General features: G+C 60.8%; 49 protein-coding genes and 2 pseudogenes (2 of these 51 only partly in view). 27 read left to right on the top strand and 24 right to left on the bottom strand.

The window, feature by feature from the left end:
• The 5 genes from BM110_RS15355 to BM110_RS15335 all read left to right on the top strand — a co-directional run.
• Positions 1-830: the 3' portion of a pectate lyase family protein gene (locus tag BM110_RS15355; RefSeq protein WP_092246085.1), read on the top strand. The gene continues 109 nt to the left of window position 1, outside the view; 830 of the gene's 939 nt are visible here — the last part of the coding sequence; its start codon lies beyond the left edge, outside the window; its stop codon occupies positions 828-830.
• Positions 831-1,081: 251 nt separating this feature from the next.
• Positions 1,082-2,332 (top strand): glycoside hydrolase family 68 protein, encoded by a 1,251-nt coding sequence (locus BM110_RS15350; RefSeq protein WP_071491491.1) that lies wholly within the window; start codon positions 1,082-1,084, stop codon positions 2,330-2,332.
• Positions 2,333-2,776: 444 nt separating this feature from the next.
• A complete protein-coding gene (locus tag BM110_RS15345) occupies positions 2,777-3,607 on the top strand; it encodes an iron-containing redox enzyme family protein (protein ID WP_256575420.1) in 831 nt (276 codons plus the stop codon).
• Positions 3,608-3,625: 18 nt separating this feature from the next.
• The gene (locus BM110_RS30160; RefSeq protein ID WP_081049337.1) at positions 3,626-3,793 is read left to right on the top strand and encodes a rubredoxin; all 168 of its coding nucleotides are present in this window, start codon (positions 3,626-3,628) and stop codon (positions 3,791-3,793) included.
• Entirely contained in the window at positions 3,794-4,387 is a 594-nt protein-coding gene (locus BM110_RS15335; protein WP_071491489.1) for a LysE family translocator, read from the top strand.
• Between the two features lie 95 nt (positions 4,388-4,482).
• Here BM110_RS15335 and BM110_RS15330 read toward each other — a convergent pair whose 3' ends face one another.
• From BM110_RS15330 to xylA, 4 genes are all read right to left on the bottom strand, one after another.
• Entirely contained in the window at positions 4,483-5,619 is a 1,137-nt protein-coding gene (locus tag BM110_RS15330; RefSeq protein ID WP_093513754.1) for a sugar ABC transporter permease, read from the bottom strand.
• Entirely contained in the window at positions 5,620-7,167 is a 1,548-nt protein-coding gene (gene xylG / locus BM110_RS15325; RefSeq protein ID WP_093513753.1) for a D-xylose ABC transporter ATP-binding protein, read from the bottom strand.
• 5 nt (positions 7,168-7,172) lie between these two features.
• Positions 7,173-8,165 carry a D-xylose ABC transporter substrate-binding protein gene (gene xylF, locus BM110_RS15320; RefSeq protein WP_093513752.1) on the bottom strand — a complete coding sequence of 331 codons (993 nt, stop codon included), beginning with the start codon at positions 8,163-8,165 and terminating at the stop codon, positions 7,173-7,175.
• A gap of 263 nt (positions 8,166-8,428) precedes the next feature.
• Positions 8,429-9,745, bottom strand: a complete 1,317-nt coding sequence (gene xylA / locus BM110_RS15315) for a xylose isomerase (protein ID WP_071491485.1) — start codon at positions 9,743-9,745, stop codon at positions 8,429-8,431.
• 139 nt (positions 9,746-9,884) lie between these two features.
• Here xylA and BM110_RS15310 point away from each other — a divergent pair, with 139 nt between their 5' ends.
• Both BM110_RS15310 and BM110_RS15305 read left to right on the top strand, forming a co-directional pair.
• Entirely contained in the window at positions 9,885-11,057 is a 1,173-nt protein-coding gene (locus BM110_RS15310; protein WP_058427030.1) for a XylR family transcriptional regulator, read from the top strand.
• Positions 11,058-11,145: 88 nt separating this feature from the next.
• Positions 11,146-12,123, top strand: coding sequence for a sugar-binding transcriptional regulator (locus BM110_RS15305; protein WP_093513751.1), 978 nt, complete (start codon positions 11,146-11,148; stop codon positions 12,121-12,123).
• A 233-nt stretch (positions 12,124-12,356) separates the two neighbouring features.
• On the opposite strand, the gene dhaL is transcribed toward BM110_RS15305, so the two are convergent.
• Genes dhaL through BM110_RS15280 form a run of 5 tightly spaced genes read right to left on the bottom strand, consistent with a single transcriptional unit; the run spans position 12,357 to position 17,280 of the window.
• Positions 12,357-13,004, bottom strand: coding sequence for a dihydroxyacetone kinase subunit DhaL (dhaL, locus tag BM110_RS15300; RefSeq protein WP_071491482.1), 648 nt, complete (start codon positions 13,002-13,004; stop codon positions 12,357-12,359).
• Between the two features lie 3 nt (positions 13,005-13,007).
• Complete coding sequence (locus tag BM110_RS15295) at positions 13,008-14,009, bottom strand: dihydroxyacetone kinase subunit DhaK (RefSeq protein ID WP_093513750.1); 1,002 nt, start codon at positions 14,007-14,009, stop codon at positions 13,008-13,010.
• A 36-nt stretch (positions 14,010-14,045) separates the two neighbouring features.
• Entirely contained in the window at positions 14,046-14,804 is a 759-nt protein-coding gene (locus BM110_RS15290; protein WP_071494914.1) for an SDR family oxidoreductase, read from the bottom strand.
• A 14-nt stretch (positions 14,805-14,818) separates the two neighbouring features.
• Positions 14,819-15,796, bottom strand: coding sequence for an ABC transporter permease (locus BM110_RS15285; RefSeq protein WP_076954377.1), 978 nt, complete (start codon positions 15,794-15,796; stop codon positions 14,819-14,821).
• Complete coding sequence (locus BM110_RS15280) at positions 15,793-17,280, bottom strand: sugar ABC transporter ATP-binding protein (RefSeq protein ID WP_071491478.1); 1,488 nt, start codon at positions 17,278-17,280, stop codon at positions 15,793-15,795. The genes BM110_RS15285 and BM110_RS15280 overlap by 4 nt, the downstream gene beginning before the upstream one ends.
• 256 nt (positions 17,281-17,536) lie before the next feature.
• On the opposite strand from BM110_RS15280, the gene rpiB reads away from it, so the two are divergent.
• Positions 17,537-18,019: a ribose 5-phosphate isomerase B gene (rpiB, locus tag BM110_RS15275; protein WP_170856088.1), complete on the top strand. Its 483-nt coding sequence runs from the start codon at positions 17,537-17,539 to the stop codon at positions 18,017-18,019.
• Between the two features lie 6 nt (positions 18,020-18,025).
• On the opposite strand, the gene BM110_RS15270 is transcribed toward rpiB, so the two are convergent.
• From BM110_RS15270 to BM110_RS15250, 5 genes are all read right to left on the bottom strand, one after another.
• Positions 18,026-19,291: a carbohydrate porin gene (locus BM110_RS15270; protein WP_092246063.1), complete on the bottom strand. Its 1,266-nt coding sequence runs from the start codon at positions 19,289-19,291 to the stop codon at positions 18,026-18,028.
• 57 nt (positions 19,292-19,348) lie between these two features.
• Positions 19,349-21,757: a glucose/quinate/shikimate family membrane-bound PQQ-dependent dehydrogenase gene (locus tag BM110_RS15265; RefSeq protein ID WP_093513749.1), complete on the bottom strand. Its 2,409-nt coding sequence runs from the start codon at positions 21,755-21,757 to the stop codon at positions 19,349-19,351.
• A gap of 166 nt (positions 21,758-21,923) precedes the next feature.
• Positions 21,924-22,664, bottom strand: coding sequence for an IclR family transcriptional regulator (locus tag BM110_RS15260; RefSeq protein ID WP_071491474.1), 741 nt, complete (start codon positions 22,662-22,664; stop codon positions 21,924-21,926).
• Positions 22,665-22,780: 116 nt separating this feature from the next.
• A complete protein-coding gene (locus BM110_RS15255; protein ID WP_093513748.1) occupies positions 22,781-24,109 on the bottom strand; it encodes an MFS transporter in 1,329 nt (442 codons plus the stop codon).
• Positions 24,110-24,174: 65 nt separating this feature from the next.
• A complete protein-coding gene (locus BM110_RS15250; RefSeq protein ID WP_071491472.1) occupies positions 24,175-25,143 on the bottom strand; it encodes a hydroxyacid dehydrogenase in 969 nt (322 codons plus the stop codon).
• Positions 25,144-25,418: 275 nt separating this feature from the next.
• Between BM110_RS15250 and BM110_RS15245 the strand changes: the two genes are divergently transcribed.
• Complete coding sequence (locus BM110_RS15245) at positions 25,419-26,093, top strand: RraA family protein (RefSeq protein WP_071491471.1); 675 nt, start codon at positions 25,419-25,421, stop codon at positions 26,091-26,093.
• 32 nt (positions 26,094-26,125) lie between these two features.
• A complete protein-coding gene (locus tag BM110_RS15240; protein WP_093513747.1) occupies positions 26,126-27,310 on the top strand; it encodes an MFS transporter in 1,185 nt (394 codons plus the stop codon).
• Positions 27,311-27,347: 37 nt separating this feature from the next.
• Here the strand turns inward: BM110_RS15240 and BM110_RS15235 are convergent, their stop codons facing one another.
• Complete coding sequence (locus BM110_RS15235; RefSeq protein WP_092246050.1) at positions 27,348-28,238, bottom strand: proline iminopeptidase-family hydrolase; 891 nt, start codon at positions 28,236-28,238, stop codon at positions 27,348-27,350.
• Between the two features lie 80 nt (positions 28,239-28,318).
• Positions 28,319-29,077, bottom strand: a complete 759-nt coding sequence (locus tag BM110_RS15230) for a helix-turn-helix transcriptional regulator (protein WP_071491469.1) — start codon at positions 29,075-29,077, stop codon at positions 28,319-28,321.
• A 139-nt stretch (positions 29,078-29,216) separates the two neighbouring features.
• Here BM110_RS15230 and BM110_RS15225 point away from each other — a divergent pair, with 139 nt between their 5' ends.
• Positions 29,217-30,587, top strand: coding sequence for an APC family permease (locus tag BM110_RS15225; protein WP_093127995.1), 1,371 nt, complete (start codon positions 29,217-29,219; stop codon positions 30,585-30,587).
• Between the two features lie 43 nt (positions 30,588-30,630).
• Here the strand turns inward: BM110_RS15225 and BM110_RS30155 are convergent.
• The 3 genes and pseudogenes from BM110_RS30155 to BM110_RS15215 all read right to left on the bottom strand — a co-directional run.
• Positions 30,631-31,173, bottom strand: a pseudogene (locus BM110_RS30155) (methyl-accepting chemotaxis protein); the annotation flags it as partial.
• Between the two features lie 321 nt (positions 31,174-31,494).
• Positions 31,495-32,574, bottom strand: a pseudogene (locus tag BM110_RS30150) (cache domain-containing protein); the annotation flags it as partial.
• 143 nt (positions 32,575-32,717) lie between these two features.
• Entirely contained in the window at positions 32,718-33,608 is an 891-nt protein-coding gene (locus BM110_RS15215) for a bestrophin family protein (protein ID WP_092246044.1), read from the bottom strand.
• 462 nt (positions 33,609-34,070) lie between these two features.
• On the opposite strand from BM110_RS15215, the gene BM110_RS15210 reads away from it, so the two are divergent.
• Positions 34,071-34,919, top strand: coding sequence for a hypothetical protein (locus BM110_RS15210; RefSeq protein WP_256575418.1), 849 nt, complete (start codon positions 34,071-34,073; stop codon positions 34,917-34,919).
• 26 nt (positions 34,920-34,945) lie between these two features.
• Complete coding sequence (locus BM110_RS15205; RefSeq protein ID WP_093513745.1) at positions 34,946-35,971, top strand: GGDEF domain-containing protein; 1,026 nt, start codon at positions 34,946-34,948, stop codon at positions 35,969-35,971.
• Between the two features lie 16 nt (positions 35,972-35,987).
• Here BM110_RS15205 and BM110_RS15200 read toward each other — a convergent pair whose 3' ends face one another.
• On the bottom strand, positions 35,988-36,287 hold the full coding sequence (locus tag BM110_RS15200) for an ArsR/SmtB family transcription factor (protein WP_170856087.1): 300 nt from the start codon (positions 36,285-36,287) through the stop codon (positions 35,988-35,990).
• 92 nt (positions 36,288-36,379) lie between these two features.
• Between BM110_RS15200 and BM110_RS15195 the strand changes: the two genes are divergently transcribed.
• Complete coding sequence (locus tag BM110_RS15195) at positions 36,380-37,471, top strand: NADH:flavin oxidoreductase/NADH oxidase (protein WP_093513744.1); 1,092 nt, start codon at positions 36,380-36,382, stop codon at positions 37,469-37,471.
• Positions 37,472-37,662: 191 nt separating this feature from the next.
• Positions 37,663-39,780 (top strand): TonB-dependent siderophore receptor, encoded by a 2,118-nt coding sequence (locus tag BM110_RS15190; RefSeq protein ID WP_093513743.1) that lies wholly within the window; start codon positions 37,663-37,665, stop codon positions 39,778-39,780.
• Positions 39,781-39,850: 70 nt separating this feature from the next.
• Here BM110_RS15190 and BM110_RS15185 read toward each other — a convergent pair whose 3' ends face one another.
• The gene (locus tag BM110_RS15185) at positions 39,851-40,573 is read right to left on the bottom strand and encodes a FadR/GntR family transcriptional regulator (protein WP_093513742.1); all 723 of its coding nucleotides are present in this window, start codon (positions 40,571-40,573) and stop codon (positions 39,851-39,853) included.
• A 48-nt stretch (positions 40,574-40,621) separates the two neighbouring features.
• Positions 40,622-42,358 (bottom strand): IlvD/Edd family dehydratase, encoded by a 1,737-nt coding sequence (locus BM110_RS15180; RefSeq protein ID WP_093513741.1) that lies wholly within the window; start codon positions 42,356-42,358, stop codon positions 40,622-40,624.
• Between the two features lie 193 nt (positions 42,359-42,551).
• Here BM110_RS15180 and BM110_RS15175 point away from each other — a divergent pair, with 193 nt between their 5' ends.
• The 7 genes from BM110_RS15175 to araH are packed head-to-tail and all read left to right on the top strand — an operon-like array spanning position 42,552 to position 50,889.
• Positions 42,552-43,874 carry an MFS transporter gene (locus BM110_RS15175; protein ID WP_071491459.1) on the top strand — a complete coding sequence of 441 codons (1,323 nt, stop codon included), beginning with the start codon at positions 42,552-42,554 and terminating at the stop codon, positions 43,872-43,874.
• A 15-nt stretch (positions 43,875-43,889) separates the two neighbouring features.
• On the top strand, positions 43,890-44,879 hold the full coding sequence (gene araD1 / locus BM110_RS15170; protein WP_093513740.1) for an AraD1 family protein: 990 nt from the start codon (positions 43,890-43,892) through the stop codon (positions 44,877-44,879).
• Between the two features lie 11 nt (positions 44,880-44,890).
• Positions 44,891-46,471: an aldehyde dehydrogenase (NADP(+)) gene (locus BM110_RS15165; RefSeq protein WP_093513739.1), complete on the top strand. Its 1,581-nt coding sequence runs from the start codon at positions 44,891-44,893 to the stop codon at positions 46,469-46,471.
• A gap of 36 nt (positions 46,472-46,507) precedes the next feature.
• On the top strand, positions 46,508-47,371 hold the full coding sequence (locus BM110_RS15160; RefSeq protein WP_093513738.1) for an SMP-30/gluconolactonase/LRE family protein: 864 nt from the start codon (positions 46,508-46,510) through the stop codon (positions 47,369-47,371).
• A gap of 36 nt (positions 47,372-47,407) precedes the next feature.
• Complete coding sequence (locus BM110_RS15155) at positions 47,408-48,412, top strand: substrate-binding domain-containing protein (protein ID WP_092246016.1); 1,005 nt, start codon at positions 47,408-47,410, stop codon at positions 48,410-48,412.
• On the top strand, positions 48,409-49,911 hold the full coding sequence (gene araG, locus BM110_RS15150; protein WP_093513737.1) for an L-arabinose ABC transporter ATP-binding protein AraG: 1,503 nt from the start codon (positions 48,409-48,411) through the stop codon (positions 49,909-49,911). The genes BM110_RS15155 and araG overlap by 4 nt, the downstream gene beginning before the upstream one ends.
• Before the next feature lie 9 nt (positions 49,912-49,920).
• Positions 49,921-50,889 carry an L-arabinose ABC transporter permease AraH gene (araH, locus tag BM110_RS15145; RefSeq protein ID WP_071489111.1) on the top strand — a complete coding sequence of 323 codons (969 nt, stop codon included), beginning with the start codon at positions 49,921-49,923 and terminating at the stop codon, positions 50,887-50,889.
• Between the two features lie 116 nt (positions 50,890-51,005).
• Here the strand turns inward: araH and BM110_RS15140 are convergent, their stop codons facing one another.
• Positions 51,006-52,154: an aldose epimerase family protein gene (locus tag BM110_RS15140; protein WP_093513736.1), complete on the bottom strand. Its 1,149-nt coding sequence runs from the start codon at positions 52,152-52,154 to the stop codon at positions 51,006-51,008.
• 137 nt (positions 52,155-52,291) lie between these two features.
• Between BM110_RS15140 and BM110_RS15135 the strand changes: the two genes are divergently transcribed.
• From BM110_RS15135 to BM110_RS15115, 5 genes are all read left to right on the top strand, one after another.
• Positions 52,292-53,059 carry an SDR family NAD(P)-dependent oxidoreductase gene (locus BM110_RS15135; protein WP_093513735.1) on the top strand — a complete coding sequence of 256 codons (768 nt, stop codon included), beginning with the start codon at positions 52,292-52,294 and terminating at the stop codon, positions 53,057-53,059.
• Between the two features lie 263 nt (positions 53,060-53,322).
• The gene (locus BM110_RS15130; RefSeq protein WP_092246001.1) at positions 53,323-54,282 is read left to right on the top strand and encodes a cysteine synthase family protein; all 960 of its coding nucleotides are present in this window, start codon (positions 53,323-53,325) and stop codon (positions 54,280-54,282) included.
• Positions 54,269-54,832 (top strand): type I phosphoribosyltransferase, encoded by a 564-nt coding sequence (locus tag BM110_RS15125; protein WP_170856086.1) that lies wholly within the window; start codon positions 54,269-54,271, stop codon positions 54,830-54,832. Before BM110_RS15130 ends, BM110_RS15125 begins: the two co-directional genes overlap by 14 nt.
• Before the next feature lie 34 nt (positions 54,833-54,866).
• Positions 54,867-55,778, top strand: coding sequence for an EamA family transporter (locus BM110_RS15120; protein ID WP_093513734.1), 912 nt, complete (start codon positions 54,867-54,869; stop codon positions 55,776-55,778).
• Entirely contained in the window at positions 55,775-57,022 is a 1,248-nt protein-coding gene (locus tag BM110_RS15115) for an ATP-grasp domain-containing protein (RefSeq protein ID WP_093513733.1), read from the top strand. The genes BM110_RS15120 and BM110_RS15115 overlap by 4 nt, the downstream gene beginning before the upstream one ends.
• Positions 57,023-57,204: 182 nt before the next feature.
• Here the strand turns inward: BM110_RS15115 and BM110_RS15110 are convergent, their stop codons facing one another.
• Positions 57,205-57,504 carry the 3' portion of a glutathione S-transferase gene (locus BM110_RS15110; RefSeq protein WP_093513732.1) on the bottom strand. The gene runs 297 nt beyond the window's last position, so 300 of the gene's 597 nt are visible here — the last part of the coding sequence; its start codon lies beyond the right edge, outside the window; its stop codon occupies positions 57,205-57,207.

Here is a 57,504-nt window from a genome sequence, read left to right as displayed (position 1 = left end):
TCAAGGCCAATATCGGCGACACCACCCCACGGGTACTGGTGATCAACAGTAATATCTCGGCGTCGAGCCTGACCAAAGTCAACATGGGCGCCAACAAGACCCTGATTGGCTCGTTCCAGAACCGCACCCTGGAGAATATTCACCTGCGTGCAACGGCGCAGTCGCAGAACATCATTCTGCAGAATCTTATCTTCAAGCACTCGGCAAGTATCAAGGCCAATGACGATATCCAGGTCTACTTGAACTACGGCAGCAAGTATTGGATTGACCATTGCTCTTTCGTCGGGCACAGCTGGTCCACCACTGACGGCAGCGAAGATAAACTGCTGTATATCGGGGAAAAGGCCGATTATGCCACCATCAGTCACTGCTTCTTTGGCAGTCATAAGTATGGTCTGATCTTCGGTCACCCGGCGGATGATAATAATGCCGCGTTCAATGGCTACCCACGCCTGACACTGTGCCATAACCGCTTCGACAACATGGAAGTGCGTGCGCCTGGCTTGATGCGTTACGGTTATTTTCATGTGTACAACAACTACATCAATAACTTCCACCTCGGTTTTACCCTGGCACAAAATGCCAACATCCTTTCTGAAAGTAATTACTTTGGCGAAGGCAGCCAGAATAAAGGCATGTTGGATGACAAGGGCACCGGGACCTTCACCGACATCAACAGTGTGCCGCCAATCACTAATCAGAAGTCGCCCAAGGCGCAGTGGACGGCCTCATCCAACTATGGCTATACCTTGAAGACCGCCGCACAAGCCAAGGATTTTACCCAGAAGAATGCCGGCGCCCAGTCGGTTGCACTGGTCTTTGGTAGTTGATTAGCTAGCTTTCTACTTAGTGCTCACTTAATACCGGTGCCACTGTATTTATATCAAGGATATAAATACAGTGATGGCCTTTATAATCTAAATAATTCTTCATGTTGCGACAGGCAGGCTTCCATGTTAAACCTTGTTTCGCACTTGCAGAGCCAACTATCCCTTGCTCTTTCAGCCACTATCAAGTTGTTGGCTGTCATGTGCTATTTAATCTTCGCTTGTCACTTAAGCGTCAGCAAAAGGACATCATCATGAAACATGCGAATCACACACCCACTCGCTGGACACGGGCCGATGCGCTGAAAGTTAATGAGAATGACCCGACGACGACACAGCCGTTAGTGAGTCCTGACTTTCCTGTCATGAGTGACACGGTCTTTATCTGGGACACCATGCCCTTGCGTGAACTGGATGGTACGGTGGTATCGGTCAATGGCTGGTCAGTGATCTTCACCCTGACGGCTGATCGTCGCCCCCATGATCCACAATTCATCAACGCCGATGGCCGTTACGACATCAAGCGCGACTGGGAAGACCGCCATGGCCATGCGCGTATCTGCTACTGGTATTCGCGCACCGGCAAGGACTGGATCTTCGGCGGCCGTGTCATGGCCGAAGGGGTTTCGCCGACCACGCGGGAATGGGCAGGTACACCGATCCTGCTGAATAACAACGGCGATATCGACCTGTATTACACCTGCGTCACACCGGGCGCCACCATTGCCAAAGTCAGGGGCCAGGTGGTCACCTCGGATACCGGCGTGACCCTGCGGGGCTTTGATCAGGTCAAATCGTTGTTTGATGCCGACGGTATCTATTACCAAACCGAAGCGCAAAATTCGACTTGGAACTTTCGCGATCCCAGCCCCTTTATCGATCCAAAAGATGGCAGGTTGTACATGGTGTTCGAAGGCAACGTTGCCGGCGAGCGCGGGACACACGAAGTAGGCCCGAATGAAATAGGCCTGGTGCCGCCCGGGCATGAAGATGTCGGCGGTGCGCGTTATCAGGTCGGCTGCATCGGCATTGCGGTGGCCAAAGACCTCAACGGTGACGAATGGGAGATTTTGCCACCGCTGGTGACCGCCGTTGGTGTGAACGACCAGACCGAACGGCCGCACTATGTGTTCCAGGACAACAAGTACTACCTGTTCACCATCAGTCACAAGTTCACCTACGCGGACGGCGTGACGGGCCCGGATGGTGTGTATGGTTTCGTCAGCGACCGGCTGTTCGGCCCTTACACACCGATGAACGCCTCCGGCCTGGTGCTCGGCAATCCGCCTTCGCAGCCCTTCCAGACATACTCCCACTGTGTAATGCCCAACGGCCTCGTGACATCGTTTATCGACAGTGTGCCCACCACTGGCGATGACTACCGTATCGGCGGCACCGAAGCGCCGACGGTCAGGATTGTGTTGAAGGGCGATCGTTCGTTTGTGCAGGAGGCTTATGACTATGGCTACATCCCGGCGATGCGCGATGTAGTGTTGAGCCAGTGACTGCCGTGCAATCGTCAGCCTGATCATCTGGTGTAAACCGATGCAAAAGTGGGAGGGGGCTTGCCTCCTCCCACTTTTTTAACCGCAATCCAGTTCGGTGGCCGAAGCACTGTCGAGCAAGCTGGCGGTGTAGAGCAGGGTGTGTCAGTGCGAGCATGTTTAATTGATGAATAAATAAACTAATGGATGGTTTAATTGGTGATGGGAATTTCCTTCGGATGGTATTCGTCTTACAAACGCAGCCTACAGTATTATCGGTAGGACTTAGTTGCTGGTTTGCTGGCGGTTTTTTTTATCGTGCAGGAACGCTCTACAGTGAGCGTTTAAGATGTGTGATACAAAATCATGAGGTGTTTTGGCTTGACAAATTTATGTGCGGATAAATAATTTAATCGCTTGCTTTAAAAGGTGTGAAATCATTTTTTTATAAAAACAAGGATGAAAATGATGGATGCTCAAAATTCAGTAAAAAACAGATCAAATGAAAGGCTCTCTAAGAATGAGATTTATAGAGTATGCGAGGCCGGTTACAACGAGGTGGCTAATGCAATTGTCCGGCATGCCGCGCTTAGGGAACTTGAAAAATTCGGCGAGATTATCTCTGCTCGTCCTCTGACGCATCAGGGTATGGCCTTGTTTTTTGGCACCCTTTGGGCTTTTTTTAAAGACGTGCCTGCGGGAATCGTTGCGTTGGCTGCACGTGTTACGGATGAATGGATCAAGGAGGATATGTGGAATGGCACAGCCAAGGCTGCGCATATTCTTTATGCTTCGGTTGATGAGTATGGTCTGCACCAGCATAGTAAACATATGCTGCCTACCCATCATCAGATGTTTAAACAACTGACGACTCATCTGGGGCTTTCCGATGCTGATCTGTTTAATCCGTCTAACGTACTCCCAGAGGGTACTGCGATGGGGAATAACACGCATAGGATGTACCGCTCCGAGTTTTTGGGCGAAGCGTTGGGTTTTCATTTGGCTTCGGAAATGACCTCGTCCAGAGAGTTTCAGTACTTTCTTGAAGGGTTTAAAAAATACGCCCGTGAGTATGGCTTGGTGGATGAGGAAGACCCGGTCTTGGCGTTCTTCGCTATCCACTGCGAAGTCGAACCCATGCACGTAGCGACCGGGCGGGAGATCGTAATTTCATACTTGGAGAAAAACCCAGGTATCGCTCCACAAGCCATGCGCGGTGCGATGGCATTCATGGACGGTTTTGAACATATGTTTTCGGCACTTAATCGTCGCCTTGCCGACCCGCAGAGTCTTTGAATTCTGGAGATTGTCTACATGTATAAGTCTTATGAGTGTCAGATCTGTCACTACGTTTATTCCGAGGCATTGGGTGAGCTTCTAGTCGACGTTGAGGCAGGAACAAGGTGGGGCGAGCTAGACGACAATTTTCAGTGTCCGCACTGTCGGGCAAAGAAAAAAATGTTCAGAGAGATTGTGAGGTAAATGCACGACTTTCTGAGTGCAATGCTATTTTCGACACTGCTTTCAATAAGCGTTGGACCGATAGCCTTGATCATTCTAAGGCAGTCCATCGTCTTTGGCTTTCGCAGTGCATTGCCCGCAGCCCTGGGGGCGGCAGTTGCCGACGCGGTATTTGCAGCTGTCGCCTTTACAGGCTTGAAGGTGGTCGAAGCATTTTGGGTCGCCAATCATCAGCTATTGACGTGGGGAGCGATTGCCTACCTCCTTTATCTTGGTGTTACCACATTCAAGAACGCTGCTGGCACGATGCAGATAACGTGCACCGCAGGATTTGTACCGGTCTTTTTACTGACGTTGACTAGCCCGTTCACCATTGCGGCGATTTCTTCCTATGCCATCGCCAGCGGCGCCCAGCTTCAGGGGCAGGGAATCTACTGGAATTTGCTGGGTGTTCTAGTGGGCTCGTTTCTCGGGCAAATGTTGTATGCAGCAGGGGGTGGGGGGATGAAGAAGCTGTTTGCTGAACGTTCAGGTTTTGGTGTGCTCAATCGAGCGAGCGGGGTGTGTCTGATTGGATTTGCGGGCTGGCAGATGGCTTGTGCTCTATCGCTATAGGCTTGCCCCCGATGGCGGTGGATGAGTCAGCTAGAGGTAAGCTGACTCATCCACCGCCATCGGGGCGAGCCACCTCCCACATTAATCCTGCGTTCCTAGCGCCGACCTGTGCGGGTACTCACATCCACCCAAACCGCCAGCACCAGAATGCTGCCCTTCACGATCATCTGCCAGTAACTGTCCACATCCAGCATCGACATGCCGTTATCCAGGCTGGTAATCACCAACGCCCCGAGCAATGCGCCATACACCGTGCCCGAGCCGCCGCGCATCGATGTGCCGCCGATAAAACACGCGGCTATGGCATCCAGCTCACCCATGTTACCCGCCGACGGCGAGCCGGCAGCCAGGCGAGCGGTGTTGACCAATCCGGCGAGCGCGCACATCACGCCCATGATGCCGAAGATCCACAGTTTCACTGCCTGCACGTTGATGCCCGACAGGCGCGTGGCTTCCATATTGCTGCCCACCGCGTACACCCGGCGGCCGAACACGGTCTGGCTGGTGACGTAGCTGAATACACCGAGCAGTACCAGCAACAGCAGCACCGGCACGGGGATGCCGTCGTAGCTGTTGAGGGTGGTGACAAACCCGGCCAGCACCGCGCCGATCACTACCACGCGCAGCACATCACGCACCAATGAATGCGCAGCCAGGCCATGCAGTGCGCGGTTGCGCCGTTGTTTCCAGGTGAGGAACAGGGTCAGGGCAAACAGTAAGACACCGAGGCCGATCCCGACCGAATGGGGCAAATACCCTTGGCCCACATACACCAAGGAAGGCGACGCCGGCGCAATGGTGGTACCGCCCGTGATCCCCAGGAGAATCCCGCGAAACGCCAACATCCCCCCCAGGCCAACGATAAACGATGGGATACGCAGGTAGGCCGTCATGTAGCCGTTGGCCAACCCGATCATCAAACCGCACAGGGCAACCAGGCTCAGGTTCGCCAATAGCGGCACGTGATACACCACGTCCAGGATCGCCGCCAACCCGCCCAGCAAGCCGAGCAACGAGCCCACCGACAAATCGATCTCGCCGCTGATGATCACCAGCACCATACCGCACGCCAGGATCCCGGTGATCGACATCTGACGCAGCAGGTTGGACAGGTTGCGCGGTGTAAGGAAGCCCCCATCGGTCTGCCAACTGAAAAACAGCCAGATCACCGCCACGGCGATCACCAGGGCTAGCATTTTGTAGCGGGTAAACAGCTGTTTGAGCTGATTCATCTACGCGGTCTTCCGATCATTATTATTGTGTTGGCTGAGCGCCGCGGCGAGCACCTGTTCCTGGGTGAGCCCGTCGTTGATGAAGTCGCCGCGCAACTGGCCGTCGCCGATCACCAGCACGCGGTCGGATACGCCGAGTACTTCGGCCAGCTCCGAGGAGACCATGATGATCGACACTCCCTCGGCCGCCAGCGCACCCATCAATTTGTAGATCTCATACTTGGCGCCCACGTCCACCCCGCGTGTGGGCTCATCGAGGATCAGCACGCGAGGCCTGGCCATCAGCATTTTCGCCAGCACGGCCTTTTGCTGGTTGCCACCGGACAGGCTGGTGATCGGCAGGAACGGGCTGGCGGTCTTGAGGTGCAGGCGTGCAATCTGCTGGTCGATGCTGCCCAGTTCGGCTTCGGCGTCGATGCGCGTCAGGTGCGCGTAGGTGTCGAGTACCGCCAGGGTGATGTTCTGGCCCACGCCGAAGTCGGGAATGATGCCCTGGCGCTTGCGGTCCTCGGGCACCATGCACAGCCCGGCGCGGATCGATTTGAGCGGGGTGCGCGTGTCGATCACCTGGCCGTCCAGCCACACCTCGGCACTGTAGCGACCGGGGTAGGCGCCGAACAGTGCCGACACCAGCTCTGTGCGCCCGGCACCGACCAGCCCGGCAATGCCGAGGATTTCCCCGCGCTTGAGCACAAAGGACACATCGTCCACGCGCTTGCGCCTGGGGTTGTCGACGTCATGGCAGGTGACGTTGCGTGCCTCGAAAATCACCTCGCCCACCGCATGGGGTGCGGTGGGGTAGAGGTTGCTCATCTCGCGGCCGACCATCTGGGTGATGATTTGTGCGATGTCCATGTCGGCCATGGCGGTGGTCGCGATGTGCTTGCCGTCGCGGATCACCGCAACGGTGTCGCACACCGCCGCCACTTCATCGAGCTTGTGGGAGATGTACACGCAGGCCACGCCCTTGGCCTTGAGGCCGCGGATGATGTCCAGCAGCACCTCGATTTCCGAGCGGGTCAGGGCCGAGGAGGGCTCGTCGAGAATCAGCAGCCGCGCCTGTTTGTTCAGGGCCTTGGCGATTTCCACCAGTTGCTGGTGGCCGCCGCCGTACTGCGACACCGGCAGCGCCACGTTCATGTCCGGCACCTTGAGCTCGCGCATCAAGGCTTCGGCGCGGTGGAACATCGCCGGGTAGTTCATCCGCCCGCCCGGCAGGGTCAGTTCATGACCCATGAAGATGTTTTCGGCCACCGACAGGTCGGGCACCAGGGTCAGTTCCTGGTGGATGATCACGATACCGGCCGCTTCGGTTTCGCTGATCGACTGGGCCTTGAGCGGCTGCCCGTCCCAGAGAATTTCGCCGTCCCAGGTGCCGTGGGGATACACCGCCGACAGCACCTTCATCAAGGTGGATTTACCGGCACCGTTCTCGCCGCACAGGCCGACGCATTCTCCCGGCCGCACCTTGATATCGATGCCGTTCAGCGCGTTGACCCCGCCAAAGCGTTTGACGATGCCGTTCATTTGCAGCAGGTAGTCGGCCATGGCGCTTACTGCCCGGCCATCTGCTCTTTGGTGTAGAACCCGTCTTTCTCCAGCAGGTCGATGTTCGCCTTGGTCAGCGGGGTCGGGGTGAGCAGGATGGTGTCGACCTTTTTGCTGCCGTTGTCGTACTGCGAGCTGTAGGTGGGTTGCTCATTGCACGCCAGTTGCACCGAGAGTTTGGCGGCTTCGCTGGCGATCAGCTTGAGCGGCTTGTACACGGTCATGGTCTGGGTGCCGTCGATCACGCGCTTGACCGCCGCCAGGTCGGCATCCTGGCCGGAGATCGGCACCTTGCCTGCCAGTTTCTGCGCGGCCAGGGCCTGGATCGCACCGCCGGCGGTGGCGTCGTTGGAAGCGACGATGGCGTCGATCTTGTTGTTGTTCCGGGTCAGGGCGTTTTCGACAATACTCAGGGCTTCGGTGGGGTTCCATTCCTTGACCCACTGCTGACCGACCACCTTGATATCGCCCTTGTCGATGGCCGGTTGCAGCACTTTCATCTGGCCTTCGCGCAGCACCTTGGCGTTGTTGTCGGTGGGCGCGCCGCCGAGCAGGAAGTAGTTGCCCTTGGGCGCCGCTTGCAGCACGCCGCTGGCCTGCATTTCGCCGACCTTTTCGTTATCGAAGGAGATGTAGGCGTCGATGTCCGCATTCAGGATCAGGCGGTCATAGGACACCACCTTGATCCCGGCTTTCTTGGCTTCGGCGACGGCGTTGGTGAGCACGGTGGCGTTGAACGGTACGATGACGATCACATCGACGCCGCGGGAAATCAGGTTTTCGATCTGGGAGATCTGTTTTTGCTCGTTGGCATCGGCGGATTGCACGAAGACTTTGGCGTCGAGTTTCTCTGCGGCGGCGACGAAGTAGTCGCGGTCGCGGGACCAGCGTTCCAGGCGCAAGTCATCGATGGAGAAGCCGATCTTCGGGTGGGCCGAGTCGGCCAGCACCGGCAGGGCGAACAGGGCAAGGGCAGTGGCGATGAGGGTGCGTTTCATGGTTATGCGTCCTTTTATTGTTGTTGGAAAGACTCTAGGCAAACACCGTATTTGTGGCGATGAAGCGTGTTGTGGCAAGTGAGCTGTTGTGGCGAGCGGGCTTGCCCCGCGTTGGGGCGCGAAGCGGCCCCTTTCCTGGCGACATGTTTTCACCTGACACACCTAGGCGCCTGGTTCTGGGGCTGCTTCGCAGCCCAACGCGGGGCAAGCCCGCTCGCCACAACAAGCCAGCTCGCCACAAGAAAAACCCGCATGTCACACAGTCAGCGGTAGATAAAGCGATTCACAATACCTTCCAGCATCTCTTGCCGACCACTCACCGCCTGCGGGTTCAGCTCATGGGCAAAGGCATGCTCGGCCAGGGATTCCAGGCTGAATTCCCCCGCCAGCACCGCCTGGCCCAGCGGCTGCTGCCAGCCGGCGTAACGCTGGTCCTTGAACTGCTGCAACCGGTCGTTCTCGACCATGGCCGCCGCCCGCTCCAGCGCCAGCGCCAACACATCCATGGCCGCCACATGCCCGTGGAACAGGTCCACTTCATCGAGGCTCTGGCGGCGTACCTTGGAATCGAAATTGTAGCCGCCATTCTTGAAACCCCCGGCCTTGAGGATTTCATAAGTGGCCAGGGTCATTTCCTCGACGCTGTTGGGGAACTGGTCGGTGTCCCAGCCGTTCTGCGGGTCGCCACGGTTGGCGTCGATGCTGCCGAAAATCCCGAGGGACACGGCGGTGGCGATCTCATGATGAAAGCTGTGCCCGGCCAGGGTCGCGTGGTTGGCCTCAATGTTGACCTTGATCTCATGCTCCAGGCCGAACTCATGCAGGAAGCCGAACACGGTGGCGCTGTCGTAATCGTATTGATGTTTGGTCGGCTCCTGGGGCTTGGGCTCGATCAGCAGGTCGCCCTTGAAGCCGATCTTGTGCTTGTGCTCTACCACCATGCGCATAAAGCGTCCGAGCTGTTCGCGTTCGCGCTTGAGGTCGGTGTTGAGCAGGGTTTCATAGCCTTCACGGCCGCCCCACAGTACATAGTTGGCGCCTTTGAGCCGCAGCGTCGCGTTCATCGCGCTGAACACCTGGGCGGCGGCGTAGGCAAACACCTCCGGGTCCGGGTTGCTCGCGGCGCCGGCTGCAAAGCGTGGGTTGCTGAAGCAGTTGGCGGTGCCCCACAGCAGTTTGATGCCGGTCTGTTCCTGATGGCGTTCCAGGTGGTCGACCATCTGCGCAAAGTGATTGCGGTATTCCTTGAGCGAGCTGCCTTCGGGGGCGACGTCCGTGTCGTGAAAGCTGTAGTAGTCGATGCCCAGCTTGGTGAAAAACTCGAAGGCCGCATCCGCCTTGCCGATGGCCAGATCCATCGGCTCGCCACTGCGTTGCCATGGCCGTTTGAAGGTGCCCACGCCAAACATATCCGCCCCTGGCCAGACGAAGGTGTGCCAATAACAGGCGGCCATGCGCAGGTGTTCGCGCATGGGTTTGCCGAGGATGATTTTATTGGCGTCGTAATGGCGAAAGGCGAGGGCAGAGTCGCTGCTGGGGCCTTCGAAGCGAACCTTCTCGACACCGGGGAAGTACGGCATGGCGTTTTCCTTATTGTTCTTGGCGGTGCCCCGATACTAGCAACGGCCAATGGGCTGCCGATTATGAAAATCACCAAGGGAGGGTGCGATTTTGAGTGGCAGGGTCTAGGCTGTTGCGACCGGCCCCAGGACAACAACAATGAAAACCCTACCGCCCGTGCACCGCATCGCCTTGCTGTTCAACGGCAGCAAAATCTACGACCGTGGCATCATCGCCGGCATCGGCAATTACCTGAGCAGTACCCGCGCGTCCTGGGACTTGTTCCTTGAAGAGGACTTCCTGTGCCGCCTCAAAGGCATTGAGCGCTGGCAGGGCGACGGCATCATCGCCGACTTCGACGACCCGCTGATCGGCGAGGCGCTGGCCGGCAGCAAGGTGCCGGTGGTGGCAGTGGGCGGTTCTTATGAGGATGCGCGCGCCTACCCCAAGGGCATTCCCTATGTGGCCACCGACAATGCGGCCTTGATGAAGCTGGCCTATGAACATTTGATCGAGGCCGGTGTGACGCGGTTCGCCTGTTTCAGCCTGCCCGAAGCCCAGGCCAATCGCTGGGCCCAGGAGCGCGAAAAGGCCTTCAAGCGCTTGCTGCAACGCGATGGCTTGCCAGTGCAGATCTATCGCGGCCTGGGCACCAGTGCGCCGCTGTGGGACAGCGCGGTGGAGCAGCAGATCGCCTGGCTGCAAAGCCTGCCCAAGCCCATCGGGATCATTGCGGTCACCGACGCCCGCGCCCGGCAACTGCTGCAAGCCTGTCTCACCGCCGGCATCGCGGTGCCGGAAGAGGTGGCGCTGATCGGTATCGACAACGACCCACTGACCCGCACCCTCACGCGCGTGCCGTTGAGTTCGGTGATCCAGGGCACCGAAACCATGGGCCGCACCGCCGCCGCGCTGTTGCACCAGATGCTGCATGGCAAGCCTTGCACCGGCACGCAGGTGCTGGTGCCGCCGGATGCGATCAACGTGCAGGCGTCGAGCCTGCACCAACCCTTGGGCAACCCCTATGTGATGCAGGCGTTGCTGTTTATCCGCCAATACGCCTGCCAGGGCATCAAGACGGCGCAGGTGGCGGCCTATGTCGGGGTGTCGCGTTCATCGCTGGAGTCGCACTTTCGCAAGGCGCGCGGGTGCAGCGTGCACGACGAGATCCTGCGCTTCAAACTCGCCAGCGCCGCCAAGGGCTTGCAGGGCAACCACCTGGCGATTGCCGACATCGCCCAGCAGTGCGGCTTCAAGTCGGCGCAGTACCTGCACACCGTGTTCCGCCGCGAGTTCGGCTGCACGCCACGGGAATACCAGCACAGCCATTAGAAACTTTGCAGGCATCGCCCATTCGCCGCTGGACTTGCACCGTACAGACTAGGGAGAATGGTTTTTTGTGGCGTAAATGGAAGCTCCCATGACCGACAGTGCCCAGCGTGCCGCCAGCGACATCGACCTGATGACCGAAGTGGCCATGCTTTATTACCTCGACAACATCACCCAGGAAGCCATTGCCAAGCGCTTCGACCTGTCGCGGGTCAAGGTCAGCCGCTTGCTCAAGCGCGCCCGTGATGAAGGGGTGGTGGAGGTGCGGGTGTTGCAGCATCCGGCCCTGAACACGGAGTTGGAGCAGGCGCTGGTCGAGCGTTTCCAGTTGGACCGCGCCTTGATCGCGGTCGACCACGGCGACCCCGACACCCAGCGCTCGGCCGTGGCCAGCCTGGTGGCCAACTACCTGAACAAGACCCTCAGCGACGGCATGATCGTCGCCGTCGGCATGGGCCGCAACGTGGGCGCCGTGGCCGAGAACGTATTCCTGCCGGTGACGCGCAACTGCACCTTCGTTTGCGCCATCGGCGGCTCGCTCAAGGCCGGCGAATACATGAACCCCGACCATATCTGCCGGCGCCTGGCCCTGCGTTTCGGCGCCGAGAGCGAAACCCTGTACGCCCCGGCCCTGGTGGCCAACCCGGAACTGCGCAGCGTGCTGATCAACAACGACACCGTGCGCTCCACCCTCGACCGTGCGCGCCGCGCCGATATCGCTTTGATCGGCATCGGCGACATGAGCGAGAACAGCAACATGGTGCGCATGGGCTGGTTCTCGCCCCAGGAAATCGCCCAGGCCCGGGTGTCCGGTACGGTCGGTGACATGATGGGCTACGACTTCATCGACATCCACGGCCAGCCGGCGGTCAACGCCATGCAGGGCCGGGTGATCGGCCTGACGGTACAGGAGCTGGTGCGCATTCCCGACGTGGTAGCGATTGCCAGCGAAAACACCAAGGCGGCGGCCACCCTCGGTGCGTTGCGCTCCGGGGTGATCAACACCCTGGCGACGACCGTGTCGAATGCCTACACGATCCTTGCCCTGGATGATGCAACGCGCCGCTAGGTGACATCTTGTATGTGGTGAGCCCGCTTGTTGTGGCGAGCGGGCTTGTTGTGGCGAGCGGGCTTGCCCCGCGTTGGGTGGCGAAGCCGCCCCAATCCAGGCACAGCATTTATTCAGATAGAACTCATTGGCAGGTTCTGGGGCCGCTTCGCAGCCCAACGCGGGGCAAGCCCGCTCGCCACAGAAAGCCCCGTCCACCAAAGAGGCTGTGTAGGGCAAACCCGCTCCCACACCTAGGCCACCAACCGCGCCTCAACCGATTCGGCAAGGTTGGTCAGGATCAGGCAGCACGACACCGCGCCCGCATCCAGTACTCCCAGGGAGCGCTCCCCCAGGCGGCTGGCACGGCCGATCTTGGCCACCAGGTCGCGGGTGGAATCACGGCCCTGGGACGCGGCGCTTTTCATCCGGTGCAAGGCTTCGCGGAACGTCGCGCCGCTGGCCTGGGCCTGTTCGAACGCCTCGACCGCTGGAATCAACGTATCCATCAGGCACTTGTCACCCACGCCGGCGTCGCTGATGTCTTGCAGTGAGGTCAGGCCGCCACGCAGCAGCCTGGCGAAGGTCGCCCCATCGATGCTATCGCGGCCGCGCACTTCGTCGGCCATGCCGATAAACAGGCTGCCATACAGCGGGCCCATGGAGCCGCCGATGCCTTCCATCAACGCCAGGGTCAGTTCGTCCAGCGCCTCGGCCAGGGACAGTTCGCGGCCCTCCAGGGTCTTGCCGCAGCGCGAGAATCCCTTGGCCATGTTGATGCCGTGGTCGCCGTCGCCGATGGCGCCGTCCACTTCACTGAGGTATTCGCGGTTGGCGACGATGATCGACACCAGGTTGGTGACGATGGCGCTGCCGGTGTTGCTCGGGAAATGTTCGCTCATGCTTCACTCCGACTGGGTCATGCCGATGGAGCGGCAAGGTTGGTCGATCAAACGGCTCAGCTCGGCGTCGAGGCCAAGCAGGGTCAGGGTCACGCCCATCATTTCCAGGGACGTGAAATAGTTGCCCACGTAACAGCGGTGTATGCGCAGGCCCTTGGCGCGCAGTTGGCGCTCGACCTCGGCGTAGAAAATATACAGCTCCATCACCGGCGTGGCGCCCAGGCCCGAGACCAGCACCACCACGCTCTGGTCCTGGGTGAAGTCGCGGTCTGCCAGGATCGGCGCAAGCATGCGCTCGGCCATGGCGGCGGCGGACTCCACTGGCACCACTTCGATACCGGGTTCGCCATGGTGGCCGATGCCCAGTTCCATCAGGCCGTCGGCAATCTGGAAGTTGGGTTTGCCTACCGCCGGAATGGTGCAGGGCGTGAGCCCCACGCCGATGGAGCGGCAATGGTCCACGGCCTTCTGCGCCACGCGGATCACGCCGTCAAGGTCGTAGCTCTGGGCGGCGGCGGCACCGCCGATCTTCCACATGAAGATCTCGCCGGCCACGCCACGCCGCTTGGCGATTTCGGCGGGCGGGGCGGAGGCCACGTCGTCGTTGGCCACCACGGTGCGGATGTCCATGGCTTTGCTGGCGGCCATTTTCATCGCCAGCTTCACGTTCATGTTGTCGCCGGCATAGTTGCCATACAGGCACGCCACGCCCGCGCCCTGGTCGGCGGCACGGAACGCGTCGAAGAAGCTCTTGGCGGTGGGTGAAGAGAAAATCTCGCCCACCGCCACCGCATCCACCAGCCCCGGGCCGACATAGCCTAGAAACGCCGGCTCGTGCCCCGAACCGCCGCCGGTGACAATACCGACCTGGCCGGCCGGTGAGGACGTGCGTTTGCGGATGACCCGTGGGTTGCTCTCGTACTGCACCAGTTCCGGGTGCGCCAGGAGGATGCCCGCGAGCATGTCCTCGACCACCAGGTCCGCATCATTGATGACTCGATTCATTGGGTGTTTCCTTGTTCTTATTCGTCTGGAATCGGCTTACTGAATGCTGTAGCCGCCGTCGATCACTACGTTTTCCCCGGTGATCATCCTGGCCGCGTCGCTGACGAGGTAGAGCACCAGGCCGGCGATCTCTTCCGGCTGGGCGAAGCGCCCCACCGGAATCTGCAATTTGGCCCGTTCGCCCAGTTCGCCCGCCCAGGCTTTCTTGCCCAGGGCGGTCTCGACGATGGTCGGTGACACGGCGTTGACGTTGATGCCGTGGGGCGCCCATTCCATGGCCAGCACCTTGGTCATGCCGACCACGGCGGCCTTGCTCGCGCAGTAGGCCACATGACGGTCCAGGCCGATGACGGCGGCCTGGGAGGCAAGGTTGACGATACGCCCGCCGCCTTGTTCGATCATGTAGCGGGCACAGGCCTGCGCCACGAAGAAGCTGGCCTTGAGGTTGATGTCCAGGGTGGTGTCCCAGGCGTTTTCATCCACGTCCAGGGCCTTGTCGAGCAGCGCGACCCCCGCGCTGTTGACCAGGTAATCGATGCGCCCGAGCCCGGCAGCGGCCTGGTCGACGACGGCCTGCAGCGAATCGAGCTGGCGCAGGTCAGCCACCAGCCCCACATGACCCGCGCCGAGGCTGGCAGCCACTTCGACCACCGCCGGGTCACGGTCCAGCAACGCCACCCGGGCGCCGCGCTCCACCAGCAACTGGGCACAGGCCAGGCCGATACCGGCGGCGCCCCCGGTGATCACGGCGCAACGGCCGGTGAGGTCGAACGCCTGGTTCCAGAAATTGGACATTGCACACACTCCACTTAGCGTTTTTTCTTGCGCCAGACATCAATCAACACCGCAAGCACGATGATCAATCCCTTGGCCACTTGTTGGTAATACGACGACACCCCGAGCAGGTTCAAACCGTTGTTGATCACACCGATCAGCAGCGCGCCAAACAACGTGCCGACAATGCTGCCGGTGCCACCCGACAGGCTGGTGCCGCCGATCACCACCGCCGCAATCGCATCCAGCTCATAAGACACGCCCGCCTGGGGCAGGGCCGAGGTGGTGCGCGCCGCCAGCACCACCCCGGCCAACCCCGCCAGCAGGCCGGAAATCACATACACCGAGAACGTGACCTTGCGCACGCCGATGCCGGAGGTGCGCGCGCTTTTTTCGTTGCCGCCCACGGCGTACACGTAGCGCCCGTAGGTGGTGTAGCGCAGCACCATCCAGAAGATCAGCGCGACCACCGCAAAGATAATGATCGGCACGCCAATGGGGCCCAGCTTGCCGATGCCCATGGCGAGGAAGCTGTCCGGCAGGTCGGTGACCGGGCTGCCGTCGTTGAGAATAAAGGTCATGCCCCGCGCCACGCTGAGCATGCCGAGGGTGGCGACAAAGGGTGGGATGCTCAGGTTGGCTACCATGAAACCGTTGACCACGCCGAGCATGGCCCCGGCAAACATCCCCGCACTCACCGCCGCCAGCAGGCCATAACCCTGGGTGGCGACCAGCGCGCTGCACAAGCCGGCGAAGGCCAGGATCGAGCCCACCGACAGGTCGATGCCCTTGGTGAGGATCACGTAGGTCATGCCCACGGCCAGGATGCCGTTGATGGAGGTCTGGCGCAGGATGTCCATCCAGTTGCGCCAGGTCATGAAGTATTCGCTGGAAAACGCCATCACCAGGCACAGCAGGATAAACACCAGCGGCAGGCCGAAGCGGTCAAGGGACAAGCGCAGGCGGTTGCGCGGCGCGGCAGTGACGGGTGCGGCGAGGACTTTACTGTTCATGAGGCAAGACTCAACAAGGCTTCCTGGGAAAGGGCGGTGTCGCTGCTGACGGTCACCAGGCGGCCGCCCTTGAACACCGCGATGCGGTCACTCAGGTGCAGCAGTTCCGGCGCCTCGGACGAGACCACGATGGCCGCACCGCCGGCGCGCACGAATTCGTCGAGCAGGTGATAGATCTCCTGCTTGGCGCCTTCGTCGATGCCGCGCGTGGGTTCGTCGCACAGCAGGCAGATCGGCTGGGTCGACAGGCATTTGGCGAGCACCACTTTCTGCTGGTTGCCGCCGCTCATGGACTCCACCGGCAGGTCCAGGGACGAGATCTTGATCTGCAGGCGCTTGACCATGCTCTGCGCCAGGGCCTGTTCCTTGCGCGCATTGATCACCGACCAGCTCGACAATTGCTTGTAGGCCGACAGCGCGATGTTGGCGAGGATGCTGGCGCTGAGCACCAGGCCGCTGTCCTTGCGGTCTTCGGTGACCAGAGACATGCCGGCGCGGATGGTCGCCGCCGGGGTGCCGGTGGGCAGGGGCTGGCCTTGCAGGGTGGCGCTGCCGGCGTCCGGCAGGGTCAGGCCATACAGGCAGTTGAGGAATTCGCTGCGGCCCGAACCCATCAGCCCATAGATGCCGAGGATTTCGCCCTGGCGCAGTTGCAGGCTGATGTCCTGGAACTCGCCGTCACGGCTCAGGCCATTGACATCCAGGCACGTGGCGGCGGCGCATTCGCGGCCGACTTTATGGTCGATGCGCTGCAACTCCTGGCCGACGATGCCGCGCACCAGGTGGGCGCGGTCGATATCGGCCATGCGCCCGCTTTCCACAAAGGCGCCGTCGCGGAAGATGCTGTAGTCATCGGCAATCTGCGCCAGTTCACTCAGGCGGTGCGACACATAGATGATCCCGGCGCCACGGGCGGTCAGGCGGCGGATCGCCTTGAACAGGGTTTGCGCTTCGTGTTCGCCGATGGCCGAGGTGGGTTCGTCCATGATCATCACCTGGCAGTCATGGCTGAACGCCTTGGCGATCTCCACCAGTTGGATCTGCGCCACGCTCAGGCGATGCATGGGGCTGGTGGCGTCCACGTCGAACTCCAGGCTTTGCAGCAGTTCGCGGGTGCGTCGGTTCAGTTCCTTGCTGTCGACGATACAGCCGGCGCGGCGTGGCTCGCGGCCCAGCCAGATATTTTCGGCGACGGTCATGTAGGGGATGGGTTCCAGCTCCTGGGTGATCATCGCCACCCCGGCGGCGAGGGCTGCGCTGGGGCGGTCGAACTGCACCGGCTGGCCGTTGAGCAGGATGCTGCCGGCGTCACGCTGGGTGATGCCCATCAAGATGCTGAGGAAGGTGGATTTGCCGGCGCCATTGCCGCCGCACAGTGCGTGCACGCTGCCGGCCCGCAGGGAGAGGCGCCCGTCGCGCAGGGCAGGGACCCCGGCGTAGGCCTTGGAAACTTGTTCAGCGTGGAGCAGTAATGGCGGGGCCATCGGTGTGTCCTCTTGCTGATTTTCTTATTAGGTAGGCTTATCCAACAGCCTGATCATATGATCGGATAGTGATCATATGTTTAAACTGCTCGGGCCGGCTTTGTCAATGGTTTGGCACAGTGTTCGCCCGTGCTTTTATCGTTTTAGTGGGCTGTCGCCTTGAAATAAGCCTTGACAGCGGTGGGCTGATCGTCCGCTAATGATTGTGCATAATTTCAGTGAGTGATCATTTGATCGGTCTGATGGAGAAACAGTAATGGGTGCACAAACGATGTTTTCGGTGGCCATCGGATGCGACGAGGCAGGCTTTGAGCTCAAGGAAATGCTCAAGCGCTTTATCGAAAGCCTGGGGTATGGGGTCGAGGACTTTGGCTGCCATTCGTCCAGCCCGGTGCTGTACCCGGACATCGCAGCAGCCGTAGCCACGGCGGTGGGCGCGGGTGAGCAGCGCCTGGGTGTGTTGATCTGCGGCACCGGCATCGGCATGGCGATTTCCGCCAACAAGATCAAGGGTGTGCGGGCCGCCCAGGCCCACGATACCTATTCGGCCGAGCGCGCACGCAAGAGCAACGATGCGCAGATCCTGTCCATCGGTGCGCGGGTGATCGGGCCCGAGCTGGCCAAGAGCATCGTCAAAGTGTTCCTGGAATCGGAGTTCGAAGCGGAGCGCTCCGGGAGGAAAGTCGAGCGCATCACTGCGCTCGAGCAGGCGAACAGGGCGTTGCCATCAGACGACTGAGTCGCTTCAGAACACCGCCTTGACCTGCAGGCCCAGCACCAGGGCGTTGTCGATGTTGTCACCGGAAAACGCACCCGGCTCGATGATGTATTGCACATCCGGGCGCAGGGTCAGCCAGGGGGTGGCCTGGTAGCCGTAGCTGAGTTCGATCAGTTGTTCGGCATTGTTCAGGTCGGGATAGTCGGTCCCGGCCTTGAAGGCGGCCAGTTCCTGTACCTCGCGGCTGCGCGGGTTCGGCACGGCGCGACCATAACCCAGGGCCAGGGTGTCACGCGGCCGGCCTTCGAACGGCTTGTACAGCACCACGCCTGCGCCGTACCACTTGCTGAACGGCGAGGCCGCTTCGCTGGCGGCGGAATACTGGCCGAAGGCGTGCAGCACACGGCCGGCGGATGAGTCCGAGGCCCACACTGCCTGGTCGATCAGCAGGTAGTGACCACCGCGGCCGCTGACCTTCCTGGTGCTGCCGATGCGTTTCACGTCGGAGCTGTCGTAGTAATAGCCCAGCTTGTATTCACCCGGCAGGCTGCCGGCGTGTTTGTAGATCAATTCGATGGGCACTACGGTGCCAGTGGTGTGCTTGGGGTCCAGGCGCCAGGCGCGGCTGGAGTTGCCGTTGCTTTGCGGGTCGACGTTGAAGGCGGCAACGCGCAATTGCCAGGCCGGCGAGAAGTCATATTTCACCCGCGCACCCAGGCGTGCATTCGGGTAGTTGGTCCAGCCGCTGCCGCCGGACATGTTCAGCGGGTGCCCGCAGAACCCGGCGTTCATGAAGTTGCACAAGATCCCGCTGTCGAGGCCGCCGAGGTCATTGCCCATGGCCATGTAGCCGAGCTTGACGTTCAGCGCCGGGGTGAACAGCGTGCGTTCGTAGCTCAACTCGGTGAGGCGGGTGTAGAGACCGCCGTAGTTTTCCTGGATCGGCAGGCGGTTGCCCACCAGGTCCTCGGACGCACTGTTGCCGCGCCGGTCATTGATCGTGAGCTGGATGCGGTCGCCATTGTTCAAGCCGTAGAGCTTGCCCAGGTCGAACTGCACGCCGAGCTTTAGGTTCTGCGAGTAGCGCGCCGAGCGGTGCTGGCCGCCGTGGGCGTTGTAGGCGGTCTCGCCGCTGTAGTCGCCGGTGAAGCGAATGCCTTGTGCGTCGAGTTCACGGCGCAGGCCGCCCCAGTCGCCGGTCAGGGTGGTGTCATCGGCTTGTACGGGCAGGGCGGCACCCAGGGCGAGGCCCAGCAACAGGCGCCCAAGGGCAATATGAGAAGTGGGGGTCATGCGGGTTTTTCCAGGTACAAGGCGCGGCGCCGGGGAGGCGCCGCGCGAACAGGGGGGTTAAGGCAGGGCGTAGGCGATCACGTAGTCGCCACGGTCAGTGGACTGGCGTGCGCCACCGGCGGTGATGACGATGTACTGCTTGCCGGTTTTCGGCGATACGTAGGTCATCGGGCCGCCCTGGCTGCCGACGGGCAGGCGGGCCTTCCAGATTTCCTCGCCATTGCCGCTGTTGAAGGCGCGCAGGTAGAAGTCCTGGGTGCCGGCGATAAAGATCAGGCCGCCCTGGGTCGACAGGGTGCCGCCGAGGGTCGGCAGGCCGATCTTGATCGGCAGGTGCATGCGGATGCCCAGGGGGCCGGTGTCCTCGACGGTGCCGACCGGTACTTGCCAGGCGACTTTCTGGGTCTTCATGTCGATCGCAGTCAGGGTGCCGAACGGCGGCGCCTGGCACGGAATACCGGCCACCGACAGGAAGCGGTTTTTGTTCACCGCATACGGCGTGCCCTTGAGTGGCACGGCGCCCATGCCAGTATTCAGCGCTTCGCCACCCGACGCGGCCTGGGCCTTGTTCTGCGAGGGTATCATCTGGATCCACAGACCCAGGCGCATGTCGTTGACGAAGATAAAACCGTGCACCGGGTCGGTGGAAATGCTGCCCCAGTTCATGCCACCCAGCGAGCCCGGGAAACTCAGGGATTTATCGGTGCCCGGCGCGGTGTACAGGCCGTCGTAGCGCATGCCCTTGAAGTCGATGCGGCACAGCAACTGGTCAAACGGTGTGGCGCCCCACATGTCCGATTCGGTCAGGGTCTGCGCGCCGATCTGTGGCATGCCGACCGATTTTGGCTGGGTGGGCGAGTAGGGTTCGTCAGGGATGTTGGCGGCCTTGACCGGCACTTCCTTCACCTCGGTCAGCGGCTTGCCGGTGGCACGGTCGAGCACGTAGATCTGCCCGGCCTTGGTGCCGATCACCACTGCAGGCACAGCCTTGTCGCTGCCCGGCGGGGTGAAGTCGATCAGGCTGGGCTGCATCGGCAGGTCGAAGTCCCACAGGTCATTGTGGACGGTCTGGTACACCCATTTTTCCGTGCCGGTGGAGGCGTCCAGTGCCAGTACCGACGCGCCGTATTTGTGGTTGAGCTGGGTGCGTTCCACACCGTAGATGTCGGTGGACGAGCTGCCCATCGGCAAGAACACGGTGTTCATCAGCGGGTCATAGGACATTGGCGCCCAGCTGTTCGGCGTGCTGCGCACGTAGGTGCTACCGTCGGCCGGGGCTTTTTTGTCTTCCGGGTTGCCCGGGTCGAACGCCCAGCGCATCTGGCCGGTGATTACGTCGAAGCCACGGATCACGCCGCCGGGCATGTCGGTCTGCACGTTGTCGGCCACGCGGCCGCCGACCACCACGGTGGTGCCGGCGATCAGCGGTGCCGAGGACAGTTGGTAGTAGCTGTCCGGCACGTTGCCCAGGCCGGCTTTCAAATCCACCTGGCCGTGGGTGCCGAAGTCTTCGCAGAACTGGCCGGTGTCGGCGTCCACGGCGATCAGGCGTGCATCGATGGTGTTGGTCAGCAAGCGGCGCTGGCACTGCGCACCGGCGGGCACGCTGGCGGCGATGATCGGTGAGCTGTTCGGTTGGGTAGGCTGTGCAATCGGCGCAGTGGCGTCGAAGTAGGCCATGCCACGGCAACGCTGCCACACCGCCGATTTGGCGTTGATCTCGTTCTTCCACAGCTCTTTGCCGGTGTCGGCGTCGAGGGCGATCAGGTTGTTGTGCGGCGTGCAGATGAACACTTTGTTGCCGATCTGCAGCGGGGTGAGCTGGTCTTCGGCACCGTTGCCGTCGCTGAGGGCGACGTCACCGGTGTGGTAGGTCCAGGCCACTTTGAGCTTATTGATATTGTCGCGATTGATTTGGTCCAGCGCGGCGAAGCGGCTGCCGCCTTCGGTGTTGCCGTAGTGCGCCCAGTCTTTCTGTGCGTCGGCCGCGGCCACCGGCGTGATGCCTGGGCCAGTGCCGGTGGGTGCCACGCTCGGGTGGGCGACAAACATGTTGCCCGCCGCCACGGCCACGGCCACCGCCAATACCGCCGCCACGCCATAGGCGCCACGTGCAGGCCGGTTGACCAGCAGCGGGTACAGCAGCGCTACCACCAGGCCGATCACCGTAAACATGAACAGGCGGGAGAACAGCGGCCAGAACACCAGCCCCACATCCGCCACCGCCCAGAGAGCCGTGCCGACCAGGAAGGCCGCGAACAGCCACGCGCCCGCCGGCTTGCGTCGGGCAATCAGCAAGCCGGAAACGGCCATGGCCGCACCGCCGATCAAGAAGTACCAGGAGCCTCCCAGGCTCACCAGTTTGCCGCCGCCAATGGCCAGCGCGAGGCCGAGCAGGGCGATGATCACGCCCAGGCCCAGCAGTAGGATTCTAGAGACGCCAGTGGCGCGCGATGCTCGTTTCATGTCGATAGGACTCGAATGTGAGAGGGCAAAGACGCGATTTTAGCAAGATAAGTAACTGGTTAGTACATTGGAGTCCTGCAATAGACTATTACAGGTGCTGCGATGATGGCGTGTGGTCGAATGTCGCTCGAGGTGCGATGCGTCTCGCACCTGGCAGGCCGGCGTTTTAGTCGGATTTCTTGCCGCGCAGCTTTTTTTGCGGGGCCTCGGTGCTGGCAAGTGCGTCGCCGCCCAGGCTGCGGGTCAGTTCGACGGCGGCTTGCTGGAACAAAGGGTGCAGCGTCTGCGCCTGTTCGGCGGTCAGGCGGCTGGCGGGGCCGGACAGTACCAGTGCGCCGATCAGGTTTTCCCCTGGACCGAAGATGGGCAGGGCCATGGACGAGGCATGGGGGTCGGTGGCGCCATGGGAGAAAATCGGTTTGATCATTTTCGCGGCCAGCGCATAGGGTGTGCGCAACGCCTCGGCTCCGGCGGCGCCGTCCATGGGGCGAGTGTCCCCGGGTTGCAGGTGCAGGCGCAGATGGTGAGGGGAGTTCACGCGGTACAGGCACATCCGATAAGCGCCGTGGCGTACGTAGAAGGAAGCGGTTTCGCCGGTTTCCTGAGTCAGGCGGTGCAGCAGCGGAGTGATGTGGCGTTCAAGATCGAGGCCGTCCTGGTACACCGTGTTCAAGCGCATGATTTCGGTGGCCAGCTGATAGCGACCATCGGCCAGGCGGGTGATCAGGCCGTGATTCTCAAGCGAAACCATCAAACGCATGATGGTGCTTTTGATCAGTCCGGTGCGTGCGGCGAGTTCGGCCAGTTCCAGGGCGGTATCCCCCATGCGGAAGGCAGTCAGCACGGTGAGCACCCGATCAGCCGAGGCCACCCCAGTGACTGCGGGGCGTGGGCGGGTTTTTACCATGGGTTGCTCCTTGTGAGGGGGTGGGCGGGTAGGCTGCAAAATACTGCCATTGGTCGGCGCGGTCAAAGCGGTGGGGAGAAGGGCAGTCGAATCATCGTGCTGCCCCTCCCGCTTTTTCAGGTCGCGCTGGCAGGTTTGTTGAGTTGCGCCGTTTCGCTCATCTGCTTGCGCCCCATCAGCAAGACCATGATCGCACCAGCGGCACACAGCGCCGCCAGCGGCAGCAATGCAAGGGCGTAGCTGCCTGTGGCGTGATGAATGGTTCCATACACGTTGACCATGATGCCGCCGCCTATCAGGTTGGCCATCGCGCCTACGGCGGCCAGGCCAGCGGCTGCGGTGGAGGATGAAAGCCAGGTCGAGACCAGCGCCCAGAACGGTCCTTTCATGGAGTACGCACCGATCAGCACCATTGACAACATGAACACCGTGGCGACCAGCGAAGAGGTCACCAGCGCCAGCAGCAACCCGCCGGTGATCAGTAGCAGGGTGAGTGCGGTATGCCAGCGGCGTTCACCGGTCTTGTCGGAGCTGCGGCCCCACACAATCATCAGGATGGACGCGAGCCCGTAGGGGATGGCGTTGACCATGCCGATTTCCAGGTTGTCCAGGCCAAATGTCTTGAGCAGTTGCGGCGCCCATACACTCATTGTGCTGCCGGCCGCCGATGCGCCGGAGTAGATCAGTGCCAGCACCCAGATGTGCTTGTGGCGCAGCAGTTTCCACAGGGAGATATGCCCGATGGCGGTCTTGCGGTTGCGCTCTTCGTCGAGGCGGCCAGTGAGCCAGTGGCGCTGCTCGTGGTTCAGCCATTTGGCTTGTTCCGGGCGATCAGTCAGCACGAACAGGCAGGCGATGCCCAGCAGTACAGCGGGAATGCCTTCGATGATGAACAGCCAGTGCCAGCCACGCATGCCGAACCAGCCGTCCAGGCTCAACAACAAGCCGGACAGTGGTGAGCCGATGAAGTTGGCGCCGGGAATCGCCACCATGAAAATCGCGACCATGCGCCCACGGTATGCCGCTGGCAGCCAGTAAGTGAGGTACAGCAGCACGCCCGGGAAGAATCCTGCCTCGGCCGCGCCCAGCAGGAAGCGCATCACATACAGCGAGTTGGCGCCGGTGACAAACGCTGTGCCGGCGGAAATCAGGCCCCAGGTAATCATGATCCGCGCAATCCACACCCGTGCGCCGAAGCGCTGCAAGGCCAGGTTGCTAGGCACTTCCACCAGGAAGTACGAGACAAAGAACAGGCTGCTGGCAAAGCCGAAGATCGCCGGGGTCAGCCCCAGGTCCTGGTTCATTTGCAGCGAGGCCATGCCGATGTTGCCGCGGTCGATGATCGCCAGCAGGTAGCAAAGGATCAGGAACGGCAGCAGTCGCCACGCCACCTTGCGCATGGTTGAGCGCTCGATGGCGCTGATGTCGGTAGAACTGATAGGCATGACTCTCTCCCGTATTGTTTTTTTTGGAGATGCGTGATGAGCCCGCATGTAACCGGCGGGAGATGTCAGTGTGCGTAGAGGTGGCGGTTGACCACAGCACGCGGCGGCGGCGCGATGCCGTCCCAGAAATCGATGATTTGTTGCAGGGCCAGCAGGCCCACTCGGTCCCGTGCTTCGGCGGTATTGGCCCCCACATGCGGTGTGGCTACCAGGGTAGGCAGGCCCCATAGCGCCGAATCGGCGGGAGGGGGTTCGGGGTTGAACGTGTCGAGTCCGGCGCCGGCAATCTGCCCGGTGCTCAGGGCGTGGACCAAGGCTTCGGTGTCGATCAGTTCACCGCGCGCCGTATTGATCAGGAGGCTGCCGGGGCGCATGCGCTTGAACTGCGCCGCGCCAAACAGGTTGCGGTTATGTTCGGTCAGTGGGCAATGCAGGCTGATGATATCGCAGCTTGTCAGCAGGTCATCAATGTCGTCGACGCGCTCCACATTCGGCAGTTCCGGCAAGTACGGGTCGAACACCTTGATGGTCATGCGCAGCGGCGCCACCAGTTCCATCAGGATTCGTCCGATGCTTCCCAGGCCCACCAAGCCCAGGGTCTTGCCGGACAGCTCGATGCCCACTGAAGTGGCTTTGTCCCAATGCCCGTCACGCATCCGTGCGTCGAGCAGGGCGGTCTGGCGCGCCACGCTGAACATCAATGCCAAGGCGTGTTCGGCCACCGATTGCGCGTTGGCGCCCAGGGCGATAGTCACCGGGATCTGGCGTTCGGCGGCGGCGGCGATGTCGATGCTGTCGTAGCCGACGCCGTGCTTGGCGATGATCTTCAGTGCGGCCGATGCGTTGATCATCTCCCGGGTCAGTTGGCCCTGGCGCACGATGATTGCGTCCGGTTGTTCGCGGGCAATGATCGCGATGAGTTCATCGGCCGGTGCGTAGGGGGTGGTAGGGATGACGCGCACGCCGTGGGAGGCGGCGTGGGTCATGGCGTCGGCGGTCAATTCCGGGCCGGTCAGCAGGAGGGTTCGGGTCATTTCTGTGCACCTTGGTGTTTTTGTCGGTGTGCGGTAGTGACTGGAAATTATCATAATGAAACGGCGTTGCAATAAATAATTTTTTTATCGTCGCTTTAAAATCGGCCAAATACAGTACCCAACCTTGCCAGGTAGGGTTTTCTGCTGGTTTTTCAGGAGTGGTACCGCTGGTCATTTGATGCCTGGGTTGGGCTTGAGTCTTGTTGATTTGAATTTGTGGTGTTAATTTCGAAATGGCGTTTCAAAACAAACAAAAATCATCAGAGGAATACCCCATGTCCATCGGATTCAGAGTGCTCAAGCAGCAACGCAAGGTCGCCGTTGAGTGGGTCGAGCGTTACCGGAGCGTGCCTGTCGCCAATATCAGTGACTCCATGCACCGCCTTACCGCCGGCGGCGCAAGCCTGCAACCGATGCATCGCACGGGCGTATTGGTCGGGCCGGCGCTCACCGTAAAGGCGCGGCCGGGGGATAACCTGATGCTGCATCACGCGCTGGACATCGCTGAGCCCGGCGACGTGATCGTGGTGGATGCCGGCGGTGACCTGAGCAACGCGCTGATTGGCGAGATGATGGTGGCTTATGCGATCAAGAAAGGTGTGGCGGGTATTGTGATCAACGGCGCGATTCGCGACGCAGCCAGCATCGGCACCGGGGATTTCCCGGTGTTCGCCGCCGGTATCACCCATCGCGGCCCTTACAAGGACGGACCTGGCGAGGTGAATGTGCCGATTGCCCTGGCCGGTATGGTGATCGAACCGGGCGATCTGGTGATCGGTGATGAAGATGGATTGCTCTGCGTGCCGTTCGAGCAGGTCGGTGAGGTGTATGATCGCGCCAGTGCCAAACATGCCGCCGAACAGAAGCAGTTGGAACAGATTGCACTGGGCGAAAACGACCGCTCCTGGGTCCTTGAATCCCTGAAACAAAAGGGCTGTGAGTTTATTTGAATCCTGCGTCTACCTCCCGATGGCCCACGCCCATGCGCGCGCTGCGCCATCGCAATTTCCAGATCTACTTTGTCGGTCAGGGTCTCTCGACCCTGGGCAAGTGGGTGCAACAGGTCGCGCTGTCATGGCTGGCCTACCACCTGACGGGCTCGGCCGTACTGCTGGGGGCCATTGCGTTTTTGACGCTGTTGCCGCAGCTGTTGGTCGGGCCGCTGGCGGGCGCCTGGTCCGACCGCCACGACAAGCGTCGCCTGTTGATGGCGGTGCAGGCCGCCCTGGCCCTGCAATCGCTGGCCCTGGCCGTGCTGACCTGGCAGCAGTGGATGGGCCGTGAGGTGATCATCGCCATGGCGCTTCTGCTGGGTTTGCTCAACGCCCTGGAAACGCCTCTGCGCCAGGCCTTGATCGCCAGCTTCGTCGATGACCCCAACGACCTGCCCAATGCCCTCGTGCTCAATGCAATGCTGATCAACGCCGCGCGCTTTATCGGCCCACCGCTGGCCGGTTTGCTGATCAACTGGAGCGGTGAGGCCGGTTGCTTCCTTCTCACCGCTATCGCCTTCGGTATGTTGCTGATCGGGCTGGGCAAGGTGCAGAGTCGTGCGCCCGTGCGGGCAAAGGGGTCGACCGGGGAGATTTTCCGCGAAGGCCTGCGCTACCTGTGGGGCACACTGTCCATTCGGCGCTTGCTGATCAGTGTGGTGATGGTGAATCTGCTCGCCTCCTGCTACACGGTGCTGCTGCCGATTCTGGCCAAGCACACGTTCAGCGGCGACGCGCAGACCCTGGGCTGGCTATGGGGCGCTGCGGGCGCGGGGGCTTTTGTGGCCACGATCTTTCTCGCTTTCGCTGGCAGCACCTCACGATTGGGCCGCATCATCGCCATGGGCGCGGTGGTCTGTGCGGTTTCGTTATGCGCGGTGGCGGCCGACCCACCGCTGTGGCTCACGCTGGTTGCGCTGGCGGGGTTGGGCTTTGGCATCACGGCGAGCAATGTCAGCAGCAACATGACTCTACAAAGCGCCGCGCCCGAAGCGTTGCGGGGCAGGGTGATCGCGTTCTATATCGCCATGCGCTTCGGCTTTGAAGCCATCGGCGGGTTAGTTGCAGGCTTGTTGGCGGCGGCGCTGAGTGTGCAATGGACACTGCTGCTGGCGGGCGGTTTACTGGGGCTTTATCAGTTGGCGAGTTGGCGGATCAGCCGCGCGCGCGGGTGAGAACACCCCCGCACGGCCCACGGCTTGACCCGGCATGCTAGCTCGGTTGCTGTTCCAGAAATGCCGCCACACAGGCCATGCACGCTTCTCGTTCTTCCACGTGGGGCATATGACTGGACGCCTCGAATATCTGCCACTGCACGTTGGCGATTCCGTCGGCGAATGGCTGCACCGTTGCGGGGGTGGCTTCATCGTAGCGACCGGAAATCAACAGCGTCGGCACCTGGATGCGAGGCAAGCGATCAATGATCGTCCAATCGCGCATGCTGCCGATCACGTGGAATTCGGTGGGGCCGTTCATGGCGTGGTAGACCGTGGGGTCCGCATCGATGGCAGCGAAGGTGCGCGCCACTTCGGCGGGCATCGGCTGGATGCGGCATACATGGCGCGCATAGAACACGTCCGATGCTGCGCGGTACTCGGCGCTGGAGGTGGTGCCTGCTGCTTCGTGGCGTTGCAGCGTCGCCTGCACATCCGCAGGGAGTGCCTGGCGTAGCTCATTCGCGGCCTCGGACCACAGCGCCATGGACGCCGGTGAGTTGGCGATGATCAGTGCCTTGAGGCCGACCGGCTGGCGTACCGCATGCTCGGCCCCCAGAATGCCGCCCCAGGATTGGCCGAGCAGCGCGTAATCACGGATACCCAGATGAGCGATCAGGTTGTTCAGTTCGGCGAGAAACAGGTCCACCACCCAGTATTCGCGGGGCGCATCCGGCAGATGGGTCGAGCGGCCATTGCCGAGCTGGTCGTAGTGCACCACCGCCCGACCCGTGGCGGCCAGGTCCTTGAAGCTGTCGACGTAGTCGTGGGTGCAACCGGGGCCGCCGTGGGCAACGATCAGGGGCAGGCGCCCCGAGTCCGGATCGCCCGTGACCCGGAACCATGTCCGGTGCCCACGGAACTCGGCATAACCTTCGCGAACCTGCATGCTGTGTACCTCCTGGGGATCAATAAGGTACAGGCTAGTCAAAGCGTGCCGTCAGGGGCACTGGCAAAAGTTATAGGTTCTCAGATCTCCACCAGCCGGTAATGCAGGCCACGGACCACCGCTTCCACGCGGTTGCGCGCGCCCAGTTTGCGCGCGGCACCCACCAGGTGCAGGTTGACCGTGGCCTGGGACCGGTTGAGGGTGGCGGCGATGCCCTTGGCCGTAAGCCCCTTGGCCGAATGTTGCAGGCACTCGCGTTCGCGGCGGGTGAGGTGGATGTGGGTGCAGCAGCGTTCGGCCGGCGCCAGCAACTCGCTGGCTCTGGACTGGAAGGCATGGGCCAGTACCAGCATCTCGCCCAGGTTGTGCTGGGCTTGTCGTTCGGCGCCGTCGGGCGTGCCGTCGACAATGGCGGTCAGTGTGGCAAAGCCGCCATCGGGCAAGTGCAGCGGCACGGTCAGTCCGGTGCTCAAGCCATAGTCGCGAATATAGTGAGCCACCGGGCGATGGGCGTCGGTGAGGGCGCCGTTCCAGTGCGTGTCCGCGCTGAATGACCAGACAAATGGCGTAGTCCGGCGGGCTGCGCATTGCTGCACCGGGTCGATCTGGTAATAGCCGCGCTCACACCACAACGTGTGCATGTCGGTCGGGGCATTCAGGGTCTTGAACACCGACGGGGTGATCAGCGCCCCCTCGTGGCTCACCGGCACGGGGGCGTAATCGTAGATCAGCGTCTTGAAACCCAGTTGGTCGGTGGCGGCCTGAACCTCGGCCAGGCACGCGTCCAGCGTCGTGGTGTGGGCGAGTTGCTCGCTGAATCGCATCAGGTCGGTGTGCATGGCGCCTCCGGGCGTTGGGTTGCGCGGTTTTCCAAGCAAACAATCTGCCAAGGCCAAAACCTAGTATTTTTCAGGATACAGCTGCCGGCCTGTAACGCCCTAGAGTGAAGCTTCTGTCCAACCCTTGCGGAGCGTCATCATGATCGATCCTTCCACCCCCGGTGACAGCGCGGAGCTTGCGCGTTTCGGATATACCCAACAACTCAAGCGCCAGCTGAGCCTGGGCGACCTGCTGATCTACGGCATGGTGTTCATGGTGCCGCTGGCGCCATTCTCCATCTTTGGCGGGGTGTTCGACGCCAGCCACGGCATGGTGCCGCTGACGTACCTGATCGGCTTCGTCGCCATGCTGTTCACTGCGATCAGCTACCAGCAGATGTCCCATGCGTTTCCGGTCGCCGGTTCGGTGTATGCCTATGTGGGGCGTGGGCTGAACAGCCAGCTGGGGTTTCTTGCGGGCTGGGCGATCCTGCTCGATTACCTGCTGGTGCCGACGTTGCTGTATGTGATCGGTGCCAATGCCATGGCCAATGTGATCCCCTCGGTGCCTCAGCCATTGTGGATCGTGTTTTTCGTGGTACTGAACACTCTGGTGAACCTGCGCGGTATCCAGACCACTGCGCGCGCCAATCGCTTGTTCCTTTATGGGCAACTGGTGGTGCTGGTGGTGTTTGTGGTGCTGGCCAGTATCGCGATCAGCAACGGCGTGAATGGTGCCAGTTGGACCCTGAAGCCACTGTACAACCCGGCTGAGTTTTCCCTGCCGCTGATCTTCAGCGCATTGTCGGTGGCGGTCCTGTCGTTCCTGGGCTTCGATGCGATTTCCACGCTGTCGGAGGAGACCCGTGGCGGTAGCCGGGCGGTGGGGCGTGCGACCTTGTGGGCACTGGCCCTGGTAGCGGCATTGTTCATGGTGCAAACCTGGTTGGCCGCGCTGTTGCAGCCCAACCTGGTGCAGTACCCGGATGCCGATGCGTCGAACAACGCGTTCTACGAGATCGGCCGCCTGGTGGCAGGCCCGTGGTTGCAAGTGGTGATCGCCCTGGCCGTGGCCATCGGCGCCGCCATCGCCAATTCCCTGGTGGCCCAGGCCGCCACCTCGCGCCTGCTGTTTGCCATGGCCCGCGATCGCCAACTGCCGCAGTTTCTCAGCCAGGTGCACCCGGTCACCGGCGTGCCGCAGCGCGCCACCCTATTGGTCGCGGGCTTGAGCCTGGTGCTGGGCTTGTTCTTCGTGGGACAGATCAACCTGCTGGCGTCGATGTGCAACTTTGGTGCGCTGAGTGCGTTCCTGCTGCTTCATGTCGCCGTGGCCTGGCACTACCGCGGCGCCGGTCGTCGGTTGGTGCATGGGCTGGTGCCATTGATCGGCTTTGTGATCATCAGCTATGTGCTGGTCAATTCTGATATCTATGCCAAGGTCGGCGGCACGTGCTGGCTTGCGCTGGGGATTGTCGTGTTGGTGTTCTTCAAGGCCACCGGGCGCTCCACGGAGCTTCAGGTGGGGTGACCGATCCTGTGGAGCCGGCAAGCCGGCCCCTGCGGAGGATGGATCAGAACTTGAAGCGTCCCACCAACCCTTTGAGCTGACCCGAAATATCCGTCAGCCGACCCGACCCGGTCTGCGCCGAATGGGCAAACCCCTCGACCAGTTGCGCATCGGCATGGATCTGCGCGATGTGCCGGTTGATCTCTTCGGCCACCTGGTGCTGTTCTTCGGCGGCGGTGGCGATCTGGGTGTTCTGGTCGCGGATCGAGTCCACCGAGCCACGGATCTTGTCGAAGCTGTCGCGGGCCTGCTGGATGCGCTCCACGCTGGTGTGGGACACCAGCAGGCTGCCTTGCATCTGCTGCGTCACTTCCTGGGTGCGACGGGCGAGGTTGCCGAGCAGGCTGTCGATCTCGCCGGTGGAGTCGGCGGTGCGACGGGCGAGGGCGCGGACTTCGTCGGCGACCACCGCAAAGCCACGGCCCTGGTCACCGGCACGGGCGGCCTCGATGGCCGCGTTGAGCGCCAGCAGATTGGTCTGTTCGGCAATCGAGCGGATGGTGTCGAGGATGGTGTTGATGTTTTTGCTGTCCTGCTCCAACTGCTGCATGGTCTGGGTCGAGCGTTGCAGGTCTTCGCTGAGCTGAAGCACGCTGCCGGTGGCTTCGCCGATGTGCTGCTGGCCGTCGTGCACATCGCGGTAGCCTTCGTCGGCACTGGTGGCGGCGGCACTGCAGGAGCGCGCGACTTCGTTGGCGGTGGCCACCATTTCGTTGAACGCTGTGCTTACCAGTTCCACCGCTTCACGCTGGCGACCGGCGGCCTGGTTCATGTTGTGCGCGACTTCGCTGGTGTCGGCGGCGGCGGTTTGCAGGTCGGACGAGGCGTTGCCGATGCGCTGCACCAACTGGGCGATCATGCTCAGGAACTGATTGAACCAGCCGGCCAGGCTGGCGGTTTCGTCCTTGCCCTGCACCTTGAGCTGGCGGGTCAGGTCGCCTTCACCTTCGGCGATCTCTTGCAGGCCGTCGGCCACGCCGCGAATTGGACGTACGATGACGCTGGCGAAACTGGCGCCGACAATCGCGAAGACCACGGCCAGCGCGGCGGCAATCGCCGCGATCAACCAGGTAAGGCGGGTCGCGCCGGCCATCACTTCGTCGCGCTTGATCAGGCCGATAAAGCGCCAGCCCAGGTCTTTGGAGCTGACCATGTTGGCCATGTACGCCACGCCATCGATATCGATCTGGCTCACGCCGTCGCCGCGCTTGGCCAGCTCGGCGTAGTTGGGGCCCAGATCGGCCAGGGGCTTGAAATTGTGCTTGGCGTCGCTGGGGTCGACCAGCACGTTGCCGTTGCCTTCCACCAGCATCAGGTAGCCGCTGTCGCCGAGCTTGATGTTGCGCACCAACTCGGTGAGCTGCTTGAGCGACACGTCCAGGCCGACCACGCCGAGGATCTTGCCGGCGGCGTCGGTGACGGTGTGCACGGTGCCGATCAGCGTCACGTCGTCCGGCGCCCAATAGTAGGCCCCGGTGCGCACGGTTTTACCCGGCGCGGCGATGGCGGCCTGGTACCAGGGGCGTACGCGCGGGTCATAGTTGTTCAGCTTGGTGTCGTCGGGCCAGCTGGCGTAGCCGCCGTCGGCGAGGCCCAGGGACAGGTAGGCGGTGCTCGGATGGCTCTTGGCGAACTGGTCGAAAATCTCCAGCAGCGCTGTGTTGGTGGGGGTGAGGGGGATTTGCGCGGCATCGGCGCCGGCGTAGCTCTTGAGGTCCTTGGCCGCGACAACGCGCGGGTCCTTGGCCACATACTCGACGTTCTGGCTGATGCCGTCGAAGAACTGCTTCATGCCATTGTCGATCTGGCGGATCTCGCGGCCGCTGCTGTCGAGGAAATTGGCCTGGGCCCCCTCGCGCAGATTCAGTACAACCAATACAGCGACCAAAATAACCGGGACGCACGCGATGGCGGCAAACGCCCAGGTCAGCTTTTGCTTGATATTCATGACTTCACCCGCGGGTATTTATAATTTTGGCAAGGAGAAAACAGTAGCGTCGAGCGTCGCATGTGTTGTTTTAAGGGGTGTGGCCCATGCGTACCCTCTGTATATCGACTGCGCGGGCACGCACTTGAGGGCTGAGGGAGGGTTTAACCGATGCGCTCGCCACCCAGCGCATCACGCTGCATCGACTGCAGGTTTTTTTCGATGGTTTCGCAGATGGTGTCCATCTGGATCTGGTGTTCGCTGGAGTTGAACGGGCTTTGCAGGTCGGTGCCGATGCGCTCGATGGCCAGCAGCATGAACCCCACCACCGTCGAGGCCAGCGGGGTGAACCAACCCAGGGACTCCACCAGGCCCACCGGCACGATCAGGCAGAACAGCGAGATAAACAGCCGCGGGAAGTACACGTAAGGGTAGGGCAGCGGGGTGTTGGCGATCCGCTCCATGCCGCCCTGGGCGTTGGACAGGTCCACCAGGGTCGACTCCAGCCGCGCCAGACGGATGCTGTCGAGGTGACCGACCTTGTACTCCCGGGCCAATAACGCCGCCGAGCCGGTAAGGATATCGTTGGCAAAGTTGTTGGTGGCGCCGTTGCGCGCAAACTCGTCACCAGGGATAAACGCGCGGACTTCTTCGGGGCACGGCTGGCCCTTGAGGTGCGCGGCCAGGCAATTCACATAGGCCACATGACGACGCAGCAGGGTGGCCTTGACCGGGTTCACTTCGTCGTCGGGGTCGTCCAGCAGGGTCAGCACCTGACGGGCAAAACTGCGCGAGTTGTTGACCATCGCGCCCCACAGTGTGCGGGCTTCCCACCAGCGGTTGTAGGCGCTGCTGTTACGGAAACTGATCAGCACCACCAGCGCAGAACCCAGCAGGGTCAGGGGCATCAGCGGCAGATTGATCTTGTAGGTGAGAAACAGCATGAAGTCCACGGTGACGGCGACGTCCCACAGCAGCAGCCAGAACAGCGCCCAGCCAACGTAGCCCATGGTCTTGATGATCAGGCGGTACTTTTTGAGGATGGCGGCTTTCAAACGGAGACCTCGCGGTGAGTGGCAGGCAACGGTGCCTTAGCTCGGACGCGGGTCGCGGTGAAAGGTTCGCCCCAGGGCCTGAATCGTTTAAGTAGCGCTCACCGGCTCCCGTGAGAGTCGTCGCAATTCTTCCAGTGCCGCCAGGATTCAATGGCATCGGCGAACAGGTCGATTGAACAGTTTCACCACAACGCTTGGATATATTTAAAGGCAGCGAAGCACCGCAGCTGTCATGGGCGTGTATGAGTGGGTTGTTTTAGGGAAGCCAATACGTTTTGGAACAATTTTGGTAGCGATGATGTCTGTCGGGTTAATCGCGATACATTGCGCTCGAGGCAAAACGCCATCACTGGTGGTGTTTACGACGTGAGTTGTTGTGAGACCTGGTTGCAGAAGTGCTGCGCCATCGATCAGTGAATTCCAGTAGGTTGATCAGGGCTCTTTCTCATGTGCGTCAGTTCGTTGAAGTGGGCGTTGGATCATTCCGCGCGGGTGTTGGAACGTCACGGGGAATTTGAATGCAGTATTCGCGCGCACTACGCCATTCTGCTGGTTCCCTATTCAAAACGACCGTTTTTCTACAAGACAGCGTTGAAGTTCAACCGTTTGATGGTGTCCTTCACGCTGCTGAGTGAATATTTCTCCAAGCCCGCGCCGTTGTTGTCCGACGTGAAAGCGTTCTGCGTGGCTCGCGGCTTCTGTTCCAGGAACAGCCTGGAGTCGATCTTCCTGCTGTTCCGGGCACTGGGGTTCATGAAGGTCGCCGGCCACCCTGACGACAGCCGTTTCCGAGTGTTCAGCCCATCGGCGCAGGCCTGCCATGAAGTCAGGTCGATGCTCAATTCCGTGGTGCAGCCGCTGGGACCAATGTGCCCCAGTGAAGCGCAGGTCCAGCGGATGAGTGAGTTGGACGACCGAGCCTTCCTGGCACTTTATTTCAAAGGTTTTGCCACCCTTCTTTCAAATAAGCTGACCATCGATGTATTGCTGCCTGAATGTGACTGGCTGGTTAACCGCGATGCCGGACATATGCTGATGTTGGCGATTTATAACGATGCCTGTTCCTTGGACTGTCAGGGCGCAAGTTTCAGGACGTCTTCTTATCTTTCACTGGCGACGCGACTTTCAGTGTCCAAGACCCATGTGATTCGTCTGGTTCAGGAGGGTGTTGAAAAAGGTTGCTTTAAAGTGCATTCCAAGACGCAGTTGGAAGTATTGCCGCCCTTTGTAAAGTTGGTGCGCCGTTTCATGGCGTATTCATTTGCAATCACCCTGCTTAGTATCGAATTGGGCCAAGCCAGCAAAATATAGGCAACTTATGCGCAGGGAGTGTTGAGATGCCGGCTGACTTAAAGCTCAGGCCAAGGATGCAGAGGTTATTGTCGCCCGCTGTTGCCCAGGCGGAGTGGATAGGCCTGATTGCCTGGTGGTGGGTGCTCTTGGTGGATCCGGTGCTGGAGTTCGGGTGGTACACCGTGCTCATTACCGTGTGTTTGACAGCGTTGTGTCGATTTCACCGGCGGTTGACCAATTTCCTGGCCTGGCGGGCGTTCGGTGTGGTCTATATGGCGGTGTTGGCCGGCGGCTTTGCGTTGGTGATGCAGACCGATCAGGCATTGCAGGTATTTGCTCTACCGCTGGCGGTGATTCTGGTGCTGAGCAGTGCCTTGCTCTTTATCGCAGTCCAGGATTTCTTGATAGGCGCTGCATTGATCTGGTCGATGCTGTGGCCAGCTGTTCATATGTCGATCTACGTCGGGGTTGAGGTTTACCTGGTGATGTTCTGCCTGGCGTCGGTGTCGATCGGCTTTATCCTGAATTATTCATACGTGAAGAACCTGCGCTCTGTGTTGCTGGTCGAGAGTGAGTTCCGGGAACTGGCAGAAACGGATTACTTGACCTCCATCCTGAACCGCAGGGCGTTTATCGAACGTTTCGCCAAGGTGATCGCCGAGGGGCAGTGCGGCTATTTCATGATGCTGGATATTGATAGCTTCAAGTTGAAAAACGACCAGTTTGGCCATGATGTCGGTGACAAGATTCTCTGTGCGATGGCGCACTGCCTGAAAGCCACGCCGGGCAGCGACAGCTTCGGCAGGATCGGGGGAGAGGAGTTCGGCGTGTTGCTGGTGGGGGATGACCCTGGGGCGGCCACTGATTTTGCTGCGCGGCTGCTGCAAGCGATTCGTGGCAGTGTCCCGCCGCCCCATCACTACACGTGCAGCGCGGGTATGACGCATTTCTCGGTGGGTGCCGATATGTCAGTGGTACTCAAGTGCGCCGACCGCAACCTGTATGCCGCCAAGCACAATGGCAAGGACTGTGTGTATCTGGATGGCGAGCCATTGACCGCTTCCAGATGAAACGGACAGACGGGCCTCAGTGCTGGGCCAGAATGCTCGCGAGCAAGCCGGGGAAGCGGCTTTCCAGGTCGTCCGCGCGCAATGCATTCATGTGCGTGGTCCCCACGCTTCGGGTCTGCACCAGCCCGGCGTCGCGCAACACCCGAAAGTGATGGGACATGCTCGACTTCGGTCGCCCACCGTCCAATTCGCCGCAGGTAGCCTCGGGCACGCCGGCCAGGCAGCGCACGATTTCCAGGCGCACCGGATCACTCAGGGCGTATAGCACGCGCTCAAGGGTCAGGTCTTGCAGGGGAGGGTGTTTGAAGGCTCGCATGAAACGAATCATAACAGGGGGCTATCGTTGAATACCATAGTTCGATTACCATCGAACTATCGAATCAACCACCTGCTCACTGGAGTCGCCCCATGGCCGCATTGTTCGAACCGTTCCAACTAAAAGATGTCACCCTGCGTAATCGCATCGCTATCCCGCCGATGTGCCAATACATGGCCGATGACGGCATCGTCAACGACTGGCACCTCGTGCACCTGGCCAGCATGGCCCGTGGCGGTGCTGGCCTGGTGGTGGTCGAAGCCACTGCCGTCGCGCCGGAAGGTCGGATCACTCCGGGCTGCGCGGGGCTTTGGAGTGATGCGCATGCCGAGGCGTTCGTGCCGATGGTCCAGGCGATCAAGGCCGCCGGTTCCGTGCCGGGCATCCAGATCGGCCACGCCGGCCGCAAGGCCAGCGCCAACCGCCCGTGGGAAGGGGACGACCATATCGCCGCCTCCGACGCCCGCCGTTGGGAAACCATCGCACCCTCGGCCATCGCCTTCGGTGCCAACCTGCCACAGGTGCCTCGCGCCATGACCCTGGACGACATCGCCCGGGTGCGCCAGGACTTCGTCGACGCCGCCCGCCGTGCCCGCGACGCCGGTTTTGAATGGATCGAGCTGCACTTCGCCCACGGCTACCTGGGCCAGAGCTTCTTCTCCGAGCACTCCAACCAGCGCACCGACGCCTACGGCGGCAGCTTCGACAACCGCAGTCGTTTCCTCCTGGAAACCCTGGCTGCCGTGCGCGAAGTCTGGCCGGAAAACCTGCCGCTCACCGCACGTTTCGGTGTGATCGAGTACGACGGTCGCGACGAGCAGACCCTCACCGAGTCCATCGAACTGGCCCGCCGTTTCAAGGCCGGTGGCCTGGACCTGCTGAGCGTCAGCGTCGGTTTCACCATCCCCGACACCGACATCCCGTGGGGGCCTGCGTTCATGGGGCCGATTGCCGAGCGCGTGCGTCGCGAAGCCGGTATCCCGGTGACTTCGGCCTGGGGCTTCGGCACCCCGCAACTGGCCGAAGGCGCGTTGCAGGCCGGGCACCTGGACCTGGTGTCGGTAGGGCGTGCGCATCTGGCCGACCCGCATTGGGCGTACTTCGCGGCCAAGGAACTGGGTGTCGAGAAGTCCTCGTGGACCTTGCCAGCGCCCTACGCGCATTGGTTGGAACGTTATCGCTGAGGTCACGCGTCAACGATGAGCCACTCGATTGAGTGGCTTTTTTTTGCCTGCGTCAGCGCTGATACACAGTCGATGCGCGAAAAATAGCGAATGAGAATAGATGTCAACCGCGAATGACTTGATATACCATCCCTCGCGAATTCTTGGCAGGTCTGCCGTCCCATCTGGCTCATTCACTAGGTTCCACACCCATGCGTCGTACCCTGATTTCCCTCTGCGTGCTTCAGGCGTTTTCCCCGTTCACCTGGGCAGAGGTTGCTGCTACCGAGAAAGCCAGCCTTGAGTTGCAAGCGACCAATGTCACCGGCGAGGCGGATTACGAGACCGCCCAAGGGCCGGTGCAGGGCTACCACGCCACACGTTCAGCCAGTGCGACGCGCACCGACACCTCGATCCATGAAACCCCGCAGTCCATCAGCGTGGTGTCCAGGGCGGTGGTCGAAGACATCGGCGCCACTCGCCTGCAGGATGCGCTGGATTACGCTGGCGGTGTCGGACGCGCCAACAACTTCGGCGGGCAGGGCCTCACGACCTTCACCGTGCGCGGCTTTACCACCGGCGAGTTCTACCGCAACGGTTTCCCGATCAACCGTGGCTACCCGAACATGCCGGACGCCAACACCATCGAACGCCTGGAAGTGCTGCGCGGCCCGGCGACCATGCTCTATGGCCGTGGCGATCCCGGCGGCACCTTCAACGTGGTGACCAAGCAACCGTTGGCCGAACGCACGGTCACCCTCGGCAGCCAATTGAATGACCAGGGCATGAAGCGCGGCACCCTGGATGCCTCCGGCCCGTTGGACGAGGAGGGTCGCCTGGCCTATCGCCTGAACGTGGTGGGCGAGGGCGGCGACACCTTCCGCGACCATGTGGAGACCGAGCGCTACGGCGTCACCCCGGTGCTCACCTGGCAGGCCAGCGACGACACCAAGGTGATCTTCGAAGGCGACTTCATGCGCAACAACCACCCGCTGGATCGCGGGCTGACACGCTTTGCCAATCAGAAAGGCACGCCTTCGCGCGATACCTTCTGGGGCGACAAAGACGTCGGCAAGCTGCACAACGACAACAGCATGGCCCAGTTGCGTTTCGAGCATCTGCTCAATGACAACTGGACCCTGGGCGGTGGTTTCCAATGGTTGGACGGCACCTTGCAGGGCAACGCCATCGAGGCCAACAGCCTGGCTGCCGATGGCCACACGCTCAACCGCAACTTCAACTACCGCAAGCTGGAATGGACCGACAAAGACACCCAGCTCAACCTCACCGGGCATTTTTCCACGGGTGGTTTTGATCACACGTTGCTGACCGGCGTCGAGTTTGAGGATTACGACTACAAGTCGATCATCCAGCGTTCGTCCGCCGCCTACACCAGCGATATCTTCAACCCGGTCTACGGCAAGCCGCGCCCTGCGCTCACCAGCACGCCGACCCATGACAAGGAAAACCTCAAGACCTATGCCGCGTTCGTTCAGGACCAGGTGGCCCTCACCGAACGCTTGAAGGTGCTGGCGGGTGCGCGCTTCGAACGCTTCGAGCACCAGTACGAGACCTATGTGAAGGGCGGGCAAAGCTGGGAGGCCAGCGACAACGCGGTCACGCCCCGTGTCGGTGTGACCTATGACCTGACCGACACCCTGGCGGTCTACGCCGACGCCGCGCGGTCCTTCAAGCCGAACACCGGCGCCAGTCGTGACGGTGCCGGTTTCGAGCCGGAAAAGGGCAAGTCCTATGAAATGGGGATCAAGTGGGAAGGGCTGGACCGTCAGTTGAGTGTGGACGCAGCGATCTACCAGATCGACAAGAAGAACGTGTTGACCACCGACCCTGAAGACGCCAACTACAAGGTCGCCGCCGGCCAGGTACGCAGCCGCGGCTTCGACCTCAACGTCGCCGGCAACCTCACCCCTGAATGGCGCGTGATCGGTGGCTACGCCTACGTCGACGCCGAAGTCACCAAAGACAACACCATCCGCGTCGGCTCACCCCTGGCCAACATCCCGCGCAACAGCTTCAGCCTGCTCAATGTCTACGAGTTCCAGGACGGCCGCCTCAAGGGGCTCGGGCTGGGCGCGGGCGCCAAATACGTCGATGAACGGGTTGGCCAGACCTCCAACACCGCCTTCTCGATGGACGCCTACACCGTGGTCGACCTGCTCGGCTACTACAAGGTCAACGACAAGGTGCGCCTGAACCTGGATGTGAAGAACCTGTTCAACCGTGATTTCGAGGAAGGCGCGTTCGGCAACTTCTACGCCTACCCAGGCGCGCCACGCACGGTGCAGGTGGGCATCGCCTACACCCTCTAATGCCTAGCACAGTTTCAATGTGGGAGAGGGCAAGCCCCCTCCCACATTTGGTTCTGTATACCCCTTGAAGTCAGAGCGGCGTAAGCACGTTCATCACCGTATCCAACGCCACCCGCGTGTCATCCAGCTGCACCAGCGATGCATGCCGGGCGCCGAGGGCGTCGCGGTTCTGGATCGCGGTGAGGATCGCCTTGTGCCGGGGCAGGCTCAGGCCCTGGATGTCCGGGCGGCGGTTGGTGATGTTGATCGACTCGCGCAACGGCAGCGACAGCATGTTGCACATGTAGGCGAGCAGGTCGTTGCGGGTGGCATCGGCGATGGCGCGGTGGAAGTCCAGGTCGGCCTGCAGCAGTTGTTCGTGGGTCTGTGCGGTTTCCATGCCCAGGTAGGCTTTTTCGATGGTGGCAATGTCTTCGTCGGTGGCGGTGGTCGCGGCCATGGCGGCGATTTCCGGTTCGAGGATGCGCCGCACACCGGCCAGGGTGTTGAAGAACTCGCTGTGGGGCGTGGACTGCATCAACCAGGACAACACGTCCGGGTCGAGCAGGTGCCACTTCACGCGAGGCCGCACCACCGCGCCCACCCGTGGTTTGGAGTACACCAGGCCTTTGGCACTGAGCACCCGCGTGGCTTCACGCAACACCGAGCGGCTGACCTGGTACTCCTCGCAGAGCGTGGCCTCCATGGGCAGGCGTTCTTCCGGCTTGAAGCGGCCGGAAACGATGTGCATGCCCAAGTCCTGAACGATCTGGGCATGCTGGCTCTTGCGCGGCTTTGGCGGCTGGTGATCCATAACGACGGGGAGGCTCTGACTTAAAGACGCGGCATCATAGCATCCCAATTAGTGGGAATGCCGTGGGACTTGCGCCCCACGGCAACCCACCAGAAAGTCAAAGTCGCAGCCCTGGTCGGCCTGCAGCACATGGTCGATGTACAGCTGGCGGTAGCCGCCGACGATGAGGTTCTGCGGAGGCGCCAGGTCTGCCATACGTGCCGCCAGCTCTGCGTCGGGGATGTCCAGGTGCAGGCGGCCGTTGGCGCAGTCCAGTTCGATCCAGTCGCCTTCCTTGACCGTGGCCAATGGTCCACCGGCAGCGGCTTCCGGCGCCACGTGCAACACCACTGTGCCGTACGCCGTGCCGCTCATGCGTGCATCGGAAATTCGCACCATATCGGTCACGCCCTGGGCCAGCAGCTTGGCCGGCAGGCCCATGTTGCCGACCTCGGCCATGCCCGGGTAGCCCTTGGGGCCGCAGTTTTTCATGACCAGGATCGAGTTGGCGTCCACGTCCAGCTCCGGGTCATTGATGCGCGCCTTGTACATGTCGAAGTTTTCGAACACCACCGCACGGCCACGGTGCTGCATCAGTTCCGGGCTGGCGGCGGAGGGCTTGAGCACCGCGCCCAGCGGCGCCAGGTTGCCGCGCAGCACGCAGATGCCGCCGTCGGCGCGGATCGGGTTGTCGAGTGTGCGGATCACCTCGTCCTGGCCGTAGATCGGCGAGTCCTTGGTGTTTGCGCCCAGGGACTTGCCGTTGACGGTCAGTGCATTCGGGTGCGGGATCAGGTTGGCTTCACCCAGGCGGCGCAGCACGGCGGGCAGGCCGCCGGCGTAGTAGAACTCTTCCATCAGGAAGCGCCCCGAAGGTTGCAGGTCGACGATGGTCGGCATGCCACGGCCCATGCGGGTCCAGTCGTCCAGGTCGAGTTCGACGCCGATGCGCCCGGCGATGGCCTTGAGGTGGATCACCGCATTGGTAGAGCCGCCGATGGCCGCGTTCACACGGATCGCGTTTTCAAACGCCTCTTTGGTGAGGATCTTCGACAGCTTCAAGTCTTCGCGCACCATCTCCACGGCACGCATGCCCGACATATGCGCCAGCACATAACGCCGCGCATCCACCGCCGGAATCGCCGCGTTATGGGGCAGGGAAGTGCCGAGTGCCTCGGCCATGCAGGCCATGGTCGACGCGGTGCCCATGGTGTTGCAGGTGCCCGCCGAGCGCGACATGCCGCCTTCGGCTGCAAGGAAATCATCCAGGGTGATGGTGCCGGCTTTCACTTGTTCGCTGAGCTGCCACACCACGGTGCCCGAGCCAATGTCCTGGCCTTTGTGCTTGCCGTTGAGCATCGGCCCGCCGGTGACCACGATGGCCGGCACGTCGCAACTGGCGGCGCCCATCAGCAGGGCCGGGGTGGTCTTGTCACAACCGGTGAGCAACACCACGCCGTCAATCGGGTTGCCGCGAATCGCCTCTTCCACGTCCATGCTCGCCAGGTTGCGGGTGAGCATGGCGGTGGGACGCAGGTTCGACTCGCCATTGGAGAACACCGGAAACTCCACCGGGAAGCCACCGGCCTCGATCACGCCGCGTTTGACGTGCTCGGCGATCTGGCGGAAATGCGCATTGCACGGGGTCAGCTCCGACCAGGTATTGCAGATGCCGATGATCGGCTTGCCATGGAACTGATGGTCGGCAATGCCCTGGTTCTTCATCCAGCTGCGGTACATGAAGCCGTTCTTGTCGGCGGTACCAAACCACTGGGCGGAGCGGAGGCCGGGCTTTTTATCAGGCATGATCGATTCTCTTATTGTATGACTATATGTTCTATGCGTGCTTAAACATAAGCGCAAAAACGCTGCTTTGGAAGAGTTGTTTTGTAAATAGTCCTACTATATAGTCGATCTCAACTGAGGTATGACCCTGGCGGATTTTCGCGAGAGGCGTCCCCCGAGCTTCTATAAAAACAACAATCGGAGATCGACCCCCATGAGCCAGGAACTGCGGCTTATTCGGCGCATCACGCTGAAACTGATTCCCTTCCTGATCCTGCTGTACCTGATCGCCTACGTGGACCGTTCCGCCGTGGGCTTCGCCAAGTTGCACATGGGCGCCGACGTCGGCATTGGCGATGCTGCCTATGGCCTGGGTGCGGGGTTGTTCTTCATTGGCTACTTCCTGTTCGAGATCCCCAGCAACCTGATGCTCGACCGCTTTGGCGCACGCCGCTGGTTTGCGCGGATCATGATCACCTGGGGCGCCATCACCATCGGCATGGCCTTTGTGCAGGGCCCGCACAGCTTCTATGTGATGCGCTTTCTGCTCGGCGCGGCGGAGGCGGGGTTCTTTCCCGGCGTTCTCTACTACATTACCCAGTGGTTCCCGGTGCGCCATCGCGGCAAGATCCTCGGGCTGTTCATCCTGTCGCAACCCATCGCGATGATGATCACCGGTCCGGTGTCCGGCGGTTTGCTGGGCATGGACGGCATCCTTGGCCTGCACGGCTGGCAATGGCTGTTCATCGTGATTGGCACCCCGGCGATCCTGCTGACCTGGCCGGTGCTGCGCTTCCTGCCAGATGGCCCTGAACAGGTCAGTTGGATGAGCGACGACGAAAAGGCCTGGCTCACCGGCGAACTCGCCAAAGACCTGCAAACCTACGGCCAAACCCGTCACGGCAACCCCCTGCATGCCTTGAAAGACCAACGCGTGTTGCTGCTGGCGCTGTTCTACCTGCCGGTGACCCTGAGCATCTACGGCCTGGGCCTGTGGCTGCCGACCCTGATCAAGCAGTTCGGCGGCACTGATCTGGTCACCGGCTTTATCTCTGCGGTGCCGTATCTCTTCGGCATCATCGGCCTGCTGATCATCCCGCGCAGTTCCGACCGTTTGAACGACCGCTACGGCCATCTTGCGGTGCTCTACGTGCTGGGCGCCATTGGGCTGTTCTTCAGTGCCGCGCTCAGTGTGCCGGTGCTGCAAATGGCAGCGCTGTGCCTGGCGGCATTCGCGATGTTCTCCTGCACGGCAGTGTTCTGGACCTTGCCCGGGCGCTTCTTCGCGGGCGCCAGTGCGGCGGCGGGCATTGCGTTGATCAACTCGGTGGGCAACCTCGGCGGCTATATCGGCCCGTTCGTGATCGGCGCGCTCAAGGAATACACCGGCAACCTCGCCTCAGGCCTGTACTTCTTGTCCGGGGTGATGCTGTTCGGGCTGGTCCTGACCGTTGTGGTCTACCGCCTGCTCGAGCGCAGGCACGTGCTGCCTGCCGACCAATTTGCCGCCAGTGCCCGTGGCGCCACCCGACCTTAATCCAGGAGAACAGTCATGCGTTTAGTTCAGTTCGAGTTGCGTAACGGAGACCGCCGTGTCGGCGTGGTCGACGCCACCAAGGTGCGCGAAGTACAGACAGCCCACAGCGTGCGCGAATTGGCCCTGGCTGCCATCGACGCCGGCGTAGGCCTGGCGCAACACGTGGACAGCCTGGGCCTGGGCGACAGCTATGACTACGCCGCGCTGCTGGCCGACTTGAAAATTATGCCGCCGCTGGACCACCCGGACCCGGCCCATATGCTGATCAGCGGCACCGGCCTGACTCACCTGGGCAGTGCCTCGGCGCGGGACAAGATGCACCAGGCCGGCGGCGACAGCGCATTGACCGACACCATGCGCATCTTCAAATGGGGCGTGGAGGGCGGCCGTCCACCGGCTGGCCAGGCGGGTGTGCAACCCGAGTGGTTCTACAAGGGCGACGGCAGCATCGTGGTGCGCCCCGGCGCAGCCTTCCCGGTGCCACCGTTTGCCGAGGATGCCGGTGAAGAGCCGGAGATCGGCGGCCTGTATGTGATCGGCCCGGACAGCAAGCCCTATCGTGTCGGTTTTGCGGTGGGCAACGAATTCTCCGACCACATCATGGAGCGCAAGAACTACCTGTACCTGGCCCATTCCAAACTGCGCAGTTGCAGCTACGGCCCTGAGTTGCGCGTGGGCGAGTTGCCCCAGCACCTGGCGGGCACCAGCCGCATTCTGCGCAACGGCGAAGTGATCTGGCAGAACGAGTTCCTCAGCGGCGAGGCCAATATGTGCCACAGCCTGGAGAACCTCGAATACCACCACTTCAAATACCGTCAGTTCCTCAAGCCGGGCGATGTGCACATCCACTTTTTCGGCACCGCCACGCTGTCATTCGCCGACGGTATACGGACCCAGGTCGGCGATGTGTTCGAGATCAGCCAGGCCGAGTTCGGTGCGCCGCTGGTCAACCGTGTCGGCAGCAGCGCTGCGGCGTTCGAACCCGGCAATGTCATCACCCTTTAATGGAGAACCCCATGACTCAGTTTCTCGGCCACAACTACATCGGCGGCCAGCGCAGCGCCAACGGCAGCGTGACCTTGCACAGCGTCGATGCCACCACCGGCGAAGCCTTGCCCCAGGCCTTTTTCCAGGCCACGCCGCAGGAAGTCGACGCCGCCGCCAAGGCTGCCGCGCAGGCCTACCCTGCGTACCGCGCCTTGAGCGCATCGCGCCGTGCACAGTTCCTGGATGCGGTGGCCGATGAGCTGGACGCGTTGGGGGATGATTTTGTCGAACTGGTCTGCCGCGAAACGGCGCTGCCGGCTGCACGCATCAAGGGCGAGCGCGGGCGTACCAGCGGCCAGATGCGCCTGTTCGCCACGGTGCTGCGTCGCGGTGATTTCTACGGTGCGCGCATCGACAAGGCACTGCCCGACCGCCAACCGCTGCCACGCCCGGACCTGCGTCAATACCGCATCGGCCTGGGGCCGGTCGCGGTGTTTGGCGCGAGCAACTTTCCCCTGGCGTTTTCTACGGCGGGCGGTGATACAGCGGCTGCTTTGGCGGCAGGCTGCCCAGTGGTGTTCAAGGCCCACAGCGGGCATATGGCGACCGCCGAACGCGTGGCCGATGCGATCATCCGCGCGGCCGAGGCCACCGAGATGCCGGCCGGTGTGTTCAACATGATCTTCGGCGGTGGCGTGGGTGAGGCGCTGGTCAAGCACCCGGCGATCCAGGCGGTGGGCTTTACCGGCTCGCTCAAGGGCGGGCGTGCCTTGTGCGACATGGCGGCGGCGCGCCCGCAGCCGATCCCGGTGTTTGCCGAGATGTCGAGCATCAACCCGGTGATCGTATTGCCCCAGGCCCTGACCGTGCGCGCCGACAGCGTCGCGCGTGACCTGACCGCCTCGGTGGTACAAGGCTGCGGCCAGTTCTGCACCAACCCTGGCCTGGTCATCGGTGTCGCGTCGCCTGCATTCACCGCGTTCACCCAGCAAGTCGCGCAACTGATCGGCGAGCAACCGGCCCAGACCATGCTCAACGCCGGCACCCTGGGCAGCTACGGCAAAGGCCTGGAAAAACTCCTGGCGCACCCGGGCATCCAGCATCTGGCGGGCAACCAGCAGGCCGGCAATCAGGCGCAACCACAGCTGTTCAAGGCCGATGCGAGCCTGTTGATCGACGGCGATGAAGTGCTGCAGGAAGAAGTCTTCGGCCCCACCACCGTGTTCGTCGAAGTCGCCAACCAGGCCCAACTCAACGCCGCCTTGCACGGTCTGCACGGTCAACTTACGGCGACGATCATTGGCGAGCCCGCCGACCTGCAACAGTTCGCCGAACTCACGCCGCTGCTGGAGCAGAAAGTCGGGCGCATCCTGCTCAACGGCTACCCGACCGGCGTGGAAGTCTGCGATTCGATGGTGCATGGCGGGCCGTACCCGGCCACCTCGGATGCCCGTGGCACCTCGGTCGGCACCTTGGCCATCGAGCGTTTCCTGCGCCCCGTGTGCTTCCAGAATTACCCTGATAGCCTGCTGCCCGACGCGTTGAAAAACGCCAATCCGTTGCGCATCCAGCGGCTGGTGGATGGCACGCCATCTCGCGAACCGCTGTAACGCACACCTGAGAACAACAACAATCCAGGAGGCATCATGTCGTGTATCGCCGTTACCCCGCACCGTGCGCAATTGGGCGAGGGACCGTTCTGGGACGCGCCCACCCAGGCACTGTACTGGGTGAATATTGCCGGCAAACAGGCACTGCGCCTGATGGGCGGGCAGTTGCGGGTGTGGCAGTTGCCCGAGCATGTCTCGGCGTTCATCCCGTGTGAGGGCGGCGATGCCCTGGTGACCCTGAGCAGCGGCGTGTATCGCCTCGACCTGGCCACCGAGGCCCTGACCCTGCTGTGCGTGGCCGACCCGCAACCCGGCAACCGTGGCAATGAAGCACGCTGCGATGCCCAGGGCCGGCTGTGGCTGGGCACCATGCAGAACAATATTGGCGAGCAGGGTGAAGACCTGCCCATCACGCGACGCTCCGGCGGCCTGTTTCGTATCGATGCCGATGCGCAGGTCACACCGTTGCTCAGCGGCCTGGGCATTCCCAACACCTTGCTGTGGAGTGATGACGGTCGGCAGGTGCATTTCGGCGACAGCCTGGACGGCACGCTGTACCGCCACGCTATCCAGCCAGACGGCCAACTCGAATCCGCGCAGGCGTGGTTCGGTCCCCACGAACGTGGCGGGCCGGACGGTTCGGCCATGGATGTGCAAGGCTACATCTGGAACGCCCGCTGGGATGGCAGTTGCCTGCTGCGCCTCACGCCCGACGGCACTGTCGACCGCATCATCGAGCTACCCGTCAGCCGCCCCACCAGTTGCGTGTTCGGTGGCCCGAACCTCACCACCCTGTACATCACCAGCGCGGCCAGCCCGTTGGAACACCCCTTGGATGGCGCGGTATTGGCCATCGAGGTCGATGTGCCTGGAAAACCCTGTCATCGCTTTGCCGGATAAGTCCCCCTTTAAAAACAACAACAAGGAGTCACCCGTATGAATCGTCGTCGTGGTTTGCGTTCCCTGTGCTGCGCCGCTGTGGCGGTCTCGGCCATGAGCTTGAGCGGGCTGCTGCTGGCCGCTGAAGAAGTGAAGATCGGCTTCCTGGTCAAGCAGGCCGAGGAGCCGTGGTTCCAGACCGAATGGGCCTTCGCCGAGAAAGCCGGCAAGGAGCATGGCTTCACCGTGATCAAGATCGCCGTGCCCGATGGTGAGAAGACCCTGTCGGCCATCGACAGCCTGGCCGCCAATGGTGCCAAGGGCTTTGTGATCTGCCCGCCGGACGTGTCCCTCGGCCCGGCCATCGTGGCCAAGGCCAAGGCCAACGGTTTGAAAGTCATTGCCGTGGATGACCGCTTTGTCGACGCCAAGGGCAACTTCATGGAGGACGTGCCGTACCTGGGCATGGCGGCCTTTGAAGTGGGCCAGAAGCAGGGCGCCGCGATGGCGGCCGAAGCGAAAAAACGCGGCTGGGACTGGAAGGACACCTACGCGGTGATCAACACCTTCAACGAACTCGACACCGGCAAGAAACGCACCGACGGCTCGGTCAAATCCCTGGAAGAAGCCGGCATGCCCAAGGACCACATCCTGTTCACCGCCGCCAAGACTCTCGACGTACCCGGCAGCATGGACGCCACCAACTCGGCGCTGGTCAAGCTGCCCAGCGGCGCGAAAAACCTGATCATCGGCGGCATGAACGACAACACCGTGCTGGGCGGCGTACGCGCCACCGAAAGCGCCGGCTTCAAGGCCGCCAATGTGATCGGTATCGGCATCAATGGCACCGACGCCATTGGCGAACTGAAAAAGCCTGAAAGCGGCTTCTTTGGCTCCATGCTGCCCAGCCCGCATATCGAGGGCTACAACACTGCGAAGATGATGTTCGATTGGGTCACTAAAGGCACCGAGCCTGCGAAATACACGGCGATGGACGAAGTGACGCTGATCACCCGCGCCAACTTCAAGGAAGAACTGACCAAGATCGGGTTGTGGCAATGACCGCTGCGGCCCTGCGCTTTGACGGCATCGGCAAGACCTTTCCCGGGGTCAAGGCGCTGGATGGCATCAGCTTTACCGCCCACCCCGGGCAGGTGCACGCCCTGATGGGCGAGAACGGTGCGGGCAAGTCGACGCTGTTGAAGATCCTCGGCGGCGCCTACATTCCCAACAGCGGCTCGCTGCACATCGGCGCGCAGACCATGGCCTTCAAATGCGCCGCCGACAGCATTGCCAGCGGCGTGGCGGTGATCCACCAGGAACTGCATCTGGTGCCGGAAATGACGGTGGCCGAGAACCTGTTCCTCGGCCACTTGCCGTCGCGTTTCGGCGTGGTCAACCGGGGGCTCCTGCGCAAGCAGGCCCTCGCGTGCCTCAAGGGGCTGGCGGATGAAATCGACCCGGCCGAGAAACTCGGGCGCTTGTCCCTTGGCCAGCGCCAACTGGTGGAAATCGCCAAGGCGCTGTCCCGTGGCGCCCATGTGATTGCCTTTGACGAACCGACCAGCAGCCTGTCGGCGCGGGAGATCGACCGCCTGATGGCGATCATCACGCGCCTGCGCGATGAGGGCAAAGTGGTGCTCTACGTGTCCCACCGCATGGAAGAAGTGTTCCGCATCTGCAACGCCGTCACGGTGTTCAAGGACGGCCGCTACGTGCGCACCTTCGAGGACATGAGCGCGCTGACCCATGACCAACTGGTGACGTGCATGGTGGGGCGCGATATCCAGGACATTTACGACTACCGCCCGCGTGAGCACGGCGAAGTCGCGCTCAAGGCCGATGGCCTGATCGGTCCCGGCCTGCGTGAGCCGATCAGTTTCAGTGTGCGCAAGGGCGAGATCCTTGGCCTGTTCGGGCTGGTCGGGGCTGGGCGCACCGAGCTGTTCCGGCTGCTCAGCGGCCTGGAGCGCGCCAGTGCCGGCAGCCTGCATTTGTGCGGGCAGGCGCTGCAACTGCGCTCGCCCAAGGATGCCATCGCCGCCGGCGTGCTGCTGTGCCCGGAGGACCGCAAGAAGGAAGGCATCATCCCGCTGTCCAGCGTCGCCGAGAACATCAATATCAGCGCACGCGGTGCCCACTCCACGTTCGGCTGGCTGCTGCGCGAGGGCTGGGAAAAGGGCAACGCCGACCAGCAGATCCAGGCCATGAAGGTCAAGACGCCGAACGCCGCGCAGAAGATCATGTACCTGTCCGGCGGCAACCAGCAGAAGGCCATTCTCGGTCGCTGGCTGTCGATGCCGATGAAGGTGTTGCTGCTGGACGAACCGACTCGTGGCATCGATATCGGCGCCAAGGCCGAGATCTACCAGATCATCCATAACCTGGCCGCCCAGGGCATTGCGGTGATTGTGGTGTCCAGCGACCTGATGGAAGTGATGGGCATCTCCGACCGCATCCTGGTGCTGTGCGAAGGCGCGATGCGCGGCGAACAAACCCGCGAAGACGCTACCGAATCCAACCTGCTGCAATTGGCCCTGCCGCGCAGCGTGGCGAACTGAGAGACGACTATGACCACTCAACACAACGTGCTGCCCACGGCGCGCAAGCCTCTGGACCTGCGTGCACTGCTGGACAACTGGGCGATGCTGCTGGCGGCGGTGAGCATTTTCCTGCTGTGCGCCTTGCTCATCGACAACTTCCTGTCACCGCTGAACATGCGTGGCCTGGGCCTGGCGATTTCCACCGTGGGCATCGCCGCCTGCACCATGCTGTTCTGCCTGGCGTCGGGGCATTTCGACCTGTCGGTGGGCTCGGTGATCGCCTGCGCTGGGGTGGTGGCGGCGATTGTGATGCGCGACACCGACAGCGTCCTGTTGGGCATTGGCGCCGCCTTGCTGATGGGCCTGATGGTGGGCCTGATCAACGGCATCGTGATCGCCAAGCTGCGGGTCAACGCGCTGATCACTACCTTGGCGACCATGCAGATCGTGCGTGGCCTGGCGTACATCTTCGCCAACGGCAAGGCGGTGGGGGTGTCCCAGGAGCAGTTCTTCATCTTCGGCAACGGCCAGTTGCTGGGCGTGCCGGTGCCGATCCTGATCACGATCCTGTGCTTCCTGTTCTTCGGCTGGCTGCTCAACTACACCACTTACGGACGCAACACCATGGCCATCGGCGGCAACCCGGAAGCGGCGTTGCTGGCGGGCGTCAATGTGGACCGCACCAAGATCCTGATCTTTGCCGTGCACGGCCTGATCGGCGCGTTGGCCGGGGTGATCCTCGCCTCGCGCATGACCTCCGGCCAGCCGATGATCGGTCAGGGCTTCGAGCTGACCGTGATCTCGGCGTGCGTGCTGGGCGGGGTGTCGCTGAGCGGCGGGGTAGGCATGATCCGTCATGTGATTGCCGGCGTGTTGATTTTGGCGATCATCGAGAATGCGATGAACCTGAAGAACATCGACACCTTCTACCAGTACGTGATCCGCGGCTCGATCCTGCTGCTGGCGGTGGTCATCGACCGCATGAAACAACGCTGATCCCAAGCCAAATGTAGTTCCAAATGTGGGAGGGGGCTTGCCCCCGATAGCGGTGTGTCAGTGTGCATCTCTGTCTATGACACTCTGCTATCGGGGGCAAGCCCCCTCCCACAAGTTTAGTCCGCGGAGAATTTGAAGACAGTGTTCTGGGTGTAGGTCTGCCCTGGGTTCAGGCGGGTCGACGCAAACTCAGGCTGATTAGGCGCATCCGGAAAATGCTGGGTCTCCAACGTAAACCCACTCCAGTGCTGATAGGTCTTGCCAGCCTTGCCCTTCACCGACCCATCGAGGAAGTTGCTGGTATAGAACTGCACCCCAGGCTCGGTGGTAAACAGCTGCAAGCGCCGCCCGGACGCAGGATCATGCACCTCGGCCGCCACCTGCTTCACGTCACCCTGGGTATCCAATGCCCAGTTGAAGTCGAACCCACCCTGTTTCGGCTCGGCGAATTTGAGCTGCGGGTGATCGTCCTTGATGTGCTGGCCGATCGGCGTCGGCGTGAGGAAGTCCATCGGTGTGCCCTTGACCGGCGCCAGTTCGCCGGTGGGAATCAGCGTCGCATTCACCGGCGTGTAATGGCTGGCATGCAAGGTGGCGACCTGCTTGAGGATGTCGCCATTGCCCGCGCCGGCCAGGTTGAAGTAGCTGTGGTTGGTGAGGTTGAGCACCGTCGGTTTGTCGGTGGTGGCGCTGTAGTCGATGTGCAGTTCGTTGTTGTCATTGAGGCGGTAGGTGACTTCGGCCTTCAGGTTGCCGGGGAAGCCCATCTCGCCGTCCTTGGACAGGTAGGTGAGGGTCACGCCGACCGAGTCCTTGGCCTTGACCGGCGTGGCTTTCCACACCCGCTTGTCGAAGCCCTGGGCGCCGCCATGCAGCGAGTTGGGGCCGTCGTTGAGTGGCACCTGGTAGCGCTTGCCGTCGAGTTCGAAGGCGCCGCCGGCCAGGCGGTTGCCGAAACGGCCGATGGTCGCGCCGAAGAACGCCGTACCGCTCTGATAGCCTTGCACGTCGTCAAAGCCCAGCACCACGTCGTCGAGCTTGCCGTGTTTGTCCGGTACTTTCAGCGACTGCAACACGCCGCCGTAGGTGATCACCGTGGCTTGCATGCCATGGCTGTTACGCAGGATGTACTGCTCGACGGCGGTGCCGTCATTGGTTTTACCGAACGGTTTGTGTTCACTGGTAAGGCCCGCCGCCTGGGCGCCGCCGCTGGCGACCAGCATGGACAGGGCGAGGCCCGAAAGCAGGTAACGAGGGTGCTTCATGGTCGAACTTCCTTTTGTTGTTTTGAGTGGAATAGTTCTACTAATGTGCGATATTTTGTCGATATGACAGCGAATTTATAGCCTTAAACCGCATTTTTGCAAAATAAAATAAGACTAATTAAGCGAGGCAACCTTTTATGACCACTCATCACGCCGTTTATCCCGACCTTGAAGGCAAGACTGTCCTGATCTCTGGAGGCGCCTCAGGCATTGGCGAATTCATGGTGCGCGCCTTCGCGGCCCAAGGCGCCAAGGTCGGCTTTGTCGACCGCGCGCAAAGCCAGGGCGAACGCCTGGCGGCTCTGTTGAGTTCGCGCGGGCACACCGTGGAATTCGTCAATTGCGACATCACCGACGAGATAGCCTATAAAGCCGCCATCACTCGTTTCGAACACTCGCTGGGGCCGATCACCGTGCTGGTGAACAATGCCGCTAATGACGTACGCCACAGCTTGGAAGAAGTCGATTCGGAAATGTTCGACCGGCTCATCTCCGTCAACCTCAAGCACGCCTTCTTCGCCGCCAAGGCCGTGGTGCCGATGATGAAAAACGCGGGCGGCGGGGCGATCATCAACCTCGGTTCGGTAGGCTGGATGATGGCTTCGGCCGGCTACCCGGTGTACGCCGCCAGCAAGGCCGCCGCCCACGGCATGACCCGCGCCCTGGCCCGGGAACTGGGGCCGAGCCGGATCCGCGTGAATACGCTGGTGCCGGGTTGGGTGATGACGGAAAAACAATTGGCGATGTGGGTCGACGATGCCGCCAAGGAACTGATCAGCCGCAGTCAGTGTTTGCCGGGGAGCGTTTTGCCGGAACACATCGCCAACATGGCGTTGTTTCTCGCCTCCGATGCCTCGGCGATGTGTTCGGCGCAGAACTTTATTGTGGATGGCGGTTGGGTGTAGAGAGTCACCCAACTCAAGCGCCGATGGCGGTGGCACAGGCGATAGATTCATTGCCCATACCACCGCTGTTATGACATTTTTTGCATTTTACGGTGGTTGGCATGTGTCGCCATCGCTGGTTTTTTCGAAGCGTTTTTCAAGTAATGAGGCGGGGGTATAGCGCTCTTCGAGGGCTTTAATACCTAGCCGTTCGGCTAGTTGTTTGCCATGAGAATGATCTGATAATGTCTTGAAGTGGCTATCAGGTATTGAGATTATTTTTCATGAAGCTGACTGATATTGGTAGGACACCGCTCATAGAGTTGGCAAGTCTGTCTATTAATGGCGGTAGGTGCTTTTCTAAGTGCGAGTTCTTGAACCCGTCGGGAAGCCATAAGGACAGAACATATTTAAGTATTATTAATGGGTTGGAAAAGATTGGTGCTATCCAACCCGGTATGACCCTAGTAGATAGCTCCACAGGGAATGGCGGTGCGGCACTTGCATGGATTGGACGTCTGAAGGGATACAAGATAAAAATTTTTATGCCTGAAGGCATGACGCAAGAGAGAAAAGTCCAGATACGCTCATTGGGTGCGGAGATAATCGAGACGCCTAAGGAAGGTTTCTTGTCGGGTGCGGTACTTGCAGCTAGGCGCTATCAAGCTGAACAGTTGAATGAACAGGTTTTTTTTCTTGATCAGTCCAATAACCTATTAAATAAGGCCGCTTGGGCTGACTGTGGAGAAGAAATAGTAGAAGCGTTACGTCATCAGCATGTGGTACCGGATTTTTTTGTGTGCTCAATTGGCACGGGAGGAACTTTTTCGGGTATAGCTGAGGTGTTGAAGTGTGAGTATAGAGAGATAAGGACAGTGGCGATTGAAGTCAATAAATCTGCTCCACTGTATTCAGAAAGAAATAATTTAACATTTGAGCACCGCCCTCATAATTTGATGGGGTTAGGGGGTGGGGTGCTGTCGACTAATACGGTCTCTGCGCTTGTCGACGAAGTGCGAGTGGTTGATGGCAATGAAGCATGGGTTCGAATGAAGCAGTTTATTGAACATGAAAGGGTGCCTGTCGGGCCTACGTGTGGCGCGAATTTATTAGTTTGCGAAGAGGTCGCTCTAACGCATCAGAAGAAAAATATTGTTACTGTGTTTTTTGACAGTTCTTGGAAGTATGCGAGTCGCTGGGACGGTTTTTATCCTGAGTATGGTGGGGTGGATGATGCTACTTGAACAAGTCTATAAGGATGCGAAAGTTGTTAACTCTGGGGGGGCGTACACTACGGTGAATGAGTTTACCGACCAGATTCCCGCGTTGCGCCCTGCGGTATTGGTGGAGGTGGCTCAACGAATAGTAAGGTTGATGGATCTGAATGTTTCAAAAATTGTGACTGAAGAAGATAAGGGAGCTGCGCTAGCTACCACGGTATCCTTGCTTACCGGCATTCCCATGGCTGTGGCCAGATGGTATCCCTACAGTCTTGGCACTATTAATGAACAAGTAGTTTCCATCGACTCTGAATATTTTCAAGGCGAAATGTATCTCAACGGGATTGAGGCAGGCGATCGTGTTGCAATTATTGACGATACATTGAGTACCGGGGGGGCAATTGTTGCTTTAACTGAAGCGATAAGGTCGGCGGGAGGGGAGTTGCTCGATGTGGTCTGTGCGGTTGAAAAAGTTGGAAATGGTGGTTTCGAAAAGGTTCGAAAGATGACAGGCCTTTCTGTTAAGTCCGTCTTGAAAATCAAGGTAAACGAAAGCGGAGTGAGCGTGGTTTGAATTGCTTTGCTGGCTCAACTTGACAGGTGTATCCATGGTGCGTTCTGGCGTAGTTGTAGGTTTGATTTTTTGCCTGATCAGCGCTGCGTTCGATGTGTACGTAGCATTCGTCACGCAAACGATCAATACGCTGCTTGTTGTTTTTTATTGTTTTACAACGTCTGCCATTTTTTTTGTCGTGTGTGCCCTGTTTGATAACGCTGGCTCGTTACTTTCAAAGATAAGGATGCACTGGGTAATAGTTGTTGTCGTGAATGTTTCAGTATTGCTTAATTGGGGTGGCCTGTTTTACGCCTTGAAATACCTGGAGCCTGCCGTGGTCGGAGTCGCTTCGGTCGCCTGTGGCCCGGCGCTCACGTTAGTTATCTTAATGGCCAACAAGCGTAATGCCAAAGTCGCTTTCGTAGATTCGGTGGTGTCGTGTCTGGTGCTTGTTTCCGTGGGAATCATGCTGTTTAACTCCTTCGCAGGAGACAGTGGTATAGCCACTACGACGCTGGAAGAGCGGCTGATGGGAATCGCCAGCGTGGTGGTGTGTGCACTGGGTACGGTTATGTACACGGTGTTTTCCAAGGAGCTTTACCGGCGGCAATGGTCCGTCTATGAAATTCTGGCGGTCAGGAGCGTGGTAATGGTCGGTGCATGCGTCCTTGCAATGACTGCTTTGGGGGAGAGTTTCAGGCTGAATGCCGAGTTGATTCTGCCAATGGTACTGCTGGTTGTGATAGGGCATCTGTTGCCCATCTACTTGATCCAGAAAACAATCTTCTATCTCACGCCCATCCATGTTTCTTTGGTGTTGTTGACGCTTCCGGTATTTGTCTTGTTGTTGCAGTACCTCGACGACAGAGTCGAATTCTCTATCGCGAGTGTTACTGCGGTCAGCCTCATTGTGTTTTTGCTGTTGGGAAGGGCGTTATATGCACTGCGGAGGGAAACAACATGAGCAGGGTGATTGTCGTCGATGGTTTCTCATCCGGAAAATTTATATCAAAGCGCCTTGCTGAAGCTGGGTGTGTACTGATGCATGTGGCCTCATCCAACACCTTGGACGGTTATTACTATCGAGGCTTCGATTATTCCATTTATGACAACGTCATCGTGAATACGGGGTTTGCCACCACGTTGGCGAGTGTCGAGCAGTTCAAGCCACAATTCATTATTGCCGGCGCCGAAACCGGTGTACGGCTGGCGGATGAATTGAATGAGCACCTTCAACTGCCTTATCGCAATGACATCGAGAAGAGCACCGCCCGCAGAAATAAATACGACATGATTCATCGCATTACCCAAGCGCAGCTATTGGCAGCGCAGCAGTTCACCGCGGACACGTGGGAGCGTGCTGAGACCTGGATTAATGATCATGGTCGTTTTCCCGTGGTGGTTAAACCCCTCGAAAGCGCTGGCGCTGATGGCGTATTCATTTGTGAGGACTTGCGTGCTTGTGAGGTTGCAGTCGGCAAGCTATTGGGCGCGACTAACAAATTGAGCATTCCCAATCACCAGGTGCTGATCCAGGAGTATTTGGCAGGGGTGGAATATGTGGTGAATATGGTTTCGCTCAACGGCCAGCAGCTTGTCACAGAAGTAGTTCGCTATCAGAAACAGCGTACTGAAAGCGGTGGGGTCCTCTATGACATTGATGAGTTGATTGACGCCGATTCACCGGAGTATTCGAGCTTGGTGGATTACACTCGGGCAGTGGTGCGCACGCTCGGCATCCGTAACGGCCCCAGCCACGCCGAAGTTATGTTCACTGACGATGGCCCGAAACTGGTGGAGATCGCTGCACGAACCGATGGTATTTTACGGCCCGACGTGTCTAGGCAAACGACAGGTCTCGGCCAAATCGAAGCAACTGTTTTATCGATCACTGCACCTGAACTGTTTGCCCGATTAGTGGCAGGAAACACCGATTATAGGCTGATGCAACACACCTACAACGTTTGCTTGATCAACCGTGCGAAGGGACGTTTCAAACAGGGCTTTTTTCTGAATGAATTGCTTAAGCTTGAGTCCTTCTTTGATGCGGTGTTTTACGTTGACGATGGGCACGCACTAAGTGTGACTCAGGATGTGTTCAGCCAGCCAGGCACGGTGTATCTGGTACATGCTGACCCTGAAGTGATTGCCGCCGATTACCTCAGGATCAGGGCGCTTGAACTCCAGGGCGTGTATTCGATGGCATGACGTTTGGATACCGGAGGCGGTTCTATTCATTCGCAATAGCGTCGACCATTGGGAAACGCTTCGGCCTTAATCACTGACGCTACGAGATCGCGGCGTGTCAGTCTGCACACCTGTTGCTGAAACATAGTCATCGGCAGCAATTCGAATAGTCACGCCGCCCCCCCACATTAGAACTGGCTTGCCTACTCGATTGGATAACGCTTGAAAGCCGAGTGCTGTTCCAGCCGCTCGGCGTGGCGTTTGAGGTTGGGGAACGCATCGGCCTTGACCACCGACGCCACGGTGAACTGGCTGAACGACCAGGCGACTGCCGCTGTCAGGGAAGCCTGGGTCACCTCCTGACTGTCAGGCAGTTGTTTTTCCAGCAGCGAGTACGCCGCCAGCAATTGCCCGCTGACGCGATCCAGCCAGGGCGCATGCAGCTTTTCGGCCGGGCGCAGGTTGTGTTCGTAAACGATCTGCACGCTTTTCTCGCAGGCCGC

It is taken from the genome of Pseudomonas sp. NFPP28, assembly GCF_900115535.1.
GTDB lineage: Bacteria > Pseudomonadota > Gammaproteobacteria > Pseudomonadales > Pseudomonadaceae > Aquipseudomonas > Aquipseudomonas extremorientalis.
Note: the sequence above shows the minus strand (reverse complement) of the source record. Positions and strands in the feature narration are given on the sequence as shown.

Bases quoted from the DNA above. Each gene is read 5' to 3' on its own strand.
- BM110_RS15195 (WP_093513744.1), top strand. From the start codon at position 36,380: ATGGCCGCATTGTTCGAACCGTTCCAACTAAAAGATGTCACCCTGCGT.
- BM110_RS15245 (WP_071491471.1), top strand. From the start codon at position 25,419: ATGTCCATCGGATTCAGAGTGCTCAAGCAGCAACGCAAGGTCGCCGTT.
- BM110_RS15265 (WP_093513749.1), bottom strand. From the start codon at position 21,757: ATGAAACGAGCATCGCGCGCCACTGGCGTCTCTAGAATCCTACTGCTG.
- BM110_RS15305 (WP_093513751.1), top strand. From the start codon at position 11,146: ATGACCGACAGTGCCCAGCGTGCCGCCAGCGACATCGACCTGATGACC.
- araD1 (WP_093513740.1), top strand. From the start codon at position 43,890: ATGCGTTTAGTTCAGTTCGAGTTGCGTAACGGAGACCGCCGTGTCGGC.
- BM110_RS15205 (WP_093513745.1), top strand. From the start codon at position 34,946: ATGCCGGCTGACTTAAAGCTCAGGCCAAGGATGCAGAGGTTATTGTCG.
- araG (WP_093513737.1), top strand. From the start codon at position 48,409: ATGACCGCTGCGGCCCTGCGCTTTGACGGCATCGGCAAGACCTTTCCC.
- rpiB (WP_170856088.1), top strand. From the start codon at position 17,537: ATGGGTGCACAAACGATGTTTTCGGTGGCCATCGGATGCGACGAGGCA.
- BM110_RS15125 (WP_170856086.1), top strand. From the start codon at position 54,269: ATGATGCTACTTGAACAAGTCTATAAGGATGCGAAAGTTGTTAACTCT.
- BM110_RS15280 (WP_071491478.1), bottom strand. From the start codon at position 17,280: ATGGCCCCGCCATTACTGCTCCACGCTGAACAAGTTTCCAAGGCCTAC.
- BM110_RS15140 (WP_093513736.1), bottom strand. From the start codon at position 52,154: ATGAAGCACCCTCGTTACCTGCTTTCGGGCCTCGCCCTGTCCATGCTG.
- BM110_RS15185 (WP_093513742.1), bottom strand. From the start codon at position 40,573: ATGGATCACCAGCCGCCAAAGCCGCGCAAGAGCCAGCATGCCCAGATC.
- BM110_RS15250 (WP_071491472.1), bottom strand. From the start codon at position 25,143: ATGACCCGAACCCTCCTGCTGACCGGCCCGGAATTGACCGCCGACGCC.
- BM110_RS15200 (WP_170856087.1), bottom strand. From the start codon at position 36,287: ATGCGAGCCTTCAAACACCCTCCCCTGCAAGACCTGACCCTTGAGCGC.
- BM110_RS15335 (WP_071491489.1), top strand. From the start codon at position 3,794: ATGCACGACTTTCTGAGTGCAATGCTATTTTCGACACTGCTTTCAATA.
- BM110_RS30160 (WP_081049337.1), top strand. From the start codon at position 3,626: ATGTATAAGTCTTATGAGTGTCAGATCTGTCACTACGTTTATTCCGAG.
- BM110_RS15240 (WP_093513747.1), top strand. From the start codon at position 26,126: ATGCGCGCGCTGCGCCATCGCAATTTCCAGATCTACTTTGTCGGTCAG.
- BM110_RS15285 (WP_076954377.1), bottom strand. From the start codon at position 15,796: ATGAACAGTAAAGTCCTCGCCGCACCCGTCACTGCCGCGCCGCGCAAC.
- xylF (WP_093513752.1), bottom strand. From the start codon at position 8,165: ATGAAACGCACCCTCATCGCCACTGCCCTTGCCCTGTTCGCCCTGCCG.
- BM110_RS15175 (WP_071491459.1), top strand. From the start codon at position 42,552: ATGAGCCAGGAACTGCGGCTTATTCGGCGCATCACGCTGAAACTGATT.
- BM110_RS15270 (WP_092246063.1), bottom strand. From the start codon at position 19,291: ATGACCCCCACTTCTCATATTGCCCTTGGGCGCCTGTTGCTGGGCCTC.
- BM110_RS15130 (WP_092246001.1), top strand. From the start codon at position 53,323: ATGAAGCTGACTGATATTGGTAGGACACCGCTCATAGAGTTGGCAAGT.
- BM110_RS15155 (WP_092246016.1), top strand. From the start codon at position 47,408: ATGAATCGTCGTCGTGGTTTGCGTTCCCTGTGCTGCGCCGCTGTGGCG.
- BM110_RS15225 (WP_093127995.1), top strand. From the start codon at position 29,217: ATGATCGATCCTTCCACCCCCGGTGACAGCGCGGAGCTTGCGCGTTTC.
- BM110_RS15255 (WP_093513748.1), bottom strand. From the start codon at position 24,109: ATGCCTATCAGTTCTACCGACATCAGCGCCATCGAGCGCTCAACCATG.
- dhaL (WP_071491482.1), bottom strand. From the start codon at position 13,004: ATGAGCGAACATTTCCCGAGCAACACCGGCAGCGCCATCGTCACCAAC.
- xylA (WP_071491485.1), bottom strand. From the start codon at position 9,745: ATGCCGTACTTCCCCGGTGTCGAGAAGGTTCGCTTCGAAGGCCCCAGC.
- BM110_RS15295 (WP_093513750.1), bottom strand. From the start codon at position 14,009: ATGAATCGAGTCATCAATGATGCGGACCTGGTGGTCGAGGACATGCTC.
- BM110_RS15230 (WP_071491469.1), bottom strand. From the start codon at position 29,077: ATGCACACCGACCTGATGCGATTCAGCGAGCAACTCGCCCACACCACG.
- BM110_RS15260 (WP_071491474.1), bottom strand. From the start codon at position 22,664: ATGGTAAAAACCCGCCCACGCCCCGCAGTCACTGGGGTGGCCTCGGCT.
- BM110_RS15120 (WP_093513734.1), top strand. From the start codon at position 54,867: ATGGTGCGTTCTGGCGTAGTTGTAGGTTTGATTTTTTGCCTGATCAGC.
- xylG (WP_093513753.1), bottom strand. From the start codon at position 7,167: ATGGCCGACTACCTGCTGCAAATGAACGGCATCGTCAAACGCTTTGGC.
- BM110_RS15350 (WP_071491491.1), top strand. From the start codon at position 1,082: ATGAAACATGCGAATCACACACCCACTCGCTGGACACGGGCCGATGCG.
- BM110_RS15330 (WP_093513754.1), bottom strand. From the start codon at position 5,619: ATGAATCAGCTCAAACAGCTGTTTACCCGCTACAAAATGCTAGCCCTG.
- BM110_RS15235 (WP_092246050.1), bottom strand. From the start codon at position 28,238: ATGCAGGTTCGCGAAGGTTATGCCGAGTTCCGTGGGCACCGGACATGG.
- BM110_RS15345 (WP_256575420.1), top strand. From the start codon at position 2,777: ATGATGGATGCTCAAAATTCAGTAAAAAACAGATCAAATGAAAGGCTC.
- BM110_RS15160 (WP_093513738.1), top strand. From the start codon at position 46,508: ATGTCGTGTATCGCCGTTACCCCGCACCGTGCGCAATTGGGCGAGGGA.
- BM110_RS15165 (WP_093513739.1), top strand. From the start codon at position 44,891: ATGACTCAGTTTCTCGGCCACAACTACATCGGCGGCCAGCGCAGCGCC.
- araH (WP_071489111.1), top strand. From the start codon at position 49,921: ATGACCACTCAACACAACGTGCTGCCCACGGCGCGCAAGCCTCTGGAC.
- BM110_RS15190 (WP_093513743.1), top strand. From the start codon at position 37,663: ATGCGTCGTACCCTGATTTCCCTCTGCGTGCTTCAGGCGTTTTCCCCG.
- BM110_RS15115 (WP_093513733.1), top strand. From the start codon at position 55,775: ATGAGCAGGGTGATTGTCGTCGATGGTTTCTCATCCGGAAAATTTATA.
- BM110_RS15135 (WP_093513735.1), top strand. From the start codon at position 52,292: ATGACCACTCATCACGCCGTTTATCCCGACCTTGAAGGCAAGACTGTC.
- BM110_RS15180 (WP_093513741.1), bottom strand. From the start codon at position 42,358: ATGCCTGATAAAAAGCCCGGCCTCCGCTCCGCCCAGTGGTTTGGTACC.
- BM110_RS15310 (WP_058427030.1), top strand. From the start codon at position 9,885: ATGAAAACCCTACCGCCCGTGCACCGCATCGCCTTGCTGTTCAACGGC.
- BM110_RS15290 (WP_071494914.1), bottom strand. From the start codon at position 14,804: ATGTCCAATTTCTGGAACCAGGCGTTCGACCTCACCGGCCGTTGCGCC.